The sequence below is a fragment of the Mesorhizobium sp. P2_D1 genome (assembly GCF_056404455.1).
The window spans coordinates 1-56,769 of the sequence record NZ_JBFUDZ010000012.1 but is presented as its reverse complement, the minus strand read 5'-3'; the positions used below and the strand labels follow the sequence as shown (position 1 = coordinate 56,769).

General features: G+C 62.7%; 54 protein-coding genes and 1 pseudogene (1 of these 55 only partly in view). 27 read left to right on the top strand and 28 right to left on the bottom strand.

The genetic code is table 11. The features are described from left to right. Positions 1-5,484, bottom strand: the 5' portion of a protein-coding gene (locus AC1D0I_RS11675) for a kinesin (RefSeq protein ID WP_477395195.1). 996 nt of this gene lie to the left of the window's left edge; the window shows 5,484 of its 6,480 coding nt (coding positions 1-5,484); its start codon is at positions 5,482-5,484; its stop codon lies beyond the left edge, outside the window. 271 nt (positions 5,485-5,755) lie between these two features. Here AC1D0I_RS11675 and AC1D0I_RS11670 point away from each other — a divergent pair, with 271 nt between their 5' ends. The 3 genes from AC1D0I_RS11670 to AC1D0I_RS11660 all read left to right on the top strand — a co-directional run bounded on the left by AC1D0I_RS11670 (position 5,756) and on the right by AC1D0I_RS11660 (position 7,656). After that, positions 5,756-6,124 (top strand): Hpt domain-containing protein, encoded by a 369-nt coding sequence (locus tag AC1D0I_RS11670; protein ID WP_457150771.1) that lies wholly within the window; start codon positions 5,756-5,758, stop codon positions 6,122-6,124. Between the two features lie 99 nt (positions 6,125-6,223). After that, on the top strand, positions 6,224-6,544 hold the full coding sequence (locus tag AC1D0I_RS11665) for a 2Fe-2S iron-sulfur cluster-binding protein (protein WP_095085095.1): 321 nt from the start codon (positions 6,224-6,226) through the stop codon (positions 6,542-6,544). A gap of 83 nt (positions 6,545-6,627) precedes the next feature. After that, positions 6,628-7,656: an NAD(P)/FAD-dependent oxidoreductase gene (locus AC1D0I_RS11660; protein WP_184873987.1), complete on the top strand. Its 1,029-nt coding sequence runs from the start codon at positions 6,628-6,630 to the stop codon at positions 7,654-7,656. A 33-nt stretch (positions 7,657-7,689) separates the two neighbouring features. On the opposite strand, the gene AC1D0I_RS11655 is transcribed toward AC1D0I_RS11660, so the two are convergent. Further along, positions 7,690-9,168 carry an MDR family MFS transporter gene (locus AC1D0I_RS11655; RefSeq protein WP_477395193.1) on the bottom strand — a complete coding sequence of 493 codons (1,479 nt, stop codon included), beginning with the start codon at positions 9,166-9,168 and terminating at the stop codon, positions 7,690-7,692. A gap of 217 nt (positions 9,169-9,385) precedes the next feature. Next, entirely contained in the window at positions 9,386-10,024 is a 639-nt protein-coding gene (locus tag AC1D0I_RS11650) for a DUF922 domain-containing Zn-dependent protease (protein ID WP_457150768.1), read from the bottom strand. Positions 10,025-10,143: 119 nt separating this feature from the next. On the opposite strand from AC1D0I_RS11650, the gene folP reads away from it, so the two are divergent. The 3 genes from folP to folK are packed head-to-tail and all read left to right on the top strand — an operon-like array spanning position 10,144 to position 11,854. Then, on the top strand, positions 10,144-10,995 hold the full coding sequence (gene folP / locus AC1D0I_RS11645; RefSeq protein ID WP_457150774.1) for a dihydropteroate synthase: 852 nt from the start codon (positions 10,144-10,146) through the stop codon (positions 10,993-10,995). Between the two features lie 3 nt (positions 10,996-10,998). Then, a complete protein-coding gene (gene folB, locus AC1D0I_RS11640) occupies positions 10,999-11,358 on the top strand; it encodes a dihydroneopterin aldolase (RefSeq protein ID WP_095085091.1) in 360 nt (119 codons plus the stop codon). Continuing rightward, a complete protein-coding gene (gene folK, locus AC1D0I_RS11635) occupies positions 11,342-11,854 on the top strand; it encodes a 2-amino-4-hydroxy-6-hydroxymethyldihydropteridine diphosphokinase (protein ID WP_477288902.1) in 513 nt (170 codons plus the stop codon). The genes folB and folK overlap by 17 nt, the downstream gene beginning before the upstream one ends. Before the next feature lie 28 nt (positions 11,855-11,882). On the opposite strand, the gene AC1D0I_RS11630 is transcribed toward folK, so the two are convergent. Continuing rightward, complete coding sequence (locus AC1D0I_RS11630; RefSeq protein ID WP_477303718.1) at positions 11,883-12,428, bottom strand: DUF924 family protein; 546 nt, start codon at positions 12,426-12,428, stop codon at positions 11,883-11,885. 14 nt (positions 12,429-12,442) lie between these two features. Beyond that, on the bottom strand, positions 12,443-14,278 hold the full coding sequence (locus AC1D0I_RS11625; protein ID WP_477395191.1) for a monovalent cation:proton antiporter-2 (CPA2) family protein: 1,836 nt from the start codon (positions 14,276-14,278) through the stop codon (positions 12,443-12,445). Positions 14,279-14,525: 247 nt separating this feature from the next. Here AC1D0I_RS11625 and AC1D0I_RS11620 point away from each other — a divergent pair, with 247 nt between their 5' ends. After that, positions 14,526-14,792: a hypothetical protein gene (locus AC1D0I_RS11620; RefSeq protein ID WP_095085087.1), complete on the top strand. Its 267-nt coding sequence runs from the start codon at positions 14,526-14,528 to the stop codon at positions 14,790-14,792. A gap of 77 nt (positions 14,793-14,869) precedes the next feature. On the opposite strand, the gene AC1D0I_RS11615 is transcribed toward AC1D0I_RS11620, so the two are convergent. The 4 genes from AC1D0I_RS11615 to AC1D0I_RS11600 all read right to left on the bottom strand — a co-directional run bounded on the left by AC1D0I_RS11615 (position 14,870) and on the right by AC1D0I_RS11600 (position 18,699). Beyond that, positions 14,870-15,424 carry a hypothetical protein gene (locus AC1D0I_RS11615; protein ID WP_477395189.1) on the bottom strand — a complete coding sequence of 185 codons (555 nt, stop codon included), beginning with the start codon at positions 15,422-15,424 and terminating at the stop codon, positions 14,870-14,872. 135 nt (positions 15,425-15,559) lie between these two features. Further along, a complete protein-coding gene (locus AC1D0I_RS11610) occupies positions 15,560-16,657 on the bottom strand; it encodes a YcjF family protein (RefSeq protein ID WP_477395187.1) in 1,098 nt (365 codons plus the stop codon). Next, positions 16,654-18,132 carry a YcjX family GTP-binding protein gene (locus AC1D0I_RS11605; protein ID WP_477395185.1) on the bottom strand — a complete coding sequence of 493 codons (1,479 nt, stop codon included), beginning with the start codon at positions 18,130-18,132 and terminating at the stop codon, positions 16,654-16,656. The genes AC1D0I_RS11610 and AC1D0I_RS11605 overlap by 4 nt, the downstream gene beginning before the upstream one ends. Before the next feature lie 63 nt (positions 18,133-18,195). Continuing rightward, entirely contained in the window at positions 18,196-18,699 is a 504-nt protein-coding gene (locus tag AC1D0I_RS11600; protein WP_477395183.1) for a SixA phosphatase family protein, read from the bottom strand. 340 nt (positions 18,700-19,039) lie between these two features. Between AC1D0I_RS11600 and dksA the strand changes: the two genes are divergently transcribed. Then, positions 19,040-19,456: an RNA polymerase-binding protein DksA gene (dksA, locus tag AC1D0I_RS11595; protein WP_095085082.1), complete on the top strand. Its 417-nt coding sequence runs from the start codon at positions 19,040-19,042 to the stop codon at positions 19,454-19,456. A gap of 133 nt (positions 19,457-19,589) precedes the next feature. Here the strand turns inward: dksA and AC1D0I_RS11590 are convergent, their stop codons facing one another. Continuing rightward, on the bottom strand, positions 19,590-20,336 hold the full coding sequence (locus tag AC1D0I_RS11590) for a hypothetical protein (protein ID WP_477395181.1): 747 nt from the start codon (positions 20,334-20,336) through the stop codon (positions 19,590-19,592). 223 nt (positions 20,337-20,559) lie between these two features. On the opposite strand from AC1D0I_RS11590, the gene cckA reads away from it, so the two are divergent. Beyond that, positions 20,560-23,133, top strand: coding sequence for a cell cycle histidine kinase CckA (gene cckA / locus AC1D0I_RS11585; RefSeq protein WP_477395179.1), 2,574 nt, complete (start codon positions 20,560-20,562; stop codon positions 23,131-23,133). 88 nt (positions 23,134-23,221) lie between these two features. Then, positions 23,222-23,932, top strand: a complete 711-nt coding sequence (locus tag AC1D0I_RS11580; RefSeq protein WP_457150759.1) for a purine-nucleoside phosphorylase — start codon at positions 23,222-23,224, stop codon at positions 23,930-23,932. On the opposite strand, the gene AC1D0I_RS11575 is transcribed toward AC1D0I_RS11580, so the two are convergent. Next, on the bottom strand, positions 23,929-24,234 hold the full coding sequence (locus AC1D0I_RS11575) for a ribbon-helix-helix domain-containing protein (RefSeq protein WP_457150773.1): 306 nt from the start codon (positions 24,232-24,234) through the stop codon (positions 23,929-23,931). The two genes, AC1D0I_RS11580 and AC1D0I_RS11575, sit on opposite strands and share 4 nt — an antisense overlap. 230 nt (positions 24,235-24,464) lie before the next feature. On the opposite strand from AC1D0I_RS11575, the gene AC1D0I_RS11570 reads away from it, so the two are divergent. The 3 genes and pseudogenes from AC1D0I_RS11570 to AC1D0I_RS11560 all read left to right on the top strand — a co-directional run bounded on the left by AC1D0I_RS11570 (position 24,465) and on the right by AC1D0I_RS11560 (position 27,177). After that, positions 24,465-24,860: a VOC family protein gene (locus AC1D0I_RS11570; RefSeq protein ID WP_095085077.1), complete on the top strand. Its 396-nt coding sequence runs from the start codon at positions 24,465-24,467 to the stop codon at positions 24,858-24,860. Positions 24,861-25,029: 169 nt separating this feature from the next. Further along, positions 25,030-25,560: pseudogene (locus AC1D0I_RS11565) on the top strand (gluconate 2-dehydrogenase subunit 3 family protein). A gap of 45 nt (positions 25,561-25,605) precedes the next feature. Then, entirely contained in the window at positions 25,606-27,177 is a 1,572-nt protein-coding gene (locus AC1D0I_RS11560; protein ID WP_457150758.1) for a GMC family oxidoreductase, read from the top strand. Positions 27,178-27,286: 109 nt separating this feature from the next. Here AC1D0I_RS11560 and AC1D0I_RS11555 read toward each other — a convergent pair whose 3' ends face one another. Both AC1D0I_RS11555 and AC1D0I_RS11550 read right to left on the bottom strand, forming a co-directional pair. After that, positions 27,287-29,197: a PhoX family protein gene (locus AC1D0I_RS11555; protein WP_477395178.1), complete on the bottom strand. Its 1,911-nt coding sequence runs from the start codon at positions 29,195-29,197 to the stop codon at positions 27,287-27,289. Positions 29,198-29,318: 121 nt separating this feature from the next. Next, on the bottom strand, positions 29,319-29,726 hold the full coding sequence (locus AC1D0I_RS11550; RefSeq protein WP_095085151.1) for a hypothetical protein: 408 nt from the start codon (positions 29,724-29,726) through the stop codon (positions 29,319-29,321). A gap of 300 nt (positions 29,727-30,026) precedes the next feature. Between AC1D0I_RS11550 and urtA the strand changes: the two genes are divergently transcribed. The 6 genes from urtA (at position 30,027) to AC1D0I_RS11520 (ending at position 36,368) form a co-directional block, all read left to right on the top strand. After that, positions 30,027-31,334: an urea ABC transporter substrate-binding protein gene (urtA, locus tag AC1D0I_RS11545; protein ID WP_477395176.1), complete on the top strand. Its 1,308-nt coding sequence runs from the start codon at positions 30,027-30,029 to the stop codon at positions 31,332-31,334. A 116-nt stretch (positions 31,335-31,450) separates the two neighbouring features. Beyond that, positions 31,451-33,067, top strand: a complete 1,617-nt coding sequence (gene urtB / locus AC1D0I_RS11540; protein ID WP_477395271.1) for an urea ABC transporter permease subunit UrtB — start codon at positions 31,451-31,453, stop codon at positions 33,065-33,067. Then, on the top strand, positions 33,064-34,296 hold the full coding sequence (urtC, locus tag AC1D0I_RS11535; protein WP_477395174.1) for an urea ABC transporter permease subunit UrtC: 1,233 nt from the start codon (positions 33,064-33,066) through the stop codon (positions 34,294-34,296). The genes urtB and urtC overlap by 4 nt, the downstream gene beginning before the upstream one ends. Before the next feature lie 6 nt (positions 34,297-34,302). Further along, positions 34,303-35,049 (top strand): urea ABC transporter ATP-binding protein UrtD, encoded by a 747-nt coding sequence (gene urtD / locus AC1D0I_RS11530; protein ID WP_095085071.1) that lies wholly within the window; start codon positions 34,303-34,305, stop codon positions 35,047-35,049. Between the two features lie 69 nt (positions 35,050-35,118). Further along, positions 35,119-35,814, top strand: coding sequence for an urea ABC transporter ATP-binding subunit UrtE (gene urtE / locus AC1D0I_RS11525; protein ID WP_095085070.1), 696 nt, complete (start codon positions 35,119-35,121; stop codon positions 35,812-35,814). Positions 35,815-36,191: 377 nt separating this feature from the next. Further along, positions 36,192-36,368 carry a hypothetical protein gene (locus AC1D0I_RS11520; protein ID WP_111546440.1) on the top strand — a complete coding sequence of 59 codons (177 nt, stop codon included), beginning with the start codon at positions 36,192-36,194 and terminating at the stop codon, positions 36,366-36,368. A gap of 78 nt (positions 36,369-36,446) precedes the next feature. On the opposite strand, the gene AC1D0I_RS11515 is transcribed toward AC1D0I_RS11520, so the two are convergent. From AC1D0I_RS11515 to AC1D0I_RS11475, 9 genes are all read right to left on the bottom strand, one after another. Beyond that, positions 36,447-37,595, bottom strand: coding sequence for a GGDEF domain-containing protein (locus tag AC1D0I_RS11515; protein WP_477395172.1), 1,149 nt, complete (start codon positions 37,593-37,595; stop codon positions 36,447-36,449). Positions 37,596-37,770: 175 nt separating this feature from the next. Further along, positions 37,771-38,577 carry a DUF72 domain-containing protein gene (locus tag AC1D0I_RS11510; protein WP_477395170.1) on the bottom strand — a complete coding sequence of 269 codons (807 nt, stop codon included), beginning with the start codon at positions 38,575-38,577 and terminating at the stop codon, positions 37,771-37,773. 25 nt (positions 38,578-38,602) lie between these two features. Then, positions 38,603-39,073: a GNAT family N-acetyltransferase gene (locus tag AC1D0I_RS11505; RefSeq protein WP_477395168.1), complete on the bottom strand. Its 471-nt coding sequence runs from the start codon at positions 39,071-39,073 to the stop codon at positions 38,603-38,605. 33 nt (positions 39,074-39,106) lie between these two features. Beyond that, on the bottom strand, positions 39,107-42,028 hold the full coding sequence (gene uvrA, locus AC1D0I_RS11500) for an excinuclease ABC subunit UvrA (RefSeq protein WP_477395166.1): 2,922 nt from the start codon (positions 42,026-42,028) through the stop codon (positions 39,107-39,109). A gap of 722 nt (positions 42,029-42,750) precedes the next feature. Next, the gene (locus tag AC1D0I_RS11495; protein ID WP_477395164.1) at positions 42,751-43,137 is read right to left on the bottom strand and encodes a hypothetical protein; all 387 of its coding nucleotides are present in this window, start codon (positions 43,135-43,137) and stop codon (positions 42,751-42,753) included. After that, positions 43,134-43,739: an ATP-dependent Clp protease proteolytic subunit gene (locus AC1D0I_RS11490; protein WP_477395162.1), complete on the bottom strand. Its 606-nt coding sequence runs from the start codon at positions 43,737-43,739 to the stop codon at positions 43,134-43,136. The genes AC1D0I_RS11495 and AC1D0I_RS11490 overlap by 4 nt, the downstream gene beginning before the upstream one ends. Positions 43,740-43,765: 26 nt before the next feature. Then, entirely contained in the window at positions 43,766-44,266 is a 501-nt protein-coding gene (locus AC1D0I_RS11485; RefSeq protein ID WP_477395160.1) for an SRPBCC family protein, read from the bottom strand. Between the two features lie 14 nt (positions 44,267-44,280). Next, on the bottom strand, positions 44,281-44,595 hold the full coding sequence (locus AC1D0I_RS11480) for an ArsR/SmtB family transcription factor (RefSeq protein WP_457154746.1): 315 nt from the start codon (positions 44,593-44,595) through the stop codon (positions 44,281-44,283). 45 nt (positions 44,596-44,640) lie between these two features. Further along, positions 44,641-45,030 (bottom strand): cupin domain-containing protein, encoded by a 390-nt coding sequence (locus tag AC1D0I_RS11475; RefSeq protein ID WP_477395158.1) that lies wholly within the window; start codon positions 45,028-45,030, stop codon positions 44,641-44,643. 211 nt (positions 45,031-45,241) lie between these two features. On the opposite strand from AC1D0I_RS11475, the gene AC1D0I_RS11470 reads away from it, so the two are divergent. The 3 genes from AC1D0I_RS11470 to AC1D0I_RS11460 are packed head-to-tail and all read left to right on the top strand — an operon-like array spanning position 45,242 to position 46,675. Continuing rightward, entirely contained in the window at positions 45,242-45,760 is a 519-nt protein-coding gene (locus AC1D0I_RS11470) for a single-stranded DNA-binding protein (RefSeq protein ID WP_095085060.1), read from the top strand. Between the two features lie 27 nt (positions 45,761-45,787). Beyond that, positions 45,788-46,201, top strand: a complete 414-nt coding sequence (locus AC1D0I_RS11465) for a DUF2306 domain-containing protein (RefSeq protein WP_477395156.1) — start codon at positions 45,788-45,790, stop codon at positions 46,199-46,201. 48 nt (positions 46,202-46,249) lie between these two features. Next, positions 46,250-46,675, top strand: coding sequence for an OsmC family protein (locus AC1D0I_RS11460; RefSeq protein ID WP_457152553.1), 426 nt, complete (start codon positions 46,250-46,252; stop codon positions 46,673-46,675). A gap of 26 nt (positions 46,676-46,701) precedes the next feature. Here the strand turns inward: AC1D0I_RS11460 and AC1D0I_RS11455 are convergent, their stop codons facing one another. The 3 genes from AC1D0I_RS11455 to AC1D0I_RS11445 all read right to left on the bottom strand — a co-directional run bounded on the left by AC1D0I_RS11455 (position 46,702) and on the right by AC1D0I_RS11445 (position 48,439). Continuing rightward, a complete protein-coding gene (locus AC1D0I_RS11455; RefSeq protein WP_023736559.1) occupies positions 46,702-47,331 on the bottom strand; it encodes a MarC family protein in 630 nt (209 codons plus the stop codon). A 161-nt stretch (positions 47,332-47,492) separates the two neighbouring features. Then, positions 47,493-47,870, bottom strand: a complete 378-nt coding sequence (locus tag AC1D0I_RS11450; RefSeq protein WP_477395269.1) for a VOC family protein — start codon at positions 47,868-47,870, stop codon at positions 47,493-47,495. A 32-nt stretch (positions 47,871-47,902) separates the two neighbouring features. Continuing rightward, positions 47,903-48,439 carry a hypothetical protein gene (locus tag AC1D0I_RS11445; RefSeq protein ID WP_477395154.1) on the bottom strand — a complete coding sequence of 179 codons (537 nt, stop codon included), beginning with the start codon at positions 48,437-48,439 and terminating at the stop codon, positions 47,903-47,905. A gap of 85 nt (positions 48,440-48,524) precedes the next feature. Between AC1D0I_RS11445 and AC1D0I_RS11440 the strand changes: the two genes are divergently transcribed. Continuing rightward, positions 48,525-49,424 (top strand): helix-turn-helix transcriptional regulator, encoded by a 900-nt coding sequence (locus AC1D0I_RS11440; protein WP_477395152.1) that lies wholly within the window; start codon positions 48,525-48,527, stop codon positions 49,422-49,424. On the opposite strand, the gene AC1D0I_RS11435 is transcribed toward AC1D0I_RS11440, so the two are convergent. Together AC1D0I_RS11435 and AC1D0I_RS11430 are read right to left on the bottom strand one after the other, a co-directional pair. After that, entirely contained in the window at positions 49,388-50,008 is a 621-nt protein-coding gene (locus AC1D0I_RS11435; protein WP_477395151.1) for a ParB-like protein, read from the bottom strand. The two genes, AC1D0I_RS11440 and AC1D0I_RS11435, sit on opposite strands and share 37 nt — an antisense overlap. Next, positions 50,005-51,705 (bottom strand): SulP family inorganic anion transporter, encoded by a 1,701-nt coding sequence (locus AC1D0I_RS11430; RefSeq protein WP_477395149.1) that lies wholly within the window; start codon positions 51,703-51,705, stop codon positions 50,005-50,007. The genes AC1D0I_RS11435 and AC1D0I_RS11430 overlap by 4 nt, the downstream gene beginning before the upstream one ends. A 210-nt stretch (positions 51,706-51,915) precedes the next feature. Between AC1D0I_RS11430 and gyrA the strand changes: the two genes are divergently transcribed. After that, positions 51,916-54,714: a DNA gyrase subunit A gene (gene gyrA / locus AC1D0I_RS11425; protein WP_477395147.1), complete on the top strand. Its 2,799-nt coding sequence runs from the start codon at positions 51,916-51,918 to the stop codon at positions 54,712-54,714. A 69-nt stretch (positions 54,715-54,783) separates the two neighbouring features. Here gyrA and AC1D0I_RS11420 read toward each other — a convergent pair whose 3' ends face one another. After that, positions 54,784-54,936 carry a hypothetical protein gene (locus tag AC1D0I_RS11420; RefSeq protein ID WP_095085054.1) on the bottom strand — a complete coding sequence of 51 codons (153 nt, stop codon included), beginning with the start codon at positions 54,934-54,936 and terminating at the stop codon, positions 54,784-54,786. Positions 54,937-55,130: 194 nt separating this feature from the next. Between AC1D0I_RS11420 and coaD the strand changes: the two genes are divergently transcribed. The 3 genes from coaD to AC1D0I_RS11405 form a co-directional block, all read left to right on the top strand. After that, a complete protein-coding gene (coaD, locus tag AC1D0I_RS11415) occupies positions 55,131-55,631 on the top strand; it encodes a pantetheine-phosphate adenylyltransferase (RefSeq protein ID WP_477395145.1) in 501 nt (166 codons plus the stop codon). A gap of 16 nt (positions 55,632-55,647) precedes the next feature. Beyond that, positions 55,648-56,235, top strand: a complete 588-nt coding sequence (locus tag AC1D0I_RS11410) for a peptidylprolyl isomerase (protein ID WP_095085052.1) — start codon at positions 55,648-55,650, stop codon at positions 56,233-56,235. 40 nt (positions 56,236-56,275) lie between these two features. Next, the coding region (locus AC1D0I_RS11405; protein ID WP_477395144.1) for a peptidylprolyl isomerase at positions 56,276-56,769 on the top strand (494 nt) is incomplete at its 3' end.

Genomic DNA, 56,769 nt, shown 5'->3' with positions numbered 1-56,769 from the left:
GACCCTTTCGAGATCTTCCGACTTCTTGACCAGGCCGACGGCGAGATCCTCGAGCGACGACTGCCTTTCGAGCGTGTGCTCAAGGTTGCTCTGGGCCGAGCTCAGCAGGTCCGAGGCGCTGGCCAGCAGGCGGCTGTGCTCGTCGAACTTGGTGGCGATCGAAGCGACCTCGCGCAAGGTAGACGACGACAGTTCCGTCAGCCTTGTCGTGTTCGAATCGACCAGCCGTGCCGAGCTGGCGAAGGTTTGCGCGGCCTTCTCGGTGGTGGCGGCGAAGCTTTGCGTGCTGCCGCTCAGACGTTCGTCGACCTGACCGAGATTGACCGCGGCCTGCTCGATCAACTGACCGAGCTGCGAGCTGGACGTGGTCATGCGGCCAATGAGATCGGCGACGCTGTCGGACAGCGACGAGCGGGCGCCTTCGACCGCCGACAAGGTCTCGGCGGTGCGGTTGGCGAGCGCGTTGACAAGTGCGGCATTCTCGGCCTGCAGCTTCTCGGTGGCGCGTTCGGTGACCTCTTCCATGCTCTTTTGCAGTTCCGAGCCGCCCTGGGCGAAGCGCTCGACCAGCGGCCGTGCGGTTTCGTCGAGGATCTTCGACATTTCGGCCGAACGCGCCGCGAGCATGGTGTTGAGCTCGCGGGTGTTGGCGCCGATCGTCTTGGCGGCGTCGTTGGTGCTCTGGCCAATATGCTGGCCAACCGCGGTGAAGGTCTCCGCGATAACATTGGCGCGCGAGACGAGTTGCGCCTCGGCATTCGCCACCTGCTCGTTGATCTTTTGGCCCATCGTCTCGGCCGTATAGGCGAGGCGGTTCTCGACGCCTGAGACCTGCTCTTCGACACGGGCGGCCGCAGCCGCCGCGCTCGATGCGAGCCGCTCGTCGGCGCCGGTAAGCGCCTGTTCGATTTCGCGGGCATGCACGGCCATTTCCTGACCGGTCCGCCTTGCACGTTCGGCGACCCTCTGCTCGGTGTCGGCAAAGGCGCCGACAATGGTCTCGGCATGCTCGCCGATCGTCGACGAGCTGCTGGCGATGCGCGACACCAGACGCTGATCGGCTTCGTCGAAGATGCGACCGATTTCCGACGCACGGCTCGACAGCGCTTCCGAACCTTCCGCGATGCGCGAGACCAATTGCTGGTCGGCGGCATCGAAGATACGGCCGAGATCCGACGCACGTGCGGCAAGCGCCTCGGCCGATTCGCCGATGCGCATACCGAGCCGCTGATCGGCGCCTTCGAAGTTGCGCAGGATGTCGCCGGCGCGGGCGGCCAGCGACTGTGCAGTTTCGACAGCGCGCGCGACCAATTTCTGGTCTGCCGCATCGAATGCGCCGGCGATCTCGCTGGCACGGGCAGCCATATGGTCGGCGGTGTCCTGAGCCCGGGCGGTAAGCTGATCGGCGGTTTCCTGGGCGCGGGCGGCGATCTTCCGGTCCGCCACGTCGAAGGTACCGGCGATCTCGCCTGCACGAGCGGCCAGCTGGTCAGCGGTTTCATGGGCGCGGGCCAGCAAGGAGCTGGAGGTGTCATCCGCGCGGGCAAGCAAGGCGTTCGACGTATCTTCCGCACGGGTGTGGAGGCGACGATCGGCTTCCTCGAAGGTGCGGGCGATGTCTTCGGCCCTCGCCAGCAGGGCGGCGGAGGTCTGCTCGGCGCGCTCGGCGATCTTGCGGTCGGCGTCACTGAACGCAGCACCGGCCTGCTCATGCAGCGTGCTGGTGATTTCCAGGACCTTTTCGCGCAACGCGCCGGCAACGAAGACCGCACTCTTCTCGAGCACGGCTCGGACGTTGTCGACGCCTGTCGAGAGCGCACGCTCCATGGTGCCGGCGCGCTCCTCGATGACGCCGGTCTGGCGGCTGAACGCCTGCTCGATCTTCTCGACATCGGCAGCGATCGCGGCAGAGATATCGGTGCTCCTGGCGGCGATCTGGTCGATATGGCCCGACAGCGAGCGGTCGACGTCCTGGCGGGTCTCGGCGAGTTTGCCGAGATCGTCTTCCAGCGCGCGAGCCAGCATGTTGCGGCCTTCCGACAGCTTGCCGACATGTCCTGCGATGATGTCGTCGATGTCGCTGCGGCTTGCGGAAAGCTTCTGCAGGTCGGCTTCCAGCGCACGCTTGAGGATATCGCGGCCTTCGGCGAGTTTCTCGACTTGACCGGCCACCAGTCCGTCGATGCTGGAGCGACTTTCCGCCAGCTTGGCGAGATCGTCTTCGAGCGCCTTCGACAGGGTCGAGCGCTCGCCGACAAGTCTTTCCGAATGGCTGTTCACCAGGCCGCTGACGTTTTGGAGATCAGCCTCGAGTGCCCGGGCGAACTGCGCCCGGTCATCGACCAGTTTCTGCGACTGGTCGGCAACGGTGCTCGTGATCGCATTGAGGTCGGCTTCCAGCGCGCGCCGCAAGATGTCGCGGCCTTGCGACAGCTTCTCGACTTGACCGGCAACCAGCCCGTCGATGCTGGAGCGGCTTTCGGCCAGCTTGGCAAGATCGTCTTCGAGCGCCTTCGACAGGGTCGAGCGCTCTCCGACAAGCCGTTCCGCATGGCTGCCTACCAGGCCACTGACGTTTTCGAGATCAGCCTCGAGTGCCTTCGACAGCGTCGAACGATCCTGGGCGAGCCGTTCGGAGTGGCTGTTGACCAGGCTGTTGACGCTTTCGAGATCGGCCTCGAGAGCACGGGCGAACTGTGCCCGGTCATCGACCAGTTTCTGCGACTGGTCGGCAACGGTGCTCTGGATCGCATTGAGGTCGGCTTCCAGCGCACGCCGTAGGATGTTGCGGCCTTCCGACAACTTCTCGACCTGACCGGCGACCAGACCGTCGATGCTGGAGCGGCTCTCCGCCAGCTTGGCGAGGTCATCTTCAAGCGCCTTCGACAAGGTCGAACGATCCTGAACGAGCTTGTTCATGTGGTCGGCGATGACGCTGTTCACATTCTGCAGGTCGGCTTCCAGCACCCGCGAAAGCTGCCCGCGATCCTCGGCGAGCCTTTCCGACTGGCTGGCAATGACGCCCTTGATCGTGTTCAGATCGGATTCCAGCGCCCGCTTGAGAATGTCGCGGCCTTCGGCGAGCTTCTCGACCTGGCCGGCAACCAGGCCATCGATGCTCGATCGGCTTTCGGCCAACTTGGCAAGGTCGGCCTCGAGCGTCTGCGACAGCAGGCTGCGATCTTCGACCAGCCGTCCCGCATGGCTGTCGATCAGGCCGCGTATGCTGGACAGATCGTTGTCGAGCGACTGGGAAAGCTGCGTGCGGTCGTCCGCCAGCTTGGCGGAATGGGCTTCGATCAGGCTCTTGATGCCGCTGATGTCGTTTTCCAGTGCCTTGGCGAGCACGGCGCGACCCTCGGCGATCTTCTCGACCTGGCCGGCGACGAGACCGTCGATGCTGGCACGGCTGTCGGACAATTTGCCGAGATCGGCTTCCAAAGCGCGCGACAGGATGCTGCGGCCCTCGGCCAGCTTGCCGACGTGTCCAGCAACCATTTCATCAATGATTGTACGAGCTTGTACCAGTTTCCCCGAGTCTTCGTTCAAGGCAGCGGAGAGCCTGTTGCGGCCTTCTTCCAGCCTTTCAAGATGGCCGCCGAGCGACGCATCGATGGCCGCCCGCGATTCGTTGACCTTGCGCAGATCCTCCTCGAGGGCGCGCGCGATCAGGCTGCGGCCTTCGGCCAGCTTCTGCACCTGGTTGGTCACCGCGGCATCGATGCCGGCGCGGCCTTCGTCGAACTTCGCCAGGTCGGCCTGCATGGCCTCGGTCATGCGATCGCGGCTTTCCGAAAGCTTGCGGCTGTGGTTTTCGACGGCTTCCTCGATTCCTGCGCGGGCGTCGGCAAGCCGCTGAATGTCGCTATCGAACGAACGCGATACGACATGACGCGCGGCTTCCATACGGCCGGCGAAGTCGCTGGCGCGGGCTTCGAGCATGGAGGAGGTCGAGGTGACGATGTCGGCCATATCGGCGCCGATCTGGGTCTTGCCCTGATCGATCATCGCCGACAGAGTGTCCTTGCTCTCGGCAAAGGTGTGCGCGATTTCGCGGGCACGCTCGACCAGCGTCTCATTGATCTGGCGGGCGCGGGCCTCGAGCGCTGCGTTGAGCTTCTGCGTTCCGGTGTCCAGCGCCTCGGCGCGGGTCTGGAATTCGCTGATCAGCGCCTGGCCGCGTTCTGCGAGCGTCCGCTCGATGCCGTTGAGGCTGGCCTCGAATTCGGAATTGAGGGTGCGCGCGGCACCGCCGAGCAGAGACACCATGCCGGTGGTGCGATCGTCGAGGAGATCGGTCAACGACCGTGTCAGGCCGTCGGTGGTGTCGGTCAGTTTGGCTATGCGGGTGTCGAGCAGGCTGGCGAAGGCCTCGCCCGAGGTCGACAGCTTGTCGGTGATCGTATCGAGCCGGCCTTCCACCGAATCGAAGATCGACAACGAGCTTTCATTGATGCGGTCGATGAGCGTGTCGCCGGAATTGGTGATCGTCATCGACAGCTTGGTCGACGCATTGAGGATGCTGTCGCGGATGATGTCGGAGGCGGCGCCGATCTCGTCCTTCAGCGTCTCATGCGCGCCGGTGATCGAGGCGCGGACGCGCTCGGCATGGCTGACGACGGCTTCACGCTCGCTGCCGAGCCCGTCGACCAGCGAACGGATGCGGGACTCATTCTCCGAATAGGAGCGCTCGATCTGGTTGACCTCGCTGTGGACCAGCGTTTCCAGTTCGACGGCGCGGGCAAGCGTGCGCTCGATGCCTTCGCCCATGGCGGCGACCTCGCGACGAACGGCCTGGCCGATCATCATGACGCGATCCTGGGCAAGGTTTTCCGGCTCGGTCAGTCGGAAGGCCACTTCGGTCATCGACTGGGCGGCAATGCGCATTTCCTGGGCGCGGCGGATCATCGCCGCGAAGGCCCAGAACAGGATGACGGGCACAATCGCCGCGACCGCCAGACCGATCAGTTCGGGACGGGCAAGAAACTGGTCGAGCGTGCGGATTCTCCAGATGCTCGGTCCGAAGAGGAGGTTGGCCAGACCGCCTGCACCGGCGAACCAGGCGAGTGAGACGAAGGCAACGACCCAGTAAATGGTGTTCGAGGCACGCCTGTTGAGGCTGTGCAAGAGCGTCTTGTAGTCCTTCTGGCGATCGTCATTGGCTGGCGCGAAACCGGCGGGCTGGGCACCATTGCGTGTTTCGACGGGGCGCAACTCGGCGGGCTTGGGCTGGGGCGCGGGTTTCGTGGCCTCACTACGCGCGGCCTGGCTCTGATTGACTGCTGGCGCCGGCTTGTCGTTGCGTCCCTCGCGCGCCAGTTCGTCGGCGGCCTGGGATATCTGCGCTTCCAGATCTTCCATCGAAGCCGCGATGTCGAGGTCGCCGTCGCCGGCATCGCTGCTGAGGTCTAGATCAAGCGCCTTTTCCAGTTCCCTGGCCACATCGTTGTCGAGAGTTCTCGTCGTCGTTGTTTTCTTTGCCATGCCTTCTACCCTGTACTAGCTGCTGCGGGCTTATAATTGTGTTTTTATCGTACCCCGCGCAGGAGGCTGAAAATGGACCCCTCGTATCGTAATGACACAGGGGGGTAAAGAAAACATGCATTCCGCGAGATACGTAAAACTTTAAATATAAGGTTAACGGAAGCGTGATTTCGGCGCCGCTTTCGCAACATTATTCCCCGCCACTCATTAACCCGTTGTCCACTGGAATCGCCTAGTTTTCCGGGCGATCGAAGAAACGGAGTTCGAGTTCATGCGTGGCGAAAGCGGCATTGCCTTCTCAATGCCCGGGGGCGACGTATCCGGACCTAGGCGGTCACGGCCGGTCGATTTGGCACACCTTGCCCGCCAGACCATGGGCGACCGCAGCCTCGAGCAAGAGGTGCTGGCGCTGTTTGTACAACAGGCCCTGTCGGTGCGCGAGAAAATAGTCGATGCCGACATCAAGGACCGGCTTCTGCTTGCGCATGGGCTGAAGGGTTCGGCACGCGGTGTCGGTGCCTTTGCCATCGCCGATTGCGCCACCGAGATCGAGCACCGGCCGGAAGACAACCAGACGCTCGGGCGGCTTGGCGCGCTGATCGACGAAGTGCGCGATTTCATCGCCGCCATCAGTCGCTGAACCCGGTTTGCGGAAAAACGTCACCGAGCGGCGCTTTCGCGCGCAGTTGACTTGTCAGCCGGAGTGATTATCTCGGCTGAGACTCCCTTCAGGTGACAAATGACAAAGCTGACTTTCATCGCCCATGACGGCACACAATTCGACATGGACGCCGAGAACGGCTCGACGGTCATGGAGAACGCGATCCGCAACGCGGTGCCGGGGATCGAGGCGGAATGCGGGGGCGCCTGCGCTTGCGCGACCTGCCATGTCTATGTCGACGAGGCATGGACGGCTCAAGTCGGCGAGCCGGAAGCGATGGAAGAGGACATGCTGGACTTCGCCTACGACGTTCAGCCGAACTCGCGGCTGTCGTGCCAGATCAAGGTGCGCGACGCGCTAGACGGTCTGGTCGTGCGGGTGCCGGCCCGCCAGGGCTGAGACACTGATTTTTGCCGGCTGCTGCTTGGCAGCGGCGGATTGCTCATGCAGTGTCACTCGGGTTCCGCAGCGAGGCACACAGCATGACCGACATCACCAAGACAGACGTCCTTATTGTCGGGGCAGGGCCGGTCGGCCTGTTTGCCGTGTTCGAACTCGGTCTGTTCGACATGAAGTGCCACCTGATCGACATCCTCGACCGGCCGGGCGGCCAATGCGCGGAACTCTATCCGGAAAAGCCGATCTACGACATTCCAGGCTGGCCTTCGATCTCGGCGCAGGGACTGGTCGACAAACTGCTCGAGCAGATCGCGCCGTTCAAGCCTGACTTCACCTACAACCGCATGGTTTCCAGCCTGGAAAAGCTGGAGGACGGCAGCTTTCGCGTCACCACCGACGAGAATGAGGTGTTCGAAGCCAAGGTCGTGGTGATTGCCGCCGGCGGCGGTTCCTTCCAGCCCAAGCGGCCGCCGATCCCGGGCATCGAACCCTATGAAGGCAAGAGCGTCTTCTACTCGGTACGCAGGATGGAAGATTTTCGCGGCCACGACCTTGTCATTGTCGGCGGCGGCGATTCGGCGCTCGACTGGACGCTCAACCTGCAACCGGTGGCCAAGAGCGTGACGCTGGTGCACCGGCGGCCCGAATTCCGCGCCGCACCCGACAGCGTCAACAAGATGTATGCCATGCAGGAGATGAAGCAGCTGGATTTCCAGGTCGGGCAAGTGACCGGACTGACCGGCGCCGACGGCCAGCTCTCATCGGCTGTCATCAAGGGACCGGACGGCGATGTCGAAGTGCCTTGCACGCGCATGTTGCCGTTCTTCGGCCTGACCATGAAGCTCGGGCCGATCGCGGAATGGGGGCTCAATCTTCACGAGAACCTCATTCCGGTCGATACCGAGAAGTTCCAGACATCGGTGCCCGGCATCTTCGCGGTCGGCGACATCAACTGGTATCCCGGCAAGTTGAAGCTGATCCTGTCGGGCTTCCACGAGGTGGCGCTGATGGCGCAGGCGGCCAAGCGCATTATTAGCCCCGGCGAACGCATCGTGTTCCAGTACACGACCTCGTCGACCAGCCTGCAGAAGAAGCTCGGCGTCGTCGACTGAGCCGCTGGATCGGATCAGTTTCGCCGACCGCTTCTATTCCGCCATCACCGGAGCATGGTCGGCCTGGCCACGAAGTGGCTTTTCCGGCATCAGGCCGAGCGTGATCAGCGCCAGGAGCAGCGTTACCGCAGCGACAAGGAAGATCATTACGAAGGGCACCACGGAAATAGCCTGTCCGACGGCAAGCGTGCCCTCACCGGCAAGCGGCAGGCCGTAGCCAAGCGCGACAGCGCCGAGCATGGCGACACCGAGCGCGCTGCCCAGCGAGCGCAGGAAGGTCAGAACGCCGGTTGCGACACCAAGGTGCGCGCGATCGACAGCATTCTGAACCGATACGGTGGCGACCGGGAAGGTGGTTCCGCTGCCCAGGCCGATGCAGATCGTAAGGACCTCGACGACCAGCAGCGAGGCGTGCCCGGCAACCAGGGCAAGCAGTCCGAGACATAGGATGGAGAAGAACACGCCGACCATCGCGATCCGCTTGTAGTGGACGAAGCGCGGTATTGTCCGTCCGCTGAACGTGGCGCCGGCCACGGTGCCGAGGAGAAGGCCCAGCATCGCCAGACCCGACTCGCTGACCGAGAGGCCGACAATCGACTGCAGATAGACAGGCAGATAGACCGCCAGACCTATGTTGGCGGCCTGCAAGAGGAACATCGACGATGTGCCGGCGAGAACGATCGGGTTGCCCAGCACTTCAAGCGAGATGAGTGGTTCGGCCGCGCGCAGCAGCCGCAAGGCAAATGCCACCCAGAAAACCACCGAGACGGCGAGCAGCCCAAGAATTTCGCGCGACAGCCATGGATATTCGCTGCCGCCCCAGTTCAGCGCCAACAGCAGCAATGCCGTGGCCACGACAAGCAGCAGCGCGCCGAGGGCGTCGATGCGATGCTGCTTTGCGGCAATAGGCAGCTTCTTGAGCGGGTTGTTGATGATCGCCATGGCCAGCAGGCCGAGCGGAATGTTGATCCAGAAAATCAGCGACCAGTGCAGATGTTCGGCGAAAGTGCCGCCGAGCAGTGGCCCGGCGATGCTGGCGACAGCCCAGGTGCCGGAGATCCAGGCAGCGTAGCGCGCCCGTTCGCGTGGCGGAACGAGGTCGCCGATGACAGTCTGCGTCAAGGTGAAAAGGCCGCCACCACCGGCGCCCTGGATCGCCCGCCCGACAACCAGCACGAACATGTTGGGCGCCATGGCGCTGACCAGCGAACCCAGGAGAAAGATCAGGATCGCCGCATAAACGGTGGGCCGGCGGCCATAGACGTCGGAAATCTTGCCGTAGAGCGGTGCCATGGCGGTCGCGGTCAAGAGGTAACCGGTGACGACCCACGGCAGGTATTGCGCATGGCCGAGCGCATGCCCGATGGTCGGCATGKCAGGCGCCACGATGGTCTGATCGAGTGCCGCCAGCAGCATTGACAGGAGCACACCGGCGATGATGGCGTTCTTTTCGGCTTCGCTCAGTGGCACGCCGGCTTCCACCATCGTTGGCTTGTCGACAGCCTGATCCATGATCGTTCATCCGTAAGCTTGCGATTGACCGGCACTGTCCGGCCGTTCCGGTCCCTTTGACCGTTTTGATCGCATTGGCGTTTTGAAGCCCGCGCCTGGCGAGCCCTGCTATATGTCGTTCCGTAATAGGCCGATTTCGACAGGCGCCCGAAAGTTTTTCGAGGCTGGCACTACGCTTCGGTGGATTTGGCTTTCGCCGGCGCCGCTGGTTTCCGAGTCAAGCCGGTGGCAGCTGACCCCTCTCGATGCGTTCGATGCGATAGCGCAGCAGCCTCAGGATGCGGCTTTCGAAATTGACGCTTTCGACACGGTCGAACTGCAGCTGCGCACGGTCATGCCTTGCCAGAACTGCCGCGGTGATTTCGGCGGCCTTGGCCTTGGCAGCGTCGCAATTCCTTTGTGGGTAGGTGGCTTTCAGGTCCTCTTCGAGTTCCCGGCCATGGTTCTTGGCAATTTCGACATGGCGCTCTTCATGGCGTCTGATGTCGGCGGCCAGCGTGTCCCAGAACAGCCTGACATCGGCATCGGCCTTGCGCGGGCGGCGCCATTCGGGAAGGATCACCTTCACCTTGACGGTCACAACCGCGTCGGCGATCCGGCAGGAGTTCGAAGTCTTGGCATAGCTGATGCGGGTGGTGAAGGCCATCTGGGTGGCGCCCGGGTGCCGCGTGCCCGTGCTTTTGACCTCCGGCCCGCGTTTGGAGAGTTGTGCCTCGATGTCGTCGAGGGTGCTGCCGCCAATGGCGAAATAGCTGTACGTCTTGACGAGATTGGCCGCACCAGCCGGGACGGCAGTGGCGGCAAGCAGCAGCGCACAGAGCAGGGATGGTTTCACGCCAAGCATGGATCGGTTCATCATGTTGCCTCTTCGACCACCTTGCTTTACGGCCGTTGCCAGCGCAACGGAATTGATCCGCAGCGGATCACACATCGTTGATGAGCCTCTTGATTGATGAGCCCATGATTGCTGAGCAAATGACGGCTAGGCGATGGCAGTTGGCGCATGGACGCCATCTCGACCTTGGCGGCAAAGCCGTGGTCGTCGGCATCCTCAACGTCACCCCCGACAGTTTTTCCGACGGCGGACTGTTCGACGCCCCCGAAAAGGCGTTGGCCCAGGCACGGCGCATGATGGGGGAAGGAGCACTGGTCGTCGATGTCGGCGGGGAATCGACCCGCCCGGGCGCCGCCGCGATATCGGCGAGCGACGAACAGGCCCGCATCCTGCCGGTGATCGAAGCGCTGGCGAGCGCCGGCGGGGTGCTGATTTCGGTCGATACCTACCGCGCCGACACCGCCCGGCTCGCGGTGGCCGCCGGCGCACACATCGTCAACGATGTCTGGGGGTTGCAGCGCGAGCCCGACATTGCCCGCGTCGCCGCCGACACCGGCGCCGGGCTTGTCATCATGCATACCGGGCGGGGCCGCGAGAAGCTGCCGGACGTGATTGCCGATCAGTTGGCGTTCCTGCGAAAATCGCTGGAAATCGCCCGCCAGCATGGCATCGCCGACGACCATATCGTGCTCGATCCCGGATTCGGCTTCGCCAAGGAGACGGCGGAGGAAAATCTCGATCTGATGGCGCGCTTTTCCGAGCTCAGTGCACTTGGCTTGCCGCTGATGGCCGGTACCTCGCGCAAGCGCTTCATCGGCACCGTAACCGGCCGCGACGCGGCTGGCAGGGGTGTCGGAACGGCGGCGACCAGCGTCATCCTGCGGCTCAAGGGCGCCGATCTGTTTCGCGTCCATGATGTCGCATTCAACGTGGACGCGCTGGCGCTCGCAGATGCTATGCTGGCGCGTCAAAGCGACCAGGCGAGAAACTGAGCGATGTATGTCATCCGCATGAAGAATTGCGCGTTTTTTGCCCGGCACGGCGTGCTGGACGAGGAGGAAAGGCTCGGCCAGCGCTTCTATGTCGATGCCGCTCTCACCGTCGATCCCGGCCGGGCGCTTGTCGATGATTCCATCGAGGACACGGTCAACTACGGTATCGCTTTCACGGAGATCGAAAAGATCATCACAGGACAGCGCCGCTTTCTGATCGAATCCCTGGCACTCGAGGTCGCCCGTGCACTGACAGCGCGTTTTCCGCAGATCAAAAAAGCCGAGATCACGGTGCGCAAGCCAAACGCTCCGGTCCCCGGTGTGATCGATTACGTCGAGGTGACCGTTGTCTGGCCCGAATAGCACGGTCTATCTCAGCCTTGGCGGCAATCTTGGCGACCCGGCGAAATCGATGGGCGCGGCGCTGCGCATGCTGGATGCCGACGCAGATACGCGCGTCACCGGCGTCTCTTCGCTCTATCGCACACCGCCCTGGGGCAAGCTCGATCAGCCGGATTTTCTCAATGCGGCTGCCGAAATTTCCACCGGACTGGTGCCGCGCGCCTTGCTCGACCTCTGTCTGGATGCCGAGCGCAGACTGAAGCGGGTGCGCGAGGAGCGCTGGGGACCGCGGCTGATCGACATCGACATTCTGGTGTTCGGCGACCGCGTCATTCACGAGACCGGACTGGAAGTGCCGCATCCGCGCATGCTGGAACGCGCCTTCGTGCTGGCACCGCTGGCGGAGATCGCGCCGGGCCTGGTTGTCGGTGGCCGCAGCGTCGCGGACCGGCTGGTCGCGGTCGACACTTCCGGTATCGAGCGATTGCCGTCCGGCCGGGATTGGTGGCTGGTCTGATGCCCGGGCGGGGCGACAGCAGGAGCTTCTAACCGGAGAAGCCGCCGCCATCCAGGAACGCCTGCTCCTGGGGTGTGGTCTCGCGGCCAAGCATCCTGTTTCGGTGCGGAAAACGGCCAAAATTCCGGATGATGTCGCGGTGCTCGAGCGCATATTTCAGGTTGAACTCGGCTTTGGCCTTGTGCAGCTCGACCGATACCTCCTGGTCGGCAAGGTTTTCCGAATGCTCGAACGGCAAATACAGGAACACGCGGACTTCAGGTTCCAGTGCCAGATCATGGCCGGCCGCGACGGCCTTTTGAGCAAAATACTTCGCCAGCGGATCGGTCGCGCACATATGGCCGGTGCCGCGAAAGCAGTTTCGCGGAAACTGGTCGAGCAGGATCATCAACGCCAGCGAGCCTTCGGCATGTGCCGACCAGTCGTCGCATTCACGCCGCGCGGCGGCATAGTGGAGATCGAGAAAGCGGTTGCGGAAGTCGGCATCGAAAGCCTCGTTCTTCTCGAACCATGCATCCTCGCCTGCGTCGCGCCAGAATTTGGTGACCGACAGGGCCCTGCTGTCCAATTCCATGCATAATTCCTTGTTCAATCCGCGGGTTCTGATTTGTGCAAAACACCGGCCGTCTCTTCATTGAGTGCCTGGCCGGTACGGCGCGGCTGGGTGAGGGGCGTGGGAATGGGCGTGCCGATATTGCCCCTCAGGAAGCGTTGTCCGGCACGAACACCTTCGGCGAGCTGGGTTTCGAAACGGGCGGTATCGCGGCGCCGCACATCTTCGATCACCTCTGCCACGTCTTCGGGATCGACGCCGAGCGATTCCAGCGCCGAGCCGCCGAAAACCAACGCCGATTCGAAGGTTTCGCGCAGCTGGAAGTCGACGCCGGCACGAATGAGCTGCAGCGCCGTGCCGCGGTCGAAAGCCCGGGCGAGCACAGTGAGCAGTGGAAATTCGGCCTTGATCAGCTGGGCGATGCGAACGGCCACATCCGGCTTGTCGACGCAGATCAGCACGGCGCGCGCGCGGCCAGCCCCGGCCGCATGCAGGATGTCCAGCCGCGTGCCATCGCCATAATAGACCTTGAAGCCGAAATCGGCCGCCGCCTGGATCATTTCGACATCGTTGTCGATGATCGAGACATCGATGCCGCGCAGGAGCAGCGGCTGACTGGCGATCTGGCCGAAGCGGCCGAAGCCGATGATCAGCACGCTGCCGGTCAGGCCATCGGCAATCTCGACCCCGTCGAGCGACTGCTCGTCGCGCGGTGTGAGATACCGCAAGGCGATGATCGCCAGCGGCGTCAGCACCATCGAGATGATGACGATCGCCGTCAGCGTCGCGTTGGCCCGGTTGTCGATGATGCCGACCGCGGCGGCGGCCGAATAAAGGACGAAGGCGAATTCGCCGCCTTGCGCCATGAAGACCGCACGCTCCAACGCTTCGCGATGGCGGGTTTTCAGGACCCGCGCGACGATGTAGATGCCGAGCGCCTTCATCACCATGTAGGCGACGACATAGATGGCAACCAGCCGCCAGTTCGCGACCACCACATGCAGGTCGAGCGACATGCCGACGGCAAGGAAGAACAGGCCGAGCAGGATGCCGCGAAAGGGTTCGATGTCGGCTTCGAGCTGATGCCGGAAGGTCGATTCCGACAGCAGCACGCCGGCCAGGAATGCACCCATCGCCATCGACAGGCCGCTGAGCTGCATGGCGAGCGCCGATCCGAGGACGACCAGAAGGGCGGCAGCCGTCATCACTTCGCGGGCACGGGCATCCGCCAGGATGCGGAAGAACGGATTGAGCAGATAGCGTCCAGCCAGCACCAGTCCGACAATCGCGGCAAGGCCGATGCCTATCTCGGTGAAGCGCTCCGCCAGGCTGGTGTCGGCGCCGCCGGGCGCCAGGAATGCGATCAGGGCCAGCAGCGGCACGATGGCGAGGTCCTCGAGCAGCAGCACCGAGACGATGCGCTGGCCTTTCGGCTCGGCGATTTCGCCGCGTTCCTCCAGAAGCTGCATGACGATCGCCGTCGAGGTCAGCACGAAGCCTGCGCCGGCGACGAAGGCTTGCGAGATCGGAAAACCTCCCGCCACGCCAACAGCGGTCAGCAAGACCGCGCAGACGCCGACCTGCAGTGCACCGAGGCCAAAGATCTCACGGCGCAGGCCCCACAGCCGTGACGGCTGCATTTCCAGTCCGATGATGAACAGGAACATCACCACGCCGAGCTCAGCGACATGAAGAATGGCTTCCGATTCGGAAAAGACGCGCAGGCCAAACGGACCTATCACCACACCGGCGGCCAGATAGCCGAGAATCGAGCCGAGACCCATGCGCTTGAAGATGGGAACGGCGACAACGCCGGCTGCAAGCAGCGCCACCACCTGAACCAGATCGTTGCTCGATGCCTCTACCGCCATTCCGCCATTCCGCTCGTTTGAGGATCGATTCCGATTTCGAAGTCTCTTTGACAAGGGGCGAAGATAGGGGCTTCGGTGGGGATCGAACAGCCCGAATCCGGATCACCGGCGATGTTGCGGGTGCGTTACACAAGTTGACGTTGGGAACGCGTTGCATCTTGCCACAATCGAAGGCTAAGGACGCTCGGCTTCGGCCATTGGAGGGTGAGCGACGATCAAGTCGAGCCCTTTTGAGGAGATGACTGACATGAAGAAGTTTTTGTTTGTTGCCGTCGGCCTGGCGGTGCTAGCCGGTTCGGCGTGCTCGAAAGCGCCCGAGTGCACGGCCGAGATCGCAACCAAGAAAGCGCAGGACATGGCTGCCGCGCTGCAGGAAGCGATCACCAAGGACCCGTCCAAGGCGGCTGACCTGACGGCCAAGGTGCAGGCCGTGACAACCAAATATCAGGGCACCACGACATTGGCCGACGCCTGCAAGGCGTATGACGAGGTGACGGCTGCGATCAAGGGCTAATCGCAGGATCGAAGCGGTTTGAACGAGGCGGCGACCGTTGGGTCGCCGCCTTTTTGCTTTTAGAGATCTATGATTGTTCAGTTTGGCGCGATGGAGCCGACTTCGATGGCATCGACACGCTTCAGGCTCATGCCGATCACCGGCACCAACTGGTCGTCGACACGCACCGCAATGGTCACCGTCATCGAATTGTCGTCAGGGATGCGGGCCTGCATSACRCCGCGCAGYTGGTTGCGGTTGATGGTGAAGACCACCTTGCGGGCATCGACGACATTGCCGCCGATGATGTCGAGGCCGGAGCCGGTAGCGCCGCCCATGAAGCTGCCCTTGTAGCCCTCGCGGCCCTTGCGCTCGATCGTGGCCGACATTTGCTGGGTGAACATGCCGACCCGGCAACCGCCGTCGAGTGTCATGCCGACCTTGCCGTCCGGCGTCGAGCCGGTGAAGCTGCAGTTGAATTTGGTGCCCTTGTACTTGCCGGCGACGATTTCGCCGGGTCCGATCCATTTGCCTTCGGCCGATTGGAAGAACTGCTTGTCCGGCTCCGCGGCGGAAGCCGCTCCGGCAATGCCGACGAGTGCTGTTATCACGGTTGCCAGGGGCAAGACGCTGGACAGAATTACACTTTTCATCGACGACACCCGGCAACAAAGAGGCTGTTTGGAACCCGTCTGACCATGAACAAGATTGGTTAATGCTTCGTCACTGCGGGACCACTGGAAAGCAGTCCGGTAACAATTCCGAAGGTCCAAAAGCTGCAGCCCGGTTCACTTGCCGGATGGAGTCGTTTCGGCATCTTTCCTGGTTGCAAACGATGTCAGCGCCGAGAGGAAATCGCCCAGTCCCGGACGCTTCGCGGCGCTGAAGGGTAGGGGACGCGTAGTCTCCATCGCCGCGATGCCGATGCGCGCCGTCATCATGCCATTGACGACGCCCTCGCCGAGCTTGGCCGAAAGGCGCGCCGCCAGGCCGTGGCCGACGATCTGCTGGACGAAACTGTCGCCGACGGCGATCGAACCGGTGACCGCCAGATGCGCCAGCACGCTGCGCGCAAGGCGGAAGAAGCCGAGCGTTCCCGGCCGCCCACCATAAAGCTCCGACAGGCGGCGAATGAGGCGCCCGGCCTCGAACACGACATAGGCGACATCGACCAGCGCGCGCGGGCTGACCGCCGTCACCAGCGAGACGCGTTTGGCCGCCTCGAGAATCATCACCTTGGCCCTGGCATCGAGGGGGCCGAGAATTTCGGCTTCGGCCAACCGCACCAGATTGCCGCCATCGATGATTTCGCCGCGCAGTTCGGCCAGCGCGCGGCGGCCGGCCGCGGTCTCGGGCTTGGCCGCGACGAAGGCCGACAGCTCGTCGACCACCGATCGTGCCGCCTTGGGATCGTCGCGTGCAATCGCATCGAGCGCCCGCTTCTGCAGCTTTTCGACCTCGGCGAGGCGGGCGATGGCCAGGAGCTCGCGGATCAGGATGACCAGAAGCGCCAGCACGGCAATGGCCGCCATGCCGGCGGCCAGCCAGCCCAGCCATTCGGCACGCGCAAAGAGGTCACGTATGAGCTGATCGGTCCACAGGCCGACAGCCAGCGAAACCAGCACACCAAAGGCGCTGAAGAAGATGCTGCCGAGCAGCGACCGCTTTCTGGGGGCGATCGCCGGCGGCGGTTCGGCGGCAACGATGTCAGGCTCGTCGAAGACATCGACTTCCGCCGGGATGACCATCGCGACATCGGTCTTCATCGCACGGGGCTTCCGCTGGGAGTCAACCTGGACCTGGGCACGGCGTGCCTCAGGCGCCTCTTGTTTCGATTCGGCTTCCGGCTCGATACGGAATGCGGCCGGCTTGCGGGGCGCGGTCATGCCAGATGATCTCCAATCAGGAATTGCAAGGCACGGTCGAGCCGGATATGCGGCAGCGACAGCGTGACACCTTCGGCGGTGCGCTCGAGCTTTGGGGGACGGAAACGGACGAAGCGGATTGCCGGATCCCCGGTATCCTGCTTGTGATCGGACCCCGAAGCATCGAACACCGCATCAATATTCTCCGGTAAATCACCGGGAAATATGGCAGTTTCCGTTTTGCCGTCAAAAGTTTCGCCGTTGATCTTCTCCCCGGCGATCGGCGTGCCGATGATGACGGGAAGTGTCTCCCGGCCCTGCTTGACGGTGCCTTCGCGCGTCGCGCGCACCGCCGCCATGGCGACCACATCGACATCGGCGCCGGTGAAATTCGCGCGGGCCACGGCACGGTCGGCAAGCCGCCGCACGATCGCCTGCAAGCGGTCATGGCTTTCGTGGTGCAGATGGTCGGCCTTGGTCGCGGCAACCAGGATGCGGTCGATGCGCCGTGAAAACAGGTCGGTGAGGAAGCTGCCGCGGCCGGGACGGAAACAACTGAGGATCTCGGTCACCGCGCGCTCCAGGTCGGCCATGGCGCCGGGGCCAGCGTTCAGGGCCTGCATGGCATCGATCAGCACGATCTGACGATCGAGGCGCGTGATGTGTTCGCGGAAGAACGGTTTGACGACATGCGTCTTGTAGGCCTCGTAACGCCTGTCCATCATGGCGTGCAGCGACCCTGGGCGTGCGCGCCTGTCGCCCAGCCCAGGCAGGGGCGCGAAGGTCAGTGCGGGCGAGCCTTCGAGATCGCCAGGCATCAGGAAGCGGCCGGGCGGCAAGGTCGAAAGCGCCCGCTCGTCGAGCTTGCACGCCTTCAGATAGGCGGCGAAGCTTTCGGCCAGGCGGCGCGCCGTCATCTCGTCGGCATCGGCGTTCGGGTCGATCTCCGCCGACAGCGCCCGCCAGGCCTGCGACAGGTCCTCGCGCACCGGCAAAACGGCCATTTCGAAGGCTTCGCCGGAAAAATCGGCGAAGGATTTGCCAAGCAGCGGCAGGTCGAGCAGCCATTCGCCGGGATAGTCGACGATATCGACCGACAGCTTGCCGGAGGAAAACATGCGGCTCCAGCCGGAGGCCGATTCATATTCGATAGTCAGCCGCAATTCGGAAATGGCGCGCGTCGAATCGGGCCATGCGCGATCGTTGACCAGTGCGGCGATGTGGTCCTCGTACTGGAAGCGCGGCACGGCGTCGTCAGGCTGCTGTTCGAGGAAGGCACGGGCGATGCGCCCGGATTTCTGGGCCTCGAACAGCGGCAGGCGCCCGCCATGGATCAGATTGTGGACAAAGGCCGATATGAACACCGTCTTGCCGGCTCGGGACAGGCCCGTGACACCCAATCGCAGCGATGGAGAGAAAAGCCCGGTGGCGCGGCCCGACAGCGTATCGAGGGCAATCCTCGCCTCGTCGGTGAAAGTGGTCAGCGATGATGCCAAAATATGATCTCTCGGGCTTCGGTCCGCCCGATATAGGCTGTGGAACCCGGCTTTGAAATGGCGTCAGAGATCGGCCGGCGTCAGGAACGCTTCGAGATGGCCGGCGCCCTGGGCTGCTTTTGCCAGGTCGCCGTCGAAGCGGACGACCGCCAGGCCCGTGGTCGGGAAACCGTGGTTGAGCGTGGCCCGCGCCGTCTCGTCGCCGTCGCCCGATACCGCCATAGCGAGATCCTCCGTCATCGGGTTGTGGCCGATGACCAGCAACGAACCCGATCCGCCATTGTCGCGGATGAGGCGGAGGTAACCGGCGGCGTCTTCGCTGTAGAGCGTGTCGAAGAACAGGACCCGTCCGGTGTCGGTCTGACCGGCCAGGCCCTCCAGCGTCTCCTTGGCGCGTTTGGCGTTGGAGCAGATGGTCAGGTCCGGAACATAGCAGCGGGACCGCATGGCGGCGCCCATCATTTCGGCATCGGCGCGGCCGGATGCGTCGAGCGGGCGATCGAAATCGCGCATGCCGGGCAGTGCCCAACCGGCCTTGGCATGTCGCAACAGATAAAGCGTGCCCACCCAACCTCCGCTGATGCCGAATGCCGAACTTCCTGGATTAGCCACGAGAAAGCCGCTGCGCACAATGGCCCGTGTTCTTCAAACACAGCGAATCATCGATGTGCGGTGCCGCAAAGGGCGCTTGTGCTTCGGCGCGAAGATCATGCCGGTCTTCGAAAAGCATGTCGCGCGGGATCCAAAGTGTCGAAGCGTAGTTTGGTATCAAAACGACCATCCGCTGCTGCAAAGGCGCCCGCCACCGAACATTAACAATTGCGTGAGACAGCGGCCGATTGCGCTTGTGCAGGCGTCGGACCGCGAATATATAGGCGCCAAAATTGGGGCAGTTTGGGTGAGTCGAATGAACGACATCGTTACCGCCGATTACATACCCTCCGAAGACGAGCCGTTCATGAATGAACGGCAGAAATCCTACTTCCGCCAAAAGCTCGTCACCTGGAAGAATGACATATTGCGCGAAGCGCGCGAAACTCTCGAAATCCTGCAACAGGAAAACGCCAACCACCCCGATCTCGCCGACCGCGCCTCTTCGGAAACCGACCGCGCTATCGAGCTCAGGGCCCGCGACCGTCAGCGCAAGCTCATCGCAAAGATCGATTCCGCCCTGCAGCGCATCGACGAAGGCACTTACGGCTATTGCGAGGAGACTGGCGAGCCGATCGCGCTGAAGCGCCTCGATGCGCGTCCGATCGCGACGTTGTCGATCGAAGCGCAGGAGCGGCATGAGCGTCGCGAAAAGGTCTATCGCGACGACTGACGCATAGCCCTTGGGCTGTGCTCATGACGGTTTTCGGCGATGCTGATATCAAAAATGGCCGGTTTTCCGGCCATTTTTGTTGGCGCGCCCGACCGGCCCAATTCCCCGGCCGGCTGCGCAGGTCAGATTCTGATCATCTCTTCTGGCTGGAGAGTTCGCCCAGAAGCTTCGTCATTTCGTCGTCGAGCGACTGCGGTGCCTTCGCCGCCGGTTTGCTTACCGGGCCGCTCGAACGCGGCTGGTCGAGCGACACTTCGAGTTCCTTCATCAGCTTATCGTCGATGCTGTCCTGCGTTGGCGGCGGTGGCGCCTGCCTGACGGCATTGGCGTTCGCGGATCCATAGGCGGGCAGCGGAGTGACATTGGTCGGCTGCGGCTTCGGTAGCGGTGCCGGTGCCGGCACCGGTGTTGGCGCTGCCTGGCGCGGGCGTGCGGGCGGCGCCGCGTTCACCGGCTGCGGAGCAGGTGCCTGCCTGGCCGGCGGCGGAGGAGCGGATTGAGGTGCACGCGGTTTCGCCGCTGGGGCCGCGGCGGCCGGCACCGGCTGCAAGCCGCCATCTCCGGTCAGCGCCGGACGGCGTGGCGCCGAAAGCCGGATGTCACGTTCGACGACAACGTCGGTCGGACCGCCGATCAGCAGCAGATGTTCGATATCATCGCGGCGTATCAGCACCAGCCGGCGATGGCTGTCGACGGCGGTGGCGTCCATGACGGCCAGCCGCGTCTTGCGGTTCCTGCCGCCGGCAACGAAGGTTCCGAACGTCAGGTTGCGCACAAGCTTGATGATAACGAGAACGATGACCAGCAGGACAAGCGCTGCAAACGTCCACAACAGTGCTGCGGCATAACCGGGGCCCGCCACGCTATCCAGCCATTGCATTGGTTTTCCCTGATTGCCCTGAGGAGGTGATGCGACACTAGACCGTTGCGGCGGGCTACCGCAATGCGTTTCCGCTCTTGATGAACAGCTTGAAAACTCCGAAGGCCGGAAGATATCATTTTTATCCGACATTTGCCGCCCAGGCCTTTTCCGGACCAGGAGAATATGATTCAACCGGTCAAGGGCGGGTGTCGGAACACCGGAATTCACGAGCAGGGGGCACATGGCCAAGGAAGCGCGCGGCGATTTCTATCCGGTACCGATCGTCGACCAGAATACGCGACCGGGCGCGGTTACCCGGCTCATCATTTTCATCGTCGTTCTGACCGGGGCCGCTATTGTCTTCGGCCTTTTCCGCGAGCGCCTGGGCGACCCTTTCCTGCTCGGCATGCTCGGTGTGCTGGCGATGATCGGCGTCGGCTTCCTGTTCGCCACGGCGATCGGCTTCGTGCAGATCACGCCACGCTCGACCGGTGACGAACTCTCAAAGGCATTCGTTGATTCGATGTCGCAGGGCCTTCTCGTCACCGACACCAAGGGCCGCGTCGTCTACGCCAATCGGGCCTATGCCGACATGACCGGCGCGACGTCGGCGGCAGACCTCAAGACGGTCGAGGGGTTGCTCTCGGATGTCCCCGAAGCCTCGGTGACGATCTATCGGCTGGCGTCCGGCCTGCGCGACGGACAGTCGGGCGACGGCGAGTTTCGTCTCGCGCAGTCCATTCGGCCGGGCGCCGAGCCCGGCGCCCGCTGGTATCGGGCGCGTGCCCGCGCCTTCAGAGTTCCAGGCCAGCGGCTGCCGATGCTGGCCTGGCAGCTTGCCGACATCTCGCAGGAGCGGGCCGAGCAGGAGCGTTTCTTCCTCGACCTGCAGAAGGCGATCGATCACCTCGACCATGCGCCAGCCGGCTTCTTTTCAGCCGACCAGGACGGCCGTGTCACCTACATCAACGCCACGCTTGCCGAATGGCTGGGCATCGACCTTACCAGTTTCACGCCCGGCTCCGTCACCCTGCCGGAGATCGTGGCCGGAGACGGCATGGCGCTGGTCCGCTCGGTCAAGGCCGACCCTGGAACGACACGCAACGCGGTCATCGATCTCGACCTGACGACGATGACGGGCGAAGCGCTGCCGGTGCGCTTCATGCACCGCGTTTCGGCCAGCCGCGAAGGCCTCAACGGGCCGACGCGGACGATCGTGCTCAACCGCACGCAGGGCGAGGACGCCTCGGCCGACCTGCGTGCTTCGGAGGTGCGCTTCACCCGCTTCTTCAACTCGACACCGATGGCGATCGCCGGCGTGGACCACAGCGGGCGCATCCTGCGCACCAATGCGCCGTTCCTGTCGCTGTTTTCGTCCGTCGTCGACCGGGACGCGGTGGATCGCCGCGTGCGGCTCGACACGGTGATCCATGAGCGCGACCGGCCGGCCTTCGCCGCGGCCTTCGAGAAGGCGCAGCAGCGGCAGGCCGACATCGAGCCGATCGATACCTTGCTGCCCGGCAACGACGACCGGCACATCCGTTTCTACGTCAACGCGGTCGCCGACGGCACCGGCGGCGAGGGGGCCGAGGAGTCGGCGATCGTCTACGCCGTCGAGACGACGGAGCAGAAGGCGCTCGAAGGGCAGATGGCGCAAAGCCAGAAGATGCAGGCGGTGGGCCAGCTTGCCGGCGGCATCGCGCACGACTTCAACAATGTGCTGACCGCCATCATCATGGCGTCCGACCTTTTGTTGACCAACCACCGTCCGTCGGACCCGTCCTTCCCCGACATCATGAACATCAAGCAGAATGCCAACCGGGCGGCCTCGCTGGTGCGGCAATTGCTGGCCTTCTCGCGCAAGCAGACGCTGCGGCCGGAAGTGCTCAACCTGACCGACGTGCTGGCCGATCTCAGGATGCTGCTGGCACGCCTCGTCGGCAACGACATCAAGCTGAAGGTCGACCATGGCCGCGACCTGTGGCCGGTCAAGGTCGATATCGGGCAGTTCGAACAGGTGGTGGTCAACCTTGCGGTCAACGCGCGCGACGCCATGCCGGCAGGCGGCGATCTCACCGTGCGCACGCGAAATGTGACCGCAGAGGAATGCAAGGCCTTCTCCTACCGTGAGCTCACCCCGGCTGACTATGTCGTGGTCGAAGTCGAGGATACCGGCAGCGGCATCGCGCCAGACGTGCTGAAGAAGATTTTCGAACCCTTCTTCACCACCAAGGAGGTCGGCAAGGGCACCGGGCTTGGTCTGTCGATGGTCTACGGCATCATCAAGCAGACCGGCGGCTTCATCTTCTGCGATTCCGAGGTCGGCAAGGGCTCGACTTTCCGCATTTTCCTGCCGCGTCATATCGCGGAAGCAAAAAAGGCAGGCGAGCCCGGCGATCTGCCGGCGGCACCGGCGAAGGTTGCCGATGCGGCCAAGGATCTGTCAGGCTCGGCCACGGTGCTGCTTGTCGAGGACGAGGACGCCGTGCGCATGGGCGGCATGCGGGCGCTGGTGTCGCGCGGCTATACCGTGCACGAGGCCTCCTCGGGCGTCGAGGCGCTGGAAGTGTTCGAGGCGCTGGGCGGCAAGGTCGACATCGTCGTCTCGGACGTGGTGATGCCTGAAATGGATGGACCGACGCTGCTTGGTGAATTGCGCAAGCGCCAGCCGGACATCAAATTCGTCTTCGTGTCCGGCTACGCCGAGGATGCATTCGCCAGAAACCTGCCGGCGGATGCGCATTTCGGCTTCCTGCCAAAGCCGTTTTCGCTCAAGCAACTGGCGACGATCGTCAAGGATGTGCTGGAGAATTAGAATCTTCTGATGTTCTTTTCCTTGCAAGACGCCGTGACAACGCCATGATTGAGGGCTGAAACGGCAGGCGGGCTTGGGGGAGCAGCGGTTGACGCCACACAACGAAGCAGACAAGGGTGCCTACGCCGACACGGTGTTGTTGCCGGGTGACCCGCAGCGCGCCGAATGGATGGCGCAAACTTTTCTGGAAGCGCCGCGCTGCATCAATCGCCGACGCGGCGCCCTTGGCTTTACCGGACTGTTTCGCGGCAGACCCATCAGCATTCAAGCGACCGGCATCGGCGTCTCGTCGTTTCTGATCTATGTGCATGAATTACTTGACTATTATGGCGCTCGGACGTTGATCCGCACGGGCACCTGCGGCAGCCTGACGGCCAAGGCCAAGCTGCGCAGCCTGGTCATCTCGCAATCGGCACAGGCGGAAAGCGCTCAAAGCGGCCAGGTTTTCGGCCTCTACAAGGCTGTCGCCGGTCCGGATCCAGCACTTCTCAGCTGCGCGCTGACCAAGGCAGCCGAACTTGGCATCGACCATTGTGCCGGCCTGACGGTTTGCAGCGACATCTTCTATCATCCTGAAGGACGCGGCCGCTTTGCCGACGCGCAGGCAGCCGGTGCTCTGGCCGTGGATATGGAAACCAGCGCGCTTTATCGCATCGCGGCCCATTTCGGGGCTCGGGCACTGTCGATGTGCACGGTGGTCGACAACATCGAGACCGATGAACTGACCGACTACTCCGAGCGCCAGGAGCTGTTCAGCGATATGAGCCGGCTGGCTCTTGCTGTCGCGGTCGACAGCTAGGCAGCTTGCCGCTTCGGCATCGCCTGTTCATCCATGCCTGGCCGATGGCCGCGCAAATAGAGCGCGCAGGTGGTGCGCAGCATGGAGGCAAAGTTTGGAATGGCGCCGTTGATCTCGATGGCTTCGTCGTAAAGCTTGGAGATGAATTTCGGCGTCGTCAGGCCTTGGTTTTCGGCGATTTCATCGAGCAACGCCCAGAAGGTCGCCTCAAGCTGGATGCTGGTGGAGTGGCCGTCAATGCGAATCGACCGATTGATCTGGCGATAGCCTTCGGGGTCCTGGCCCGCAAATACCCTGCACATCCGACAAACCTCCCATGCTTGTTGGTCTTGGGCGGGCAGGCGTACGGTCTGATACTGCTCGACCTGTCCCCGTGCGCATTCTCTGGCAAAATTGCCGGAACGGCAATCGGACTTTCGTCCCTGTCCCCTAAAGCGCGTCGCCAGTTCACGGTTTTGGGCGTGGTAACCGGCTGCCACCACCTTTTCCCCGCTCTGCCCATAATTGGCTCCACACAAGGGCGGAGACTGATTTGGCCAAAGCAATTCATTCCATGATCCGGGTTCTCGACGAGGCCCGATCCGTCGATTTCTACAGGAATGCCTTCGGGCTCGATGTTGCCGACAGGCTGGACTTCGAGACGTTCACGCTCATTTACCTCAGCAACGCCGAAACCGGGTTCGAGCTCGAACTGACCGTGAACAAGGGTAGGGTCGAGCCCTACGTGCTCGGCGATGGTTACGGCCACCTCGCGGTCTCGATCGCCGACCTCGACAGCGAACATGATCGCCTCGGCGCGCTCGGCCTCAACCCGAAGAAGATCGTCGAGTTCAACCATGACGGTTCGCCGATCGCCCGCTTCTTTTTCATCGAGGATCCGGACGGCTACAAGATCGAGGTTCTGCAACGAGGAGGCCGCTTCCAATAGGAGACAATGCGGCCGCACCGGCGCGTGCGGCGCCAGCAACGGCGCGCTCAAGCATTTCGCCCAAAAGTGCGCAGCGGTTTTGGGACAACGAGATGCACAAACAAGGTCTTGAAGCACGTCGATTGTGGCGCGCTTCAAGGGGCGCAAATAGCAAGCAGGGAGGAATATTATGGTCACGATCTATGACGGGAAGCCTGGACTTTCACGTCGTGAGCTTCTCAAACGCGGTGGCATTGGTGCGCTGCTCGTCATTTCCGGCAGCGCGGTCATCAGCCCCGAACATGCCTGGGGGCTCGAGACATCCGCGCTCTAGCCCGAAACCATGGCGACGCTGATCCAGATGGCGCGCGACATCTATCCGCATGATCAGGTTCCCGACAAATATTACGCCATCGCCGTGAAAGGCCATGACGAGCAGGCCGGCAAGGACGCCGCCTACAAGACGATGATCGAAGACGGTATCGCCGACCTTGACAAGAAGTCTGGGGACGGAGGCTACCGGGGCCTTGGCTGGGAGGAGCAGCGCGTCGCGGTGCTGAAGCAGATCGAGGCGACGCCGTTCTTCCAGGCCATCCGTGGCGGCCTCGTCGTCAGCCTCTACAACCAGAAAGAGGTCTGGCCGATCTTCGGCTACGAGGGCGAGTCCTTTTCCAAGGGCGGCTACATCGCGCGCGGTTTCAACGACATCGAGTGGCTCTGAGCCCCGTCGTTTTGAACCCGCAAACAGAAATCATGGGAGGAAACCATGGCAACAGCATTTGACCTGAACAACGACGGCGTGGTCGTCATCATCGGCTCGGGCGCCGGCGGCGGTACGCTCGGGAACGAACTTGCCCAGAAGGGTGTCGACGTCGTCATCCTGGAGGCCGGCGCGCGCCACGAATATGAGGAGTTTGTCAACGACGAGTGGGATTCGTTCACCCAGCTCGCCTGGAAGGACAAGCGCACGACCTCCGGTGACTGGCGTGTGGCCAAGGATTTTCCGAACCTGCCGGCCTGGATCGTCAAGTCGGTCGGGGGTTCGACGACCCACTGGGCCGGAGCGTCGCTGCGTTTCCAGGAGCATGAGTTCAAGACGCTGTCGACGTATGGCAAAGTGGAAGGTGCCACCCTGCTCGACTGGCCGATCACGTTGGCCGAGATGGAGCCCTACTATGCCAAGGCCGAAGCCAAGATGGGCGTCACCGGGACCAATGACTGGCCGAGATTGCCGGGCAACAACAATTTCAAGGTGTTGAAGGCTGGCGCCGACAAGCTTGGCTATAAGGAATGCCACACCGGCAACATGGCCATCAACTCGGTCGAGCGCGACGACCGCTTGTCCTGCCAGCAAACCGGATTTTGCTTCCAGGGCTGCAAATGGGGCGCCAAATGGTCGACGCTCTACACCGAGATCCCCAAGGGCGAGGCAACAGGCCATCTCGAGGTCAGGCCGAACGCCATGGCGATCAAGATCAACCATGACGCCTCGGGCAAGGTGACCGGCGTGGTCTACGCCGACAAGGATGGCAAGCTGCAAGAGCAGAAAGCCCGTATCGTCGCAGTCGCCGGCAACTCAATCGAAAGCCCGCGGCTGCTGCTCAATTCGTCGTCGGGCAAATTCCCCGACGGCCTTGCCAACTCATCGGGGCAGGTGGGCAAGAACTACATGCGCCACACCACGGGCTCGGTCTATGCCATCTTCGACAAACCGGTGCACATGTATCGCGGCACCACCATGGCCGGCATCATCCGCGACGAGGCGCGCCATGATCCGTCACGCGGCTTCGTCGGCGGCTACGAGTTCGAGACGCTGTCGCTCGGCCTGCCGTTCATGGCGGCCTTCCTCGATCCAGGGGCCTGGGGCCGCTCGTTCACCACGGCGCTCGACCACTACGACCACATGGCCGGGCTGTGGATCGTCGGCGAGGACATGCCACGCGCGGAGAACCGCATCACGCTGCATGCCGACATGAAGGACGAGCACGGCATGCCGATCGCCGACGTGCATTTCGACGATCACCCGAACGATACCGCGATGCGCAACCATGCCTACAAGCAGGCCTCGGCGCTTTATGCCGCGGTCGGCGCCACGCGCACCTTCCCGACGCCGCCCTATCCGTCGACCCACAATCTCGGCACCAACCGGATGAGCGAGAAGGCGGCAGACGGCGTCGTCAACAAGCATGGCCAGACGCACGACATCAAGAACCTGTTCGTGTCGGACGGCAGCCAGTTCACGACGGGTGCCGCCGAAAACCCGACCTTGACGATCGTGTCGCTGGCGATCCGCCAGGCCGATTACATCGCCGCGCAGATGTCGGCCAAGACGATCTGAGCCGGCAAGAAATCGCCCCGTAACCGGGGCGGTGCCAATTTCAGTGTCCTCCCGGGCCGCAAGGCGGAACGCGCAACGCGCGTTCCGCCTTTTTGTGTGACCAGACTGATTAGGCGCCGACCGGCTGCCCGTCCTTGCGGCGGATGGCGACCACGGACGGGCGGGGCAACTGGCCGTCCTTGAAGTCGGGCCACAGTGTCTGCACTTTGTCGAGCGTCTCGGCGTCCTCGGCCGGGTGCTGGACCGACAGGAACAAGGTCGTGCCGTCGGGGGTAAAGCAAGGGCCGGTCGCTTCGGCGCCATGCGGGCAAGTGAACAGCAGCTTCGGCAGGCCGCGCGCCGGGCCTTCGGTGTCGACGCCGTAGACGCCGTCCGGCAGGTCGAAATCATTGGCACCGTCGGTCGCCACCCAGAGCCGGCCGGCCGGATCGAAGGTGATGTTGTCGGGGCAAACGAACCAGCCATTGTCCGATGTGTCCGGGTGGAAGGTGGCGCCGACCGCGGCGTCCTTTGGGTTGCCGCACAGCACGAACAGATCCCAGGCATATTTGTCGGCGGTATGGTCGGCGTCCACGCCGCGACCGCTTGGCGGGATCAGTTCGACGATGTGGCCCCAGAGGTTTTCCGGACGCGTGTTGGCCGGATTGACCTTCGACTGGTCGCGCTTCTTGTTCTTGGTCATCACCGCATAGACGCGGCCAGTCACCGGATTGGTCTCGATGTCCTCGGGGCGGTCCATCGGCGTGGCACCCAGCGCGTCCGCCGCCAGCCGTGTTTTCAGCAGCACTTCGGCCTGATCGGCAAAGCCGTTTTCAGCCGTAAGCTTGCCCTGGCCGTGAATCAGCGGCAGCCAGGTCATGGAGCCATCGGCGTCGTAGCGCGCAACCGAAAGCACGCCATCGTCCAGCAGGTCGTTGCCGGAGGCCGGTTTGGCCGGATCGTAGGCCTTGTTCGAGACGAAGCGGTACATGTATTCGAAATAATCGTCGTCGCCCATGTAGACGACGACGCGGCCGTCCTTGTTGAGGACAACCGTCGACGCCTCATGCGACATGCGGCCAAGCGCGGTGCGCTTTACCGGCTTGGAATGGGGATCATAGGGGTCGATCTCGACCACCCAGTCGAAACGGTTGGCCTCGTTCGGCTCCTTGTCGATGTTGAAGCGGTCGTGGAAGCGGCCGCGGCCATAGATGTCGGAACCGTCGAAGCCATAACGATCGAGGATGTCCGCGGTCGGCGCCTTCTTCGGATCGCCGCCGAACAGGTCGGAAACACCTTCCTCGCAGGTCAGCACGGTGCCCCACGGGGTGAAGCCGCCGCTGCAATTGTAACTGGTGCCGAGCACTTTCGTGCCGGTGGCATCGGCCGAGGTCTGCATCAAGGCGTGGCCGGTAACCGGGCCGGAGACGGTCATTTCGGTGTTGACGGTGATGCGGCGGTTGAGCGGGCTGTCCTCGACCAACGACCACTTGCCATCCTTCAACAGCACTTCGACGATCGAGTGGCCCATGGCGGCCATGCCGAGATCGACCTGTTCCTTGCTCATCGTCTTGCCGGCGTCATCCTCGGTCATGCCGGGAAACATGACATTGGGCGAGATGTATTCGTTGTTGACGCAGAGCAGGCCGTGGTCGGAATTGACCGTGCCTTTTGGCAGCGGCAGGAAGGCGATGTAGTCACAGTTGTAACCAAAGCGCTTCTCTTGCTCGTCGGCAGCGACTTTGTTGCCGTCGAAATCCGGCAGACCCGCGACGAGCGGGTCGCCCCAGCGTGCCACGATCGTGGTCTCATAGCCCTCTGCGGCGGCGTGGGTCTTGTCGTAGACGCGCTTCAACTCGGGAAAGCCAAGTGTGGAAAGCGCCGCGGCATGTGTTTCTCCGGCAAACAACGAACCGACGAAGCTGCCGCCGGCGATCAAAACACCAGATGCGAGGCTGCCTTTCAGGAGAGTACGGCGCGAGACGCGCTCGGCGATGACGTCGCGAATGACAGGGGAGGATGAAGACGGGGAATTGGCCATTGTGTCTGCCTCTCAAGGTGGATGGTGACGGCGCACCGCTGCCTATCCAGTTTCGGCAACATCCAGATGACATGAGAGAGAGGCAGGCCCGCCGAGGCGGCGGCCATTGCCAGGGAATAACTTACTGGCCGCTTCCTTTGGTGCAGGTCGAGGCGGTGAAGGCGCCGTCGGGCTGCCTCATGATGATGTCGAAGGAGGGCGCACTTTGACCGTCGAGCGTGGCCTGGGTCAGCGACAGCGAGTTGCCGCCAGCGGTATAGCCGCCGAGCGGTCCCAGCCAGGAGATCACGCCGTTTGCATCCATCTGGTAATTGTAGCCCTGCTGGGCGGTCCCGAAGGTGACTGGGCCGCTGTAGACGTTGCCCTTGATGGTGATGTCACCGAGGTCGAGGAACATGCCAAGCAGGTACACTTCGCAGTGGTAGATGCCGTCGGGCATCTTACCGTCGCTGAAGTCGGCTCGGGCAGTGCCGGTCGCTGCCGCCAGAAGCAATATGCCGATAAAAATGCGTGAAATGCCGGATGCCATGACGTCGCTCGTTTGATTGGGCGAGCTTGCCCTATTTCTGCGCCGAGCCGCAACATCCGCCGGCGAAGTCCAAAAACTAGGCACATTGCCAATTTGGGCGAAAATTAGGCAGGCGCCTTGTGCGCTGCGCAAATTTCTCTCAATCAATTTTTAACCGGTCTTCTTTGTTTTCATAAAGCTAATATACCAAGCACCTGATAATGTTTAACTATCACCTATTATTCGGCATCTCCTGAGCGATTGGCACGGGGGTTGCATTGCATTGTTGCGGTGCAATCAACCAGCCTGGGAGTGTTAGGCATGAGGGGTAATTTCTCGACAATAACAAAAATGTTTTCGGCGAGCGTCGTTGCCGGCCTGTTGATGTCCATGCCTGCCAGGGCGGCCGACGACACGATCAAGGTCGGCATTCTCCATTCGCTGTCGGGGACCATGGCGATTTCGGAGACGACGCTGAAGGACGCCATGCTGATGCTTATCGACGAGCAGAACGCCAAAGGTGGCCTGCTTGGCAAGAAGCTCGAAGCCGTGGTCGTCGATCCGGCTTCCAATTGGCCGCTGTTCGCCGAAAAGGCGCGCGAGCTGATCTCCAAGGACAAGGTCGCCGCGGTGTTCGGCTGCTGGACCTCGGTGTCGCGCAAATCGGTGCTGCCGGTGTTCTCAGAGCTCGACAACATCCTGTTCTATCCCGTCCAGTATGAGGGCGAGGAGAGCGAGCGCAACGTGTTCTACACAGGTGCGGCGCCGAACCAGCAGGCCATTCCGGCTGTCGACTATCTGATGAGCGAGGATGGCGGTTCGGTGAAGCGCTGGGTGCTTGAAGGCACCGACTACGTTTATCCGCGCACCACCAACAAGATCCTTGAGGCCTATCTGAAGGCCAAGGGCGTCGCGGCGGAAGACATCATGGTCAACTACACGCCGTTCGGCTTCTCCGACTGGCAGACCGAAGTTTCCGCAATCAAGAAATTCGGTTCGGCCGGCAAGAAGACCGCCGTCGTCTCGACGGTCAATGGCGACGCCAACGTGCCGTTCTACAAGGAGCTCGGCAACCAGGGCATCAAGGCCGAGGACATTCCGGTCATGGCCTTCTCGGTCGGCGAAGAAGAGCTTGCCGGTCTCGACACGGCGCCGCTGGTCGGCCATCTCGCCGCCTGGAACTACTTTGAGAGCGTCGATACGCCCGAGAACAAGAAATTCATCGCCGACTGGCACAAGTTCATCAAGAACGACAAGCGCACCACCAACGACCCGATGGAAGCCCATTATATCGGCTTCAACATGTGGGTGAAGGCGGTCGAGAAGGCTGGCACCACCGATCCGGACAAGGTCATTGACGCCATGATCGGCGTTTCGGTGCCCAACCTGACCGGCGGCTATTCGACGATGATGCCGAACCACCACATCACCAAGCCGGTGCTGATTGGCGAAATCCAGGCTGACGGCCAGTTCGAGACGGTTTCGCGCACGCCGGGCCTGGTGATGGGCGACGAATGGTCCGACTACCTGCCCGACTCCAAGGACCTCATCTCCGATTGGCGCGCGCCTCTGTCTTGCGGCAACTTCAACGTCGCCACCGGCAAGTGCGGCGGCAAGGGTACGAACTGATCCTCCCGGGCTGACCAGGTCTGGACCGCAGGTCCATGACCTCAGACCGCAGCGTCCGGATGGTTTCCTCCGCCGTCCGGACGCCCAATTCAACGTTCAAGGGTCGCCTGAAGCCGATGAACCTGTTGCGCGCGATTGGCCTGACGCTTTTGTTCCTGCTGGCGACGCTGTCGTCGTCGGGTGCTGGCGAAGCCGATCTGCGTGGCATCATCGCCAAATTCGCGACGGCCAAGGGTTTTTCCGAGACAGGCGCTGTCGTCCACGACCTGGCGGCCACAGGTGATCCGGCTGTCGAACGACCGCTCGCGGCACTTGCCGACGGCAACCTCTACATCCGCAAGGCCGATTCACTGGTCTTCGTCGGCAAGGAAGCGGGCGACAGCGTCGAGCTGTTCGACCCGCTGAGCGGCGAGAAATCGGCGGATGCCGCCAAGGACGGCATCACCAAGATCAAGGTCAACAACACGCTGCGCCGCGTCATACGCGATGCGCTGGGCACGCTGACGCTCGGCGCCAAGGATCCGGCCGTGCGCATCGCCGCTGCCGACACCATGTTCAAGACACCCGATGCCGCAAACATCGGGCCGCTCGACACCGCGATCGCCAGCGAGACGGTGGCCAGCGTCAAGGCCCTGCTCGAACAGGCCCGTGCCGCCTCTGTCCTGGTTTCTGACCGGCCGGATGCCGACAAGCTCGCCGCCATCGCGCTGATCGGCGCACGGGGCGACCGTGATGCGGTTTCGCTGCTCACCTCGGTCGAGGAGAACGCCTCGGCTGCGGGCAAGGAGGCGACGACGGCCGCAATCGCCGACATCAATTCGACGCTGGCCTTCTGGGATGCCGGCCAGAACATCTGGTACGGGATTTCGCTGGGCTCGGTGCTGCTGCTGGCGGCAATCGGGCTTGCCATCACCTTCGGCGTCATGGGCGTCATCAACATGGCGCATGGCGAGATGGTCATGCTCGGCGCCTACACGACCTTTGTCGTCCAGCAGGTGATCCGCACATCCTTTCCCGACCTGTTCGACTGGTCGCTCGTCATCGCGCTGCCGCTCGCCTTCCTCGTCGCGGCGCTTGTCGGCTTGGCCATCGAACGTGGCGTTATCCGCTTTCTCTACGGGCGGCCGCTGGAGACACTGCTGGCGACATGGGGCGTGTCGCTGATCCTGCAGCAGGCCGTGCGCAGCATTTTCGGGCCGACCAACCAGGAAGTAGGCAATCCCTCCTGGATGTCGGGCTCGTTCAATGTCGGCCAGCTCGCGATCACCTGGAACCGCCTCTGGATCCTGGTTTTCGCGCTCTCCGTCTTTGCCGTGCTGCTCTATGTGATGAAGCGCACGCCCTGGGGGTTGCAGATGCGCGCCGTCACCGCCAACCGGCGCATGGCCGCCTCGATGGGCATCAGGACGCCATGGGTCGACGCGCTGACCTTCGCGCTGGGTTCCGGTATTGCCGGCATCGCCGGTGTTGCGCTCAGCCAGATCGACAATGTCTCGCCCAATCTCGGCCGCGGCTACATCATCGACAGTTTCATGGTCGTCGTCTTCGGCGGCGTCGGCAATCTGTGGGGCACGCTGGTCGGCGCCTTCTCGCTCGGCATCGTCAACAAGTTCCTCGAGCCCTATGCCGGCGCGGTGCTCGGCAAGATCGTCGTGCTGGTGCTGATCATCCTGTTCATCCAGAAGCGCCCGCGCGGCCTGTTCGCGCTCAAGGGCAGGGCGGTGGAAGCATGATCACCGGACGCTTCTTCGCCGCGGGGGCGGACCGCCGCATCGCGATCACGATTCTCATCCTGCTGGCGGTGGCCGTCATCGTGCCGCTGCTAAACCTGGCTGTGTCGCCGACCAGCGGCTTCTACGTGCCGTCCTACATTGTCGCGCTGACCGGCAAATATCTCTGCTATGCGCTGCTCGCTTTGGCGCTCGACCTTGTCTGGGGCTATTGCGGCATTCTCTCGCTCGGCCACGGTGCGTTCTTCGCGCTCGGCGGCTATGCGATGGGCATGTACCTGATGCGCCAGATCGGCGCGCGCGGCGTCTACGGCAACCCCATCCTGCCGGACTTCATGGTGTTCCTGAACTACAGGGAATTGCCCTGGTTCTGGACGGGTTTCGACCATTTTTGGTTCGCCGGGCTCATGGTGCTGGCGATACCTGGCCTGCTCGCCTTCGTCTTCGGCTGGTTCGCCTTCCGCAGCCGTGTCACCGGTGTCTACCTCTCCATCATCACCCAAGCGATGACCTATGCGCTGCTGCTCGCCTTCTTCCGCAACGACATGGGTTTCGGCGGCAACAACGGCCTGACCGATTTCAAGGATATTCTCGGCTTCAACGTGCAGGCCGACGCGACGCGTTCAGCGCTGTTCGCCGCCAGCGCGGTGACGCTCGCGCTCGCCGTCTTCGTCACCTGGGCGATCGTCGGATCCAAATACGGCAAGCTCCTGATGGCGGTGCGCGACGCCGAGAGCCGCACGCGCTTCCTCGGCTGGCGGGCGGAGAATGTGAAGCTGTTCGCCTTCACCGTCTCGGCGGTCATGGCCGGCATCGCCGGCGCGCTCTATGTGCCGCAAGTCGGCATCATCAATCCCGGCGAGTTTGAACCGTCCAATTCGATCGAGGTGGTGATCTGGGCTGCCGTCGGCGGGCGCGGCACCATTGTCGGGCCGATCATCGGCGCGCTGCTGGTCAATGCCGGCAAATCCTGGTTCACCGGCGTGTTGCCGGAATTCTGGCTGTTTGCGCTCGGCGGCCTGTTCGTCGCAGTCACTCTTTTGTTGCCCAAAGGCATCGTCGGCATGTGGGATTCCTGGCGCGGCAACGCCAAGGCGCTGCGGGCGGCCTCGCTGGCCGAAGAGGCCGGCACCGACTCCGTCGTCCCATCGCCGCAGAAGATCGTTCGTAGCGCGGCGACAAGGCCTGGCGACTGGTCCTCGTCCAGCCCCGAACCACAGCCGGCGGAGTGAGCGATCATGAGCAAGTCGCACACGATCCTCTATCTCGACGGCGTCTCGGTTTCCTTCGACGGCTTTCGCGCCATCAACAATTTGTCGCTGGTGCTCGACAAGGGCGAGATGCGCGCCATCATCGGCCCCAACGGGGCCGGCAAGACGACGATGATGGACATTGTCACCGGCAAGACACGGCCCGACGAGGGAGAGGTTTTCTTCGACGGCCAGATCGACCTGACCAGGCATGATGAAGCCGAGATCGCCATGATGGGCATCGGCCGCAAGTTCCAGAAGCCGACGGTCTTCGAAAACCACACGATCGAGGAGAATCTGATGTTGGCGTTGAAGGGGCCGCGCTCGATCTTCCCGGCGCTGTTCCATCGCCGCTCGGCCGCCGAAGCGCGGCAGATCGACGACATTCTCGGCATCATCCGGCTCGGCGACAAACGCGACCAGCTGGCGGCAAATTTGAGCCATGGACAAAAGCAGTGGCTGGAGATCGGCATGCTGCTCGCGCAGGACCCGAAGCTGCTGCTGGTCGACGAGCCGGTCGCCGGCATGACCGATGCAGAGACCGAGGAAACCGCGCGGCTGCTCAAGGAGATCGCGCGCGACCATTCGGTCATCGTCGTCGAGCACGACATGCATTTCGTGCGCGAACTGGGCGTCAAGGTCACCTGCCTGCACGAAGGCTCGGTGCTGTCCGAAGGCACGCTCGATTTCGTGTCTGCCGACGAGCGCGTCGTCGAAGTCTATCTGGGGAGATGAGCATGGTCTGGCGGGTTCAATTCCATCGCTTCGATCTGTCCTTCCTGCGGTTCTGGAGAAGGCGCTGACATGCTCGAAGTTTCCGATGCCACGCTGCACTACGGCGCCGCCCAGGCGCTGCGTGGCGTGTCGCTGAAGGCCGGCGCCGGCAAGATCACCTGCGTGCTCGGCCGCAACGGCGTCGGCAAGACCAGTTTGATGAGATCGATCGTCGGCCACCATCGGCTGACGAGCGGAAGCGTTGCCTTCGAGGGGAAGGCGCTCGACCGGAGCGCGGCGTATGACCGCGCCCGGTCGGGCATCGCATTCGTACCGCAGGGCAGGGAGATCTTTCCGCTGCTCACGGTGCGGGAAAACCTGGAATCGGGCTTTGCGCCGCTGAAGCGTGGCGACCGCAACGTGCCGGCCCATGTCTTCGAGTTGTTCCCGGTGCTGAAGCAGATGCTGGGTCGCCGTGGCGGCGACCTTTCCGGTGGCCAGCAGCAGCAGCTGGCCATAGGCAGGGCGCTGGTGATGCGGCCGAAGCTGCTGGTGCTCGACGAACCGACGGAAGGCATCCAGCCGTCGATCATCAAGGATATAGGCCGCGCCATCCGCTATCTGCGCGACCAGGCGGGCATCGCCGTGCTTCTGGTCGAACAATATCTCGATTTCTGCCGCGAGCTTGCCGACGAGGTCAACATCATGGACCGCGGCCTGATCGTCCACACCGGCCCGGCGGAAGATCTCGACAGGGCGGATGTCCGCAAATTCCTGACCGTCTAGAGCGCGTCGCATCCAGGCGGATTCAAACGACGCGCTTTAGATCTGTGGTTTTGTCCATGTCGTTGTCCCAAAACCGCTGCGCACTTTTGGGCGACATGGACTAGAATCAGCAATGGACTTCTGGTGACGGTCCGAAGTCTTTCGCAAGTCCAATATTTCTTCGATCCAGTCATCCGTGTCTCTGGCGCGCCGGCGGCTGCGTGCTAGTCTTTTCTTGGCTTTTGTGAGTCGGCCGTTTCCGTATCAGTCTGGTGTTATCGCAGATCGAGGGGCGCGGCGAAGGCCGGGCAAGTTCCACGCAAGCATGCATTCCTAGCTTCCCTCCTGCGATCTGATTGTCGTTCAACGCGTTTGGGCACACAGGCTAAGGGACTGCCATGGAACGTTACGTCGAGGATTATCAGAAGCGCCGGCTAACCGAACGCGTCGATATCATCACCGCGATCAACATATTGAGGTCCCAGGGGTACGATCGCGACGAACTGATCGAGGAAATCACCAAGGTCTTCTATGTCGATCTCGATGCTTTCAACGAAATCGTCATGGCGGCATAAGGCTGGCTTCACTCACGATCGTCTTGCCGAAACAGGCAAGGCTGTCCCGACGATACGGTCGACATATCAGGATCGCAGTTAACCCACGCGCCGGAGTGGCGAGGCGGTGACGCGGTTGCGGCCGCCGCGCTTGGCGGCGTAGAGCGCCTTGTCGGCGGCGCTGAGCACCTTGTCGAAGCTGAGGCCCTCCTTGGTGCCGAAAGCAAATCCGGCACTGACCGTGCATGTCAGCGAACCCGTCTCGGTTTCGATGCGGCACGCGGCGAAGGCGGCCCGTATGGCCTCGGCCGTGGCCTCCGCCGTTTCGGGTAAGGTCCGCTTCAGAACCAGCGCGAACTCCTCGCCGCCCATGCGCGCGGCGACGTCGGTCGGGCGAAGATTGCCGGCGAGTTCCCTCGCGAACACCCTCAGCACCTCGTCGCCAGCCGCGTGGCCGAATTCGTCGTTGATGGCCTTGAAGCCGTCGAGGTCGAACACAACCACAGCGGTGAAGGCGCCGACCGGGGCACTGCCATGCTGGTCGAACAGCGCGCGCCGGTTGAGCAGGCCCGTCAAGGGATCGGTCAGGGCGTTGTGGCGGTGATGCCTGGCCAGACGCCCTTGATTGAGCGCCAGCGACAGCGCGCCAATGCCGGTCATGCTGGCGATGACGATGATGAGGCTCAACTCCTCTGCCCAATTGCTTGGTGCATGCCCAAGGATCAGCTTTCCGTCCCAAGCGAGAACCATGGCGCAGAGGGCGAAGGACGTGGCCGTGGCCGAATAGAGTGCGGTGATCCCGATTGTCAGGGCAGGGGCTTCGTTGCGACCCTTCCAGTATTCGAGCGCCGTTGCGAACAGAAGCAAGGCAGCAAACAGGTTCTCCAGCATGAAGCCGAGACCGTCATAGCCGAGAGCCATGGCAGGCAGTACGACGGCCAGCGAAATGCTGCCAACCACCGTTCGCGGGATCGGCGAGCCGCCGGTTCGGAACTGGTAGGCCGCGCCCAGCATGGCTGAAAAACCAAGCAGGAGCAGGGCAACTGTTGCAATGCCGAGCACGCGCCCGGGCATGTCGATATAGGCGTCATAGGCAAAAATGTCGGCGACCACCAACAGCAGGCTGACCGCCCATGTCAGCAGGAATTTCTCCGAGCGAGCAGTCAACCACATACCAAACAGTGTCAGGCTCAGGCAGGTGGCGGAAAAACCAACAGCCAGCAGAAGTGAAGTGTAGTCGAGCGACATGCCCTCGTTCCTTGCCGGCGGCGATCCCAGCTCTGCGGCTTGGCCAGGCTGGATTCATGCAGCAAGGAGGTATCGATAAGGTTACGAATGTGCCGAAATTGCTTCGATCGGCCGCCTTGCTGCGCCAAAAACGCATAGGAGAGGCGCTTGGCGTGAAAGTCTTATGCCGATGTTCTTAGTCGGCCACCCGCTTCAACAGCGCCATGGCGCCGAACGGCGCGCGCACCTTGCCCTCGGTGATGAAGTAGACGAACACGTCGCGCGGTTTGACGGGTGCTTCGGTCGAGGGATCGGTGCGCGGCAGGTCGGCCGGCACCTTGCCTTCCGCCCAGGTCTTGGCGCGCGCGGCCCATTCATCCAGGCCTGCCGGCGTGTAGCAATCGGGATTGTCGTCGCTGCCGGTCTGCAGCCGGGCATAGATGAAATCGCCGGTGACGTCGGCGATGGCCGGATATTTAGCGTGGTCGGCATAGACGATCGCCGCCTTGTATTTGCGCACCAGCGCTGCGAATTCCGGCACCATGAAACTGTCGTTGCGCACCTCGACCGCGTGGCGCAGCCCAACGCCGTCCTGCTTTTCCGGGAGCAGCTTGAGGAAGGCTTCGAAATCGTCCGGGTCGAACTTTTTCGTCGGCGCGAACTGCCACAGGATCGGTCCGAGCTTTTCACCGAGCGCCGCCACGCCCGAGCCGAGGAAGCGCATCATCGATTCACCGGCCTGGCCGAGCACGCGCCGGTTGGTGACGAAGCGGTTGCCCTTGAGCGAATAGACGAAACCGTCTGGCGCTTCGCTCGCCCATTTGACGAAGGTCGGTTCCTTGAAGCTGGAATAATAGGTGCCGTTGACCTCGATGCTCGACACCTGCCTGCTGGCAAATTGCAGTTGCTTGGCCTTGGAGAGCTTTTCGGGATAAAAGGACGTATCCCAGGGTTCGAACGTCCAGCCGCCCATGCCGGAGCGGATTGTTCCCGATTTGCTCATTGCCATCCTCCCGAATTCAGAAAAATCAGGCCGTCGTGATCTTGTCGACCGGCTTCGCCATGTCGACGAGCACCCATCCTGGCCGGTATGGATTGGGCCGGCGACCCGTTTCGTGGAAACCATAGGCCAGATAGAGCGCGATGTTCCGCTCCATTTTGGCGTTGGTGTAGAGCCGCACCTCGGGCAGGCCCCACGCCAGCGTCTGGTCGTCCGCGTGTTTGAGCAGGGCAATGCCAAAGCCCTTGCCCTGAAATCCTGGCGCGACGGCGACTGAGAAGATCATCGCGTGGTCGTCATGACGCTCCAAAGTGAGCAGACCGGCAAGTTCGCCGTCACGCTCCAGAAGCCAGACCTCGTCACGCGCGATACGCGGTGCATAATCCTCAGTGACGGGGATCGGTGGCGCGCCGAACAGCGCGGAATAGGGCGCGTAGGCGGCTTCCGTCAGCGAGACGACAGTTTCGAGATCACCGGGAAGCGCTCTTCGGATTGTCATTCAAATGCTCTCCAAGCGCCGACTGGTTCGCCATCACTCCGCCGCTTCGCGCTTGCCTCCGGGGCGCCGCTCCAGCAGCTCCTTGAGGAACTGGCCGGTGTAGCTGCGCTTTTCGCGCACGATCGCTTCCGGCGTGCCGGACGCCACCAGTTCGCCGCCGCCGTCGCCGCCTTCGGGGCCGAGGTCGAGCACCCAGTCGGCGGTTTTTATCACCTCGAGATTGTGCTCGATGACCACCACCGTGTTGCCCTGGTCGACCAGTTCGTGCAGCACTTCCAGCAGCTTGGCGACATCGTGGAAATGCAGACCGGTGGTCGGCTCGTCCAGGATGTAGAGTGTCTTGCCGGTCGCCTTGCGCGACAGTTCCTTGGCGAGCTTGATGCGCTGCGCCTCGCCGCCCGACAGCGTCGTCGCCTGCTGGCCGATATGGATGTAGCCGAGGCCGACCTGCTTCAGCGTGTCGAGCTTGTCGCGCACGCCTGGCACGGCGGCGAAGAAATCGACGCCTTCCTCGACCGTCATGTCGAGCACGTCGGCGATCGACTTGCCCTTGAACAGAACGTCGAGCGTCTCGCGGTTGTAGCGCTTGCCGTGGCAGACGTCGCAGGTGACGTAGACGTCGGGCAAAAAGTGCATCTCGATCTTGATGACGCCGTCGCCCTGGCAGGCCTCGCAGCGGCCGCCCTTGACGTTGAAGGAGAAGCGGCCGGGTTGGTAGCCGCGCGCCTTGGCTTCCGGCAGCCCGGCGAACCAGTCGCGGATCGGCGTGAAGGCGCCGGTGTAGGTGGCGGGGTTGGAACGCGGTGTGCGCCCGATCGGCGACTGGTCGATGTCGATGACCTTGTCGAGGAATTCGAGGCCCTCGATGCGGTCGTGGTCGGCCGGATGCTCGCGCGAACCCATGATGCGGCGCGACGCCGCCTTGAACAGCGTCTCGATCAGGAAGGTCGACTTGCCGCCGCCTGATACGCCGGTGACGGCGGTGAAGGTGCCGAGCGGGATTTCGGCGGTGACGTTCTTCAGATTGTTGCCGCGCGCGCCGACGATCTTCAGCCGCCGGTTCTTCTTCGCCTCGCGCCGCACGGCGGGCGTCGCCACTTCGAGCGCGCCCGACAGATATTTGCCGGTGATCGAATTGGGATTGGCCATCACCTGCTGCGGCGTGCCCTGGGCGATGATCTCGCCGCCATGGATGCCGGCGGCAGGGCCCATGTCGACGACATAGTCGGCATGCAGGATGGCGTCCTCGTCATGCTCGACGACAATCACCGTGTTGCCGATGTCGCGCAGGTGCTTCAGCGTGTCGAGCAGGCGTGCGTTGTCGCGCTGGTGCAGGCCGATCGACGGCTCGTCGAGGACATAGAGCACGCCGGTGAGACCGGAGCCGATCTGCGAAGCCAGGCGAATGCGCTGGCTCTCGCCGCCCGACAGCGTGCCGGAATTGCGCGACAGCGTCAGGTAGTCGAGCCCGACATCGTTGAGGAAGCGCAGCCGCTCGCGGATCTCCTTCAAGACGCGCACGGCGATCTCGTTCTGCTTGTCGTTGAGCGAGGCTGGCAGGTCGGTGAACCACTTGTCGGCGTTGCGGATCGACTGTTCGGTGACTTCGCCGATGTGCTTGCCGGCGATCTTCACGGCCAGTGACTCGGGCTTGAGCCGATAGCCCTTGCAGACCGGGCAAGGCGTCGCCGACATGAAGCGCTCGATTTCCTCGCGCATCCAGGCGGATTCGGTTTCTTTCCAGCGGCGCTCGAGATTGGGGATGACGCCTTCAAAGGTCTTGGTGGTCTTGTAGGAGCGCAGGCCGTCATCATACTGGAAGGTGATTTCGCGCTCGCCGGTGCCGCGCAGGATGGCCTCCTGGGCTTCCGCGCTCAAATCCCTGAACTTGTCGCCGAGCTTGAAATTGTAGGCCTTGCCCAGCGCTTCAAGCGTCTGCGCGTAATAGGGCGAGGTCGATTTCGCCCACGGGCTGACGGCGCCGTCGCGCAGCGAGACGTTCTCGTCGGGCACGACGAGGTTGGGGTCGATGGCGCGCTGGCTGCCGAGACCGTCGCAGGTCGGGCAGGCGCCAAACGGATTGTTGAACGAGAACAGCCTGGGCTCGATCTCGGGAATGGTGAAGCCGGAGACCGGGCAGGCGAACTTTTCCGAAAACAGGATGCGCTCGTGCGTCTCGTTCTTGGACTTGTTGACCGAATCCTCGCCGGTCTGGCTGGCGTCGAGCGGCTTGTCGGCGAATTCGGCGACCGCCAGCCCATCGGCGAGCCTCAGTGCCGTCTCGATGGAATCGGCAAGCCGGGTGGCGAGATCGCCACGCACGACGATGCGGTCGACGACGACGTCGAGGTCATGCTTGTACTTCTTGTCCAGCGCCGGCACATCGGCGATTTCATAGAAGACGCCGTCGACCTTGACGCGCTGAAAGCCCTTCTTCTGCAGTTCCAGCAATTCCTTGCGGTACTCGCCTTTGCGGCCGCGCACCATCGGCGCCAGGATGAACAGGCGGGTGCCTTCCTCGACCGCCAGCACACGGTCGACCATCTGGGACACCGTCTGGCTTTCGATCGGCAGGCCGGTGGCCGGCGAATAGGGGATGCCGACGCGCGCGAAGAGAAGCCGCATGTAGTCGTAGATTTCGGTGACGGTACCGACGGTCGAACGCGGGTTCTTCGAGGTCGTCTTCTGCTCGATCGAAATGGCCGGCGACAGGCCGTCGATCTGGTCGACGTCCGGCTTCTGCATCATTTCGAGGAATTGCCGCGCATAGGCCGACAGGCTCTCGACATAGCGGCGCTGGCCTTCGGCGTAGATGGTGTCGAAGGCGAGCGACGATTTGCCGGACCCGGACAGGCCGGTCATGACGATCAGGCTGTCACGCGGCAAGTCGAGATCGACATTCTTCAAATTGTGTTCGCGCGCCCCGCGAATGGAAAGGTATTTATGGTCGGCCATTGCCGGTCGCCGCCTCAGAAGCTGGAATTTCCTGGAATGGCGGGTTTTCCCGGCCATCCCCTATGTAGGTAATTTTGCCGCCACGTCGAGAGACGCCACAATTCCCGACAAAGGCGTTTAACCGTCTTTCGCGTGAACGGGCAAGCGGAAAGAACAAAGGCCGAACACGCTCCTGACAAAGCTGTGCAAAAACTGACTTGTACGTAACCTCCCGGTGATCACGTTTTTCGGTAACCGGCTATTGATGGTTGACGTCCCCGACTCAGGGGCGCAGTGTCCAGAAGTCAACCGAAGCCGGCTGTCTTTCGATGGCCTCGCCGCCAGAGGCGGCCTGCGAGACGCCGCAGGCATCTGCGATTTGTGCTTCGGGACGACACGTCGCAACGGACAAGGGAGTGGAGCCATGACGCCACCGGATCGTCCCCTAGGGTTCCAGTTGTCACTGGAGCCGCGGCAGGCATAAGTGCCAGGGTTTAGCGTTTGCGCCACCCGGCAAACCGTGACCTGCCATATCCCACAAAAATCAGAGACTGCTAGTCGGATCGTCGGCTGAATGCCGCGGAGCATCCGAAATCAAACGCCGGCAGTACACTCCCGGCAAAAATTGGATTTGAGATCCAAAAAGGCCCCGACCGTTTGCGCAAAGCACGGCGGGGCCATTTTCATGCGCGGCTTGTTTTGTCGACCATGGCGCGGCGCACGACGCTGGACAGATCATGCAGTCAGTGGCGCGGCAGCCCGGTGGCGCCAGCGCCGACATCAACTGTGATGCTGCCGGAAATCCTGACATTCGTGTTGCCGATCTTGAACTGGCCGTTCCCATTGCTGGGGGATGCGTCGTCGGGTTCGGGCTGCGGAGCCGGCTTGGCGATGCGATAGTCGCTGGTCACGCCGGGCAGGGCGCCTTTCCGCGCTGCCGGCGAGCTGTCGTCGGCAATGGCGGTGCCGCTCATGGAGCCGGCAAGAGCGATCACGACCACGGCGATGACGCGATGCAATGTTCTGGACGGATGAGTGTCGGTCATCGCCCAGTTATAGGGGCGTGTCGACGAGGCGACCAGACCGGCGTCGTCAAATCTTCGACAGCCGGCGACGCGCTTCAGCCTCACGCGGCCTGTTTGCGCGTATCGAAAACATGGTCGACAAGACCCCAGGCCTGAGCCTCGCGGGCCGTCATGAAGTGGTCGCGGTCCAGCGTGCGCTCGACCTCTTCATGGGTGCGGCCGCAATGCTGCGCATAGAGTTCGGCCATATGCCGCTTTGTCTGGCCGATGCGCTCGGCATGGCGCTGGATGTCGGAGGCCTGACCCTGGAATCCACCCAGCGGCTGATGCAGCAGGATCGTGGCGTTCGGCAGCGAGATGCGACGCCCGGCCGTGCCCGCCATCAACAGAAACGAGGCCATCGACGCGGCAAAGCCCATGCACACTGTCGACACCGGGCAGCTGATGTATTGCATGGTGTCGTAGATGGCGAAACCGCTGGTCACCACGCCGCCAGGCGAGTTGATGTAGAGCGATATCTCCTTGTCGGGATTGTCCGATTCCAGCGACAGCATCTGCGCGCAGACCAACGCCGAGATGTCGTCGTTGATTTCACCGTTGATGAAGATGATGCGCTCGCGCAGCAGGCGCGAGAAAATGTCGAAGGCGCGTTCGCCGCGGCTCGACTGCTCGATCACCATCGGAACCAGATTGGCAAGGCCGCTCATTGTTTCGTCTCCGTCCGTTTCGTTGTTCAGGCCGCGCGCAGCAACAGCAAAGGCGTGTTCGCGGCGGCCGGCCGTCTTGGATTGCGCGACCCCAGCGAAAGGCTGCAGCCGGCGCCGGCCATGGCAACGGCGGGCATTGCCGTTCGGGCAAAACCGTCATGGACGATGCGCAGATGCGTGCCGCCGGAAACGGTGCGGGCGAGTGTGAAGGTGACAATGCTGTCGAGCGGGCTGTCGAGCCCAGCCTGCCGCGCGGCATCGCCTGGCTGCGGCCGCTCGCGCCAGGAATAGCGCAGCAACCGCTCGGGCTCGGCGTCGATGATCTCGCATTCGATCGCCGCGTCCGGCCCGGCGAAGGCAAAACGGCTGCCGGTCTCAGGGCTGATGTCGTTCGGCATCATCCAGGCAGCGAGCAACTCCGGCACGGTCAGTGCCCGCCACACCTTTTCCGGCGGCTCCGGCAGGTCGCACTCAAACTCGATCGCGTCGGGCGCAGTGTTGGTGTCCGCGTGGCTTTGGTCTGTCATTGATCCCATGCTCTTCATTGATCCATGTCCTTCAAAACCGCCTTCAGCCTTTCGATGCGCTCCGGCCAGAAGGTCCGGTAGCGTTCGATCCAGGAGAGCAAGGGGGCAAGCCCTTGCGGATCGGCGCGGTAGTAGGCGTTGCGGCCCGCTCTCCGCTCGACCACCAAGCCAGCGCTGCGCAACACCGCCAGATGCTGGGAGACGGCGGGTTGCGACACCGTCATGCCGTTGCGCAATTCCGAGACGCTCATTTCGCCAGCGGCAAGCTGCTCAAAGACGGCGCGGCGCGTCGGGTCGGCAAGGGCGCGGAAAATCTCTGCTTCGATCATGGCAAAAGCATAAGTCGATACTTATTGATTTGGCAAGCGCTGTTTTTACGAGCTGGTCGGAAGCCAGCGCCTCACCACCCCGGCAGGTCCATCAAACGTCGCCTCGAAGATTGGCGACGCAAGCACAGCGTGGATGTGAAGCGTTCCGGTGCCGACGTTCTTGAACCCGTGTTTCCTGTTCGCGGGAACAACGAGAGACTGGCCCGAAGTCAGGACGTTGTGCTCATCGTCGATCCACATCTCGGCCCTGCCGGCGATAACGGTCAGCACTTCCTCGACGGGATGCCAATGCGTTGGGGCACCTACCGTGGGCTCGACCCATTGCTCGAATATGCAAAGTTGCGATGCACCGTTGCTTGCCGACACATGCATACGCGTTCCCACACCTGCTCGCCATTGCTCGCGTGGCTGGTCCTCATGTGTGACGGAGTTCATTGATTGCCCCCGACCCATTCCCGATTTCATGGAAATTTCGGACCGGAACACTACATCTTGCTGACAAACATTGACAGAACGCCACGGGCGTCATAGAACAAAAAGGGAACAAAAACCTTGTGGGAAAAGCCAGCCATAGCAGGCGGCGATGGTCTGCAGCCTGTAAGGTGCTGCGACAAAAATTTGTTTCGGATGAGCGCGGAGAAATATCATGGCGGGTAGCGTCAACAAGGTCATTCTGGTCGGCAACCTCGGTGCAGATCCGGAAATCCGTCGCCTGAACTCGGGCGAGCCGGTCGTCAACATCCGCATTGCGACGTCGGAAAGCTGGCGCGACAAGAATTCCGGCGAGCGCAAGGAAAAGACCGAGTGGCACAACGTCGTCATCTTCAACGATCAGCTTGCCAAGGTGGCCGAGCAGTATCTGAAGAAGGGCATGAAGGTCTATGTCGAGGGCCAGTTGCAGACGCGCAAATGGCAGGACCAGACCGGCAACGACAAGTACACGACGGAAGTCGTGCTGCAGAAATTCCGGGGCGAGCTGCAGATGCTCGACGCACGCGGCCAGGGTGAGGGCGGTCAGGTTGGCGGCTATGCCGGTGGTGGCAGCAGCCGTGGTTCCGATTTCGGGCAGTCCAGTCCGAGCGAAAGCTTCAATCGTGGCGGCGGCGCCAAGAGCGGCGGTGGCGGTGGTTCGTCGCGCGAACTGGACGACGAAATCCCGTTCTGAGGACAATCAGCCACGGGAGAGGCGGCAATGTCGCTGCAACCGCTGCTTGCCGCCCCTTCTCCGGTTCCCTGGCATGCCTTTGCGGCTTTCGCCGCACTGGCGATAGGGGCCACGCAGCTGGCGCTGCCGAAGGGAACGCCGCGCCATCGCATTGCGGGCTATGTCTGGGCCGCGCTGATGCTGGTCATCGCCGTCTCGAGTTTCTGGATTCATCAGATCCGCCTCGTCGGTCCTTTCAGTCCGATCCATCTCCTGTCGATCCTGGTGCTGGTCGCCGTACCGCTGGCGGTGTGGCACGCGCACAATCATCGCGTCGCCAAGCATCGCAAGTCGATGATTGCGCTGTATGTCTTTGCGCTGGTCGGGGCCGGCATCTTCACGCTGTTGCCGGGCAGGGTCATGCACGATGTCGTCTTTGGCGTCGCGCGAGCCGGACCATGATCCTATTTAATCCTTGAGGCGGATGACCCCAAGTGGAAGGAATATCAGGTGAAAGCACGTGTAAAGTGGGTGGAGGAGCGCACCTTCGTCGGCGAATCCGGCAGCGGCCACAAAGTAGTGCTGGGAACCGCGCTCGGACCGGAAGGCAAGACGCCAGGACCTAGTCCGATGGAACTGGTGCTGATCGGCACCGGYGGCTGTTCGGCCTACGATGTCGTGCATATCCTCGAAAAGGGGCGCGAGGCGATCGAGGATTGCGTGGTCGAGCTCGACGCCGACCGGGCCGAAACCGAGCCCAGGGTGTTTACCCGCATCCACATGCATTTCGTCGTCAAGGGCCGGTCGCTCTCCAGCGACAAGGTCAAACGGGCGATCGATCTTTCGATCGAAAAATACTGCTCAGCCTCCGCGATGCTGGCCAAGACCGCCACGATCACCCACGATTTCGAAGTCATCGATACAACGGCGAAGTAGGGTCGGCTTCGGCGGCTCGTCGCGAGCTATCCCGCCATCAGCGCCTTGATGCCGTCGGCGACGAACTGCACGGCAAGTGCCGCCAGGATGACGCCGAGCAACCGGGTCAGGATCGAACGCCCGGTCTGGCCGAGGATGCGGTCGATGCGTTCGGACAGCACGAACACCAGATAGGTGATGGCAAGGCAGACGAAGATGATGCCGACCAGCGCCGCCTGCGCGGCGAAGCCCTGGAATGAACTGGACAAAAGCACCGTCGCCGAAATGGCGCCGGGGCCGGCGATCAGCGGGATCGCCAGCGGGAAGGCGGCGATGTTGTGGATCATGTCCTTGGTGATGGCGACGTCGCCGATCTTCTCCTTGCGGTCCTGCCGCCGCTCGAACACCATTTCGAAAGCGATGAAGAACAACAGGAAGCCACCGGCGACGCGGAAGGCCGGCAGCGTGATGCCGAACACCGACAGGATCGAGGCGCCGGCAACCGCAAACAGCGCCATCACCAGAAAACCGATGATCGAGGCGCGGACGGAAACCTGCTGGCGCTCCTCGCGGTTCATGCCGCGTGTCACGGCGAGAAACAGCGGCGCCAGGCCAGGCGGATCGATGGTCACGAGAATGGTGACGAAGGCGTTGAACAGGCTGTCGAAGCTCGGCATCTTTGACCCCTCCCGCCGGGCCGTGCCCGCACCATGACATTGGTAGAGCAAAGCCCGGTCGGTGGGAACCGTCAGAGGGACGAAACCGAAGACTTCGACCCTCCTTTCATGTTGACGCAATTCCGGACAGGAAGTCGTTTCACATTTATTCTGGAGTTGTTTTAGCCGGCAGCGCCACAATAGGCCTCGATGCGATAACCGTCCGGATCGACGACGAAGGCGGCATAGTAGTTTTCGCCATAGTCGGCGCGCAGGCCCGGTGCGCCATTGTCGCTGCCGCCTTCGCTCAAGCCGCCGGCATGGAAGGCGTCGACGCTGCTCCGCGTCGGTGCCGCAAAGCAGAAATGAAGGCCGGATTTTGCGTCCGATGGCACCGGTCGCGCGGCCTCGTTGACCCATAGCACGACGCCTTGCGCGCCATAACCCAACGAGCCCGGCGACTGGCTGAGGCAGCTATAGCCGAGAGGTTTCAGCGCAGCATCGTAGAAGCGCTTGGAAGCGGAGGCGTCGCGAACGCCGATCGAGATATGATCGAATATATTTTTCTCCATTGTTACAATGGCTTGTAGCGTCAGCTTGTTGCCGTTCGGCGCGCCAGGAATTCGGCTTCCAGCCGCCATGTCGCGCCATTGTCATGTGAGCGCTCGCCGAGCCATCGGAAGGAATTCTCGGTGATGCGCGAAAAGCTCCAGCGCACCGAGGAGCCGGCGCCATCGGCGCCCACTTGCACGATCGTGTCGCCTTCGGCACGGCCGAGCTGCCGGCTGTAATACTGGTTGCGTGGGTCGCTCCAGAAGATGTGCCAGGCGTCGGTGGCGGGGTCGTAGACGCGCAATGTCGTGCCATAGAACGTCCATTTGCCGAGCGAAGGCGAGGGGCCGGCGTCCCGCGCGGGCAGGATCCACACGTCCTGGATTGCCCGGCCTTCCAGCACCCAGCCGAAATGCACTTCGCCACTCCCGGTCAGCACCGTGCCGTCCTCGAGATGGCGGGAGGCGTCAAAAGTCCAGGCGCCGACGAAACGGCCATAGAGGTTCAGTTTTTCAGCAAGTCCGTCGATTGGTCCGGCACTGTGCAAGGCTTCGGCAAAGGAGGATTGGTCGTACATGGCTCCGGTCTCTTCTTGTCAGGAGACCGGGAGGAGTAGGCCGCGATGGGGTTCTGGGCTTGGGAAAAATTGCTATATTTCGGTCATGACAGCGACCACGCGTACTCTCGCATTAGGGGCCGGCTGGCACGTGGCGGATGTGATCTGCACGGCCAGCGCCGGTGAGCGGCCGTTCGAGGAAGCCCATCGGGATTTCTGCGTCGCCGCGGTCTCCAGCGGCACGTTCCGCTATCGCGCGCAACAAGGCACAGCGATGCTGGCGCCCGGCGCGCTCCTGCTCGGCAATCCCGGCACATGCTACGAATGCGGGCATGAACATGGCAGCGGCGACCGTTGCCTCTCGTTCCATTTCGGGCCTGCCTATATGGAACGGATCGTGGCAGGTGTGCCGGGCGCGAAGAAGTTGGCTTTCACGGCGCCACGCCTGCCGCCGTTGCCGGCCCTGGCATCCTTACTCGCCGAAGCGGAAACCGCTCGCGAGATGGCCGACATCGACGCCTTCGAGGAACTCGGGCTGCGCATTGCGGGTGCCGCGGTGGCAGCAGTCGCTGGCACGACGCCTGTCAGGCGCGCGCTAAGCCGCCGCGATCAGAAGCGGGTTGCCGAAGCGGTGCGGCGGATCGAACTCGATGCCGACAGGCCGGTCTCGCTTTCAGCGCTTGCCGACGAGACCGCGACCAGCCCCTATCATTTCCTGCGCATCTTCCGGCAGGTCGCGGGCATGACGCCCTACCAGTTCCTGCTTAAGACCCGGCTGCATCGCACGGCGGTGCGGCTGCGCCTGTCCGACGATGCGGTTTCGGTGATCGCCTTCGACGCAGGCTTCAACGATTTGTCGACGTTCAATCGCCGGTTTCGACGCGTCATGGGCGAGACGCCGGGCCAGTATCGCATGCGCCGGGCGAGCGGCGTTGTGCCGCCTTCATCCGTCGCTGCGGCCTTGTGGCGTCAGTCGGACGTCGGTCCGCACCAGCCCGGCAGGTAGTCGGCGTCCTTGGCCTTGGCCAGGTTCAGGGCCTCCTTCATCGCCTTGTCGAAATTCTTCGCCACCGCATCCCGGTCGATGCGCCGGCGCAAAAAGTCGGCCCACAGGAATTCGCTGAACGGAGTAGTGTCCTTGGCGAAACCACCTTGCCGGCGCAGTTCACCGGCCATGCTCCTGTAGGGGTCGTCGACGAGTTCGGCCATGGTCTTGGGAATGGCGTCGTAGCCCCGGCGCCTGCCGTTCTCGTCGAACGGATGCATCCAGCCGCGATTGTCGAGCACGAAGAGGAAGGCGTCCTTGTCTAGGTCCGACAGGTCGCTGATCACCGTAACCAGAACATCCCCGATGCCTTCCTCGAGCAGGGCACGGGCGAGATGGTGGTGATCGGTGACATAGTTGCGCTTCTTCGGCCCCAGCACGACGGGGACCATATGGGTGCCGAGAAAAGTGCCGGTCTTCCTGGCGCTCTGTAAGCGGAGCATCTGGCGCTTCAAGGCGACTTCCCGCATGCCGACGGTGATCTGCGTCGGCCGTAGATCTCTGACTGCGACCGGGGTCAACAAGGGTTCCCGCGTGGTGGTCATTTGGCTTTGTCCTGTTGTTGCGGCTGCTGGTCCGGAGCGAGCGTCCTGATGGCGCCATCGACACTGCGAAAAATCCGCTGCGGGCCGATCAGGTCGGCGATGCCAAATCGTGCCAGCGCCGCCTGGGCGCGCAGCGATTCCATCCGCGCGATGGCAAAGATCGCGCCCGCATTGCGGCAATGGGTGATGGTGTCGATCAGGGCTTGCGCGGCAGTGTAGTCGATCTCGACGATGTTGCTGGCCTCCAGCACGACCAGCTTCACGCTCCCACCCCTGGCATCGACAAGATCGACAAAGCCGCGCTTGAAGCCGTCGGCATTGACAAAGGACAGCGGCGCCTGGAATGCCGCGACGAGCACGCCGGGAAGCTGTTCGCCGGCAACTGGTTCGCTGGGCGGCCACCACACCGAAGTCCCCGGCACCTGTTCCAGTTCGATCAGTTGCGTGCGCGTTGCGGTCCAGATTCCATGCAGGAGTGACAGGCCGATGCCGATCGCAACGCCGGTCTCGATGGGTAGCACGACGATGGCTGCCATGGTGATGAGGATCAATGCGAATTCGACCGGCGCCTGCCGGTAGACATTGGCGAACACCTTCCAGCGCAGAATGTGCTGGGCGACGAATAGCAGAACACCGGCAAGGGCGGCCTGTGGAACATCGGCGAGCAGGCCGCCACCGAAAGCACCCAGCGCCAGCACGATGGCCGCGGCAATGATACCCGCGACCTGTGAGCGGCCACCCGACTGGGAGACGATTGCCGTGCGCGGCGGGCTGGCATTGACCGCAAAGGCGCCGAACAGGCCCGATGCGATGCTGCCGGCACCGACGCCGATGAAATCGCGATTGACGTCGGGAGCGTCACCCTGTTGCGGCGCGAAGGAGCGGGAGGTGGCCGCTGTCTGCACCATGACGACGATGGCGATCAGCAATGCCAGCGGGACCAGCGCCTGCACATCGCCAAGGCTGGCAAGCGGCAGGCTGGCCCGTGGCAGGCCATTGGGCAAGGCGCCGAGCACCTCGACGCCGCGATCCTCGAGGCCGAAGACGGCAACCGCAGAGGTGGCGAGCACCATGCCGATCAATGCGCCGGGGATGCGGGCGCTGATGCGTTCGGCGCAGAATACGGTTCCGAAGACGCCGAGGCCGAGTCCGAGGCTCCAGGGATTGGTGAGATGCAGGCTGCCGGCGATCTCACCGATGCGCCGCAAGGTTTGACCGTTCTCGGCGGGCAGGCCGAGCAGTCCGGGCAATTGCGAAAAGATGATATGGACGGCGATGCCGGCCAGAAAACCCGTCGTGACCGGCACCGACAGGAGGTCGGCGACCCAACCAAGGCGAAAGACACCGCTCAGAATCACGATCAGCCCGACCATCAGCGCCAGCATGGAAGCCAGCGCCAGATAGTGCGGCGACCCGGCTGCGGCGAGCACGGCGAGACTGCCGGCAAAGAGAGGCGTGATGGTCGAATCCGCACCGGCCGACAGGTGCCGGTTGGCACCGAACAGGGCGAACGCCACCGAACCGGCAACAAAAGCGAAGAAGCCGACCTCGGGAGCAAAGCCGCCGAGGCGGGCGGTCGCCATCTGTTCGGGAATGGCGATCGCGGCCAGTGTGAGGCCCGCGACCAGATCGCCGTTCAGATCCCTCGGCGTCCAACCACTCAGGGCTCGCAACGGCAGCCAAGAGGTCCAATTCATCGCGCTCGTGGCTTTCGCTGGGGGAAAACGGTCCATCGCAGGCTTTTGCCTTGGTGGCGGCGAAACCGCCTTGGCCATATCGTCGCAATCAGTGGTATCCTTTTGAAATTACCACTAAAATTGACACTGGAAAAGTGTCGCAGATATTGGAGTTTCGGGCTTGCTTCCTATATAAGCAGCGAGTGATTCCTGATTAGATTGTGATCCGATTTGACCGACCAAAAGACACCGCGCGGCGCCGACGGCGGCCCCACCGGCATCGAGCCGATCTCCATCGTCGAGGAGATGCAGCGCTCCTATCTCGATTACGCAATGAGCGTGATCGTCAGCCGTGCGCTGCCGGACGTGCGCGACGGCCTGAAGCCGGTGCATCGCCGCATTCTCTTCGCCTCGCATGAGAGCGGTTACCACTGGAACCGCAAATATGTGAAGTCGGCGCGCCCGGTCGCCGACGTGATGGGTAAATACCATCCGCATGGCGACGCCTCGATCTACGACGCTTTGGTGCGTATGGCGCAGGACTGGTCGCTGCGCGTGCCGCTTATCGACGGACAGGGCAATTTCGGCTCCATCGACGGCGATCCGCCGGCGGCGATGCGCTATACCGAATCGCGGCTGACCAAGGTCGCGCATGAGCTGCTGGAGGATATCGACAAGGACACCGTCGATTTCCAGGACACCTATGATGCGTCCGGCAGCGAGCCCAAGGTTCTGCCGGCACGGTTCCCCAATCTGCTGGTCAACGGCTCCGGCGGCATTGCCGTCGGCATGGCGACCAACATCCCGCCGCACAATCTCAGCGAAGTCTGCAACGGCGCCATCGCCATCATCGACAATCCGGCGATCGACCTGCCGGCACTGATGGAGATCATCCCGGGGCCGGATTTCCCGACCGGCGGCATCGTGCTTGGCCGTTCCGGCATCTACAGCGCCTATTCAACCGGCCGCGGCTCCATTGTCATGCGCGGCAAGGTCAACATCGAACAACGCGGCAACGACCGCGAGTCGATCATCATCACCGAGGTTCCCTACCAGGTGAACAAGTCGTCGATGATCGAGAAGATGGCCGAACTGGTGCGCGACAAGCGCATCGAGGGCATTTCCGACATCCGCGACGAGAGTGACCGCCAGGGCTACCGCGTCGTCATCGAACTGAAGCGCGACGCCGTCGCCGACGTCATCCTCAACCAGCTTTACCGCTTCACGCCGCTGCAGACCTCCTTCGGCGCCAATATGGTTGCGCTCAACGGCGGCAAGCCGGAACTGCTGACGTTGACCGACATGCTGAGGGCGTTCGTCGCCTTCCGCGAGGAAGTGATCACCCGGCGTACGAAATTCCTGCTGCGCAAGGCGCGCGACCGCGCCCATGTCCTGGTCGGTCTCGCCATCGCCGTCGCCAACATCGACGAAGTGATCAAGCTCATCCGCACCGCACCGGATCCGCAGACGGCGCGTGAGCAGTTGATGGAGCGGCGGTGGCCGTCTGGCGACGTCGAATCGCTGATCCTGTTGATCGACGACCCGCGTCATCGCATCAACGAGGACGGCACCTACAATCTGTCCGAGGAGCAGGCGCGCGCCATCCTCGAACTGCGTCTGCAGCGCCTGACCGCGCTCGGCCGCGACGAGATCGCCGACGAGTTGAACACGATCGGCGCCGAAATCATTGATTATCTGGACATTTTGTCTTCCCGTGCTCGGGTTCAGCAGATCGTCAAGGATGAGCTTGCCGCCGTTCGAGACGAGTTTGGCACGCCACGCCGCACCGAGCTCACCGATGGTGGCGCGGACATGGAAGACGAGGACCTGATCCAGCGCGAGGATATGGTCGTTACGGTGAGCCATTCCGGCTACATCAAGCGCGTGCCGCTGTCGCTCTACCGGGCGCAGCGCCGCGGCGGCAAGGGCCGCTCCGGCATGTCGACCAAGGAAGAGGATTTCGTCACCCGGCTGTTCGTTGCCAACACGCACACGCCGGTACTGTTCTTCTCCTCGCGCGGCATCGTCTACAAGGAGAAGGTCTGGCGGCTGCCGATCGGCAACCCGCAATCGCGCGGCAAGGCGCTGATCAACATGCTGCCGCTGGAGCAGGGCGAGCGCATCACCACCATCATGCCGCTGCCCGAGGACGAGACCAGCTGGGGCGAGCTCGATGTGATGTTCGCCACCACGCGTGGCACCGTGCGACGCAACAAACTTTCCGACTTCGTCCAGGTCAACCGCAACGGCAAGATTGCCATGAAGTTGGAGGAGGAGGGCGACGAGATCCTTGGCGTAGAGACCTGCACCGACAATGACGATGTGCTGCTCACCGCCAGCTCCGGCCAGTGCATCCGCTTTTCGGTCGGCGACGTGYGCGTGTTCCAGAGCCGCAATTCGGTCGGCGTGCGCGGCATAACCATGGCCGAGACCGACCGCATCATCTCGATGTCGGTGATCGAGAATGTCGATGCGCCGCCGGCCGAACGCGCCGCCTATCTCAAGCGGGCAGCGGCCGAACGGCGCCTTGCCGCTGGCATCGCGGCTGGCGAAGAGGAAGAGATCGCGCTGACCAATGAAGAGGTCGGCGAGGAGACTGAGCTTTCCGACGAGCGCTACGAGTTCCTCAAGCAACACGAGCAGTACGTGCTGACGGTGACCGAATATGGTTACGGCAAGCGCTCGTCGTCCTATGATTTCCGGCTGACCGGACGCGGCGGCAAGGGCATTCGTGCCACCGACGTTTCGAAGGTAGCCGAGATCGGCAGGCTGGTGGCGACCTTCCCGGTCGGCAATGACGACCAGATCATGCTGGTGTCGGACGGCGGTACCGTCATTCGGGTGCCGGTGAACGGCATCCGTTTCGCCAGCCGCGCCACCAAGGGCGTGACCATCTTCAACACTGCTGAAGGTGAAAAGGTGGTTTCGGTCGAGCGGATATCCGAACCGCAGGCGGACGAGGAAATCGAAGAAAGCGCCGGCTCTGAGATTGATCCGACGGCGGACGCCGGCCCGGACAGCGCTGAATAAGTCCAGCGCCAGGTTTTGACATAGCAACGCCGGCCCATTGGCCGGCGTGGTGGCACGTTCAGGCGAAACTTAGTAGTGTCGATATGGCTTGCGGGGGCCAAAACCTTCGAAGCGCTTAGTGTTGGCCTTGATGCGGATGCGCTGAGCCTCCTGATGCAAGCCGAAAACGGTGGCGATCAGCATGGCGACGGTCATTGCGGTGGCGAGCATGTAGATCAGCATGTGTGTGTTCTCCTGCGCCTAACAACGAAGATATGGGATTTTGGTTTCATCTTATTAAGGTGCAACCTGGTGAACGCTGCGTGAAGGCTTCGTGATCAGCATGTTCATCTGTCGTTCACGTGGCGGAAAAGGTTCACGACCGGCTCGCCAATCGGATTTGCCTTTGCGAGAGAGGCTCGTTAGAAGCACCAGCCATGACTGAACGCATCGCCCTCTATGCCGGCTCCTTCGACCCGTTGACCAACGGCCATCTCGACGTGCTGAAAGCGTCGCTGGCGGTGGCCGACGTCGTCTATGCGGCCATCGGCATCCACCCGGGCAAGCAGCCGCTGTTTTCCTTCGAGGAAYGGGTGGCGCTGATCGAGAGTGCGACGAAGACTTTATTTGGCCGCGACGGTGCGCGCATCAAGGTTGTGGCCTTCGACGGGCTGGTCATCGACGCGGCCAGGAAGCAGGGCGCCTCGATCATGATCCGAGGCCTGCGCGACGGCACCGACCTCGACTACGAGATGCAGATGGCCGGCATGAACGAGACCATGGCGCCTGAACTGCAGACGGTTTTTCTGCCCGCCAGCCCGTCCGTGCGCACCATTACCGCCACACTTGTCCGCCAGATTGCCTCGATGGGAGGCGACATCCGCCCCTTCGTGCCGGCGGCGGTTGCCGGTGCGCTCACCGCCAAATTCGCGAAATAAGATCCCGGAGATTGATATGCAGCTGAAAAAGCTTGCCTCGTTCCTCATTGTGCTTGCCGGTCTTGTGACTTCGTCTGTCTCGGCCTTCGCCGCCGACCCGGAAAACACCATGATCATCACGCTGAAGGACGGCGACGTCACCATCGCGCTTCGGCCCGATCTGGCACCCAAGAACGTCGCGCAGATCAAGAAGCTGGTGCGCCAGGGCGCCTATGACAACGTCGCCTTCCACCGCGTCATCGACGGCTTCATGGCGCAGACCGGCGACGTCAAGTTCGGTAACATGAAGAAGGGTTTTAGCGCCGAGGCCGTCGGCACCGGCGGTTCCGATCAACCCGACCTGCCTGCCGAATTCTCGCAGACCGAACACTACAAGCGCGGCGTGGTCGGCATGGCCCGCTCGCAGGACCCCAACTCCGCCAATTCGCAGTTCTTCATCATGTTCGCGCCGGCGCCGCCCCTCGATGGCCAATACACCATCGTCGGCACCGTCGTCAGCGGCATGGAACTGGTGGACCACATCAAGAAGGGCGACGAAGCGGACAATGGCACGGTCACCGACCCTGACCGGATGCTCAAGGTGCGCATCGCCGCAGACAAGTAAAGTTGTCGAATAACTCTGTTTTCTGAAAAGGATATCTGACATGGCCGAGATCAAGGACCGCGAAAACGCGCTCATCATGGAGACGACCAAGGGCAACGTCGTCATCGAACTTTTCCCCGACCTGGCGCCCGGCCATGTCGCCCGTATCAAGGAACTGGCACGCGAAGGCGCCTATGACGGCGTGGTCTTCCACCGCGTCATCGACGGCTTCATGGCGCAGACCGGCGACGTCAAGTTCGGCAATTCCAGCAAGCCCTCCTTTGCTCCGTCGCGTGCGGGCATGGGCGGCTCCGACAAGCCCGACCTCAAGGCTGAATTCTCCAACGCCAACCATGGGCGCGGCACCTGTTCGATGGCCCGTTCGCAAAACCCGAACTCGGCCAATTCGCAGTTCTTCATCTGCTTCGACGATGCCGCCTTCCTCAACCGCCAGTACACGGTCTGGGGCCAGGTCATCGAAGGCATGGACAATGTCGACAAGATCAAGCGCGGCGAGCCGGTGCCGGATCCTGACAAGATCGTGTCGCTGAAGGT

Coding starts and splice junctions, on each gene's coding strand:
- cckA (WP_477395179.1), top strand. CDS start 20,560: ATGGCCAAGGAAGCGCGCGGCGATTTCTATCCGGTACCGATCGTCGAC.
- AC1D0I_RS11485 (WP_477395160.1), bottom strand. CDS start 44,266: ATGACAGACCAAAGCCACGCGGACACCAACACTGCGCCCGACGCGATC.
- AC1D0I_RS11440 (WP_477395152.1), top strand. CDS start 48,525: ATGACAGCGACCACGCGTACTCTCGCATTAGGGGCCGGCTGGCACGTG.
- urtB (WP_477395271.1), top strand. CDS start 31,451: ATGAACCTGTTGCGCGCGATTGGCCTGACGCTTTTGTTCCTGCTGGCG.
- urtD (WP_095085071.1), top strand. CDS start 34,303: ATGAGCAAGTCGCACACGATCCTCTATCTCGACGGCGTCTCGGTTTCC.
- AC1D0I_RS11470 (WP_095085060.1), top strand. CDS start 45,242: ATGGCGGGTAGCGTCAACAAGGTCATTCTGGTCGGCAACCTCGGTGCA.
- AC1D0I_RS11620 (WP_095085087.1), top strand. CDS start 14,526: ATGAAGAAGTTTTTGTTTGTTGCCGTCGGCCTGGCGGTGCTAGCCGGT.
- AC1D0I_RS11505 (WP_477395168.1), bottom strand. CDS start 39,073: ATGACAATCCGAAGAGCGCTTCCCGGTGATCTCGAAACTGTCGTCTCG.
- AC1D0I_RS11555 (WP_477395178.1), bottom strand. CDS start 29,197: ATGGCCAATTCCCCGTCTTCATCCTCCCCTGTCATTCGCGACGTCATC.
- folB (WP_095085091.1), top strand. CDS start 10,999: ATGTATGTCATCCGCATGAAGAATTGCGCGTTTTTTGCCCGGCACGGC.
- AC1D0I_RS11430 (WP_477395149.1), bottom strand. CDS start 51,705: ATGAATTGGACCTCTTGGCTGCCGTTGCGAGCCCTGAGTGGTTGGACG.
- AC1D0I_RS11465 (WP_477395156.1), top strand. CDS start 45,788: ATGTCGCTGCAACCGCTGCTTGCCGCCCCTTCTCCGGTTCCCTGGCAT.
- AC1D0I_RS11490 (WP_477395162.1), bottom strand. CDS start 43,739: ATGAGCGGCCTTGCCAATCTGGTTCCGATGGTGATCGAGCAGTCGAGC.
- urtA (WP_477395176.1), top strand. CDS start 30,027: ATGAGGGGTAATTTCTCGACAATAACAAAAATGTTTTCGGCGAGCGTC.
- AC1D0I_RS11410 (WP_095085052.1), top strand. CDS start 55,648: ATGCAGCTGAAAAAGCTTGCCTCGTTCCTCATTGTGCTTGCCGGTCTT.
- urtE (WP_095085070.1), top strand. CDS start 35,119: ATGCTCGAAGTTTCCGATGCCACGCTGCACTACGGCGCCGCCCAGGCG.
- AC1D0I_RS11550 (WP_095085151.1), bottom strand. CDS start 29,726: ATGGCATCCGGCATTTCACGCATTTTTATCGGCATATTGCTTCTGGCG.
- AC1D0I_RS11455 (WP_023736559.1), bottom strand. CDS start 47,331: ATGCCGAGCTTCGACAGCCTGTTCAACGCCTTCGTCACCATTCTCGTG.
- AC1D0I_RS11610 (WP_477395187.1), bottom strand. CDS start 16,657: ATGACCGCGCCCCGCAAGCCGGCCGCATTCCGTATCGAGCCGGAAGCC.
- AC1D0I_RS11660 (WP_184873987.1), top strand. CDS start 6,628: ATGACCGACATCACCAAGACAGACGTCCTTATTGTCGGGGCAGGGCCG.
- AC1D0I_RS11420 (WP_095085054.1), bottom strand. CDS start 54,936: ATGCTGATCTACATGCTCGCCACCGCAATGACCGTCGCCATGCTGATC.
- folP (WP_457150774.1), top strand. CDS start 10,144: ATGACGGCTAGGCGATGGCAGTTGGCGCATGGACGCCATCTCGACCTT.
- AC1D0I_RS11445 (WP_477395154.1), bottom strand. CDS start 48,439: ATGTACGACCAATCCTCCTTTGCCGAAGCCTTGCACAGTGCCGGACCA.
- AC1D0I_RS11665 (WP_095085095.1), top strand. CDS start 6,224: ATGACAAAGCTGACTTTCATCGCCCATGACGGCACACAATTCGACATG.
- urtC (WP_477395174.1), top strand. CDS start 33,064: ATGATCACCGGACGCTTCTTCGCCGCGGGGGCGGACCGCCGCATCGCG.
- AC1D0I_RS11475 (WP_477395158.1), bottom strand. CDS start 45,030: ATGAACTCCGTCACACATGAGGACCAGCCACGCGAGCAATGGCGAGCA.
- AC1D0I_RS11480 (WP_457154746.1), bottom strand. CDS start 44,595: ATGATCGAAGCAGAGATTTTCCGCGCCCTTGCCGACCCGACGCGCCGC.
- AC1D0I_RS11630 (WP_477303718.1), bottom strand. CDS start 12,428: ATGGAATTGGACAGCAGGGCCCTGTCGGTCACCAAATTCTGGCGCGAC.
- AC1D0I_RS11670 (WP_457150771.1), top strand. CDS start 5,756: ATGCGTGGCGAAAGCGGCATTGCCTTCTCAATGCCCGGGGGCGACGTA.
- AC1D0I_RS11510 (WP_477395170.1), bottom strand. CDS start 38,577: ATGAGCAAATCGGGAACAATCCGCTCCGGCATGGGCGGCTGGACGTTC.
- AC1D0I_RS11650 (WP_457150768.1), bottom strand. CDS start 10,024: ATGAACCGATCCATGCTTGGCGTGAAACCATCCCTGCTCTGTGCGCTG.
- AC1D0I_RS11435 (WP_477395151.1), bottom strand. CDS start 50,008: ATGACCACCACGCGGGAACCCTTGTTGACCCCGGTCGCAGTCAGAGAT.
- dksA (WP_095085082.1), top strand. CDS start 19,040: ATGAACGACATCGTTACCGCCGATTACATACCCTCCGAAGACGAGCCG.
- AC1D0I_RS11520 (WP_111546440.1), top strand. CDS start 36,192: ATGGAACGTTACGTCGAGGATTATCAGAAGCGCCGGCTAACCGAACGC.
- uvrA (WP_477395166.1), bottom strand. CDS start 42,028: ATGGCCGACCATAAATACCTTTCCATTCGCGGGGCGCGCGAACACAAT.
- AC1D0I_RS11590 (WP_477395181.1), bottom strand. CDS start 20,336: ATGCAATGGCTGGATAGCGTGGCGGGCCCCGGTTATGCCGCAGCACTG.
- AC1D0I_RS11575 (WP_457150773.1), bottom strand. CDS start 24,234: ATGTGCAGGGTATTTGCGGGCCAGGACCCCGAAGGCTATCGCCAGATC.
- AC1D0I_RS11625 (WP_477395191.1), bottom strand. CDS start 14,278: ATGGCGGTAGAGGCATCGAGCAACGATCTGGTTCAGGTGGTGGCGCTG.
- AC1D0I_RS11515 (WP_477395172.1), bottom strand. CDS start 37,595: ATGTCGCTCGACTACACTTCACTTCTGCTGGCTGTTGGTTTTTCCGCC.
- AC1D0I_RS11560 (WP_457150758.1), top strand. CDS start 25,606: ATGGCAACAGCATTTGACCTGAACAACGACGGCGTGGTCGTCATCATC.